Below are 45,005 nucleotides of genomic sequence, written 5' to 3'. Positions count from 1 at the left end.
GGAGGACCAACACCATGATGCGAGCATTGTTTGCAGGTGTTTCTGGTTTATCAAACAACCAGTTAAAGATGGATATTATTGGTAACAATATCGCCAATATCAACACCATCGGTTTTAAAACCTCGCGGATCAATTTCGCTGAAGAGTTGAGTCAGTTGATTCAATCTTCAACGGAATCAGCATCCGGTGGCACGAAGAACGCGCTCTTCGTCGGATTGGGCGTTCGCGCCAATAGTATCGAGCGGGATTTCAGCCAGGGAATTCTTCAGACCACGGGTAAACAAACCGACCTTGGTATTGAAGGAGACGGTTTTTTTGTCCTCAGCGATGGTAACACTCAGCTGTACACTCGTGCAGGGAATATGCACTTTGACGGCAATGGCCGTCTTGTGAATGCAAATGGCCTGACCGTTCAAGGTTGGACCGCAGATTTGAAAGGTGATTTATCAGCGACAGCTCAATTAGGCAATATCACTTTCGATGCATCGGTTATTTCGCCGGCCATCTCTACTCAAAATTTAGCAATTGCAGGGAATTTAGACGCCACTGCAACTCCGGTCAGGGAGGAGTGGACAGCCAATCAAACCTTCACGGTTGCAGGCGCCCCGGCGGTCGGCGCCGATACTTTGAATAGTTTAACTCAAACAACCACACCGCTGGTGGATGGTGACATAATCAATATTAACGGGACTAATTCGGATGGGTCGGTTGTTTCTGCCACATTCACTTACGGCGCAGCCAATGATGGAACAACCATTGATGGTCTGTTAGCTTCCATATCGGCATCTTTTAACGGCGCCGCCACTCTAGTGAATGGCAGCATCGTTTTAAACGATCTTGCTTTTGGTGAAAGTCAGACGACAATTACTTTGTCAGCGGATCCGGGCAATACCGGCGTCATTGATCTGCCCGGCTTCGTGAACACCGCAAAAGGCTTTTCACCGCAAACTTCATCCTCGGTTGAAGTCTACGATAGTCTCGGTTCGAAGCATACTTTGAACGTTACTTTCACTAAAACTGAGAATGCACGCGAGTGGACTTTTAAAGTGGGTTTTTCAGGTAATGAAGTAATTAATGAAGGGAGTACCGGAACAATTACTTTTAAACCCACCGGCTCGCTGGATACCATTGTTTACGATAATGGCCAGCCCCTTCTAAACTTTTCGCCGGGGAATGGAGCCGATGATGTCATTATCAATTTGGATTTCGAAAATAGTACCGGGTTTAGCGGAGTCACGCAATTTGCCGGTCAATCATCTGTTTTAATGCCATATCAAGATGGTCAGGCGCACGGCACTTTAAGCGCCTTTTCAATTGACGAAAGGGGCCGTTTGGTTGGCGCGTTTACGAACGGTCGAAGCAGAACGATCGCGCAAATTGCTCTGGCAAAGATCAACAACCCGGAAGGTTTGACTCATATTGGCAACAATATTTACCGGACATCGGGCACGACGGGAATCCCTTCGATTGGTAAAGCCGGCGAGGATTTACCTGCGTCGATTTTTTCGGGTACTTTGGAAGCTTCCAATGTGGATCTAGCGGCTGAATTTACCGATATGATTATTGCCCAGCGTGCTTTTCAAGCCAACGCCCGGGTGATTACGGTAAGCGATCAGTTTTTAAGTGAAGTTACCCAGTTGAAGAGATAATTTAATTAATTAAGGTAATGTGATAGTGACGGAGTTGCCGTAGCGGCCTCCGTCATAAAAGTGGTTGCGGATATCACTTCATTTATTGCCGCCATCATGATTTAATTAGACGGATCTAATAAATTTCCGGGCAGCACCCTCTCTTCCTCCTTGACCAGGATGGGTTAGCAGAGGCGTGATGTCCGGAATTGATTAAGGAAAAAGAATTCATGGACAAAGGCACAGTCATCGGCATTGTTGCAGGCTTGGGACTTGTGATAGTTTCAATGTTAATGGGCGGTAGCGTTGCGGCATTTTTTGACATTCCTTCATTACTGATTGTTCTCGGGGGAACCTTTGCCGCGACTTTAGTTAACTTCCCAATGGAAGATGTAATCGGTGTAATGAAAGTCACGCAAAAGGTTATCAAAGAAGAAATCATGCCATCGTCAAAATACATCGATCAGATTGTGGATATATCGAAGAAGGCCAGAACAAACGGCTTGCTTGCAATTGAAGAAGACCTCAACAACGTCGATGAGGACTTTATGAGAGTCACTTTGCAGCATGTTGTCAACGGAACGGAAAATGAAGATTTAAGCAAACTAATGGATGCAGAGCTGGCGATCATGACGCAAAGACATAAGATCGGCCAGAGGATGTATTCGGCAATGGGAACCTATGCCCCTGCTTTTGGGATGATTGGGACTCTGATTGGCCTCATTCAGATGCTGCAACATTTGGATGATCCTGCATCGGTTGGTCCCGGAATGGCGATGGCCATGATCACCACTTTTTATGGCGCTTTATTCGCCAACCTTTTCTTCCTGCCCATGGCCGGTAAGTTAAAGCAGCGTTCTGAACAAGAGATTCAATTTAAGGAAATGCTGTTAATGGGCGTCATGGCTATTCAGGCTGAGGAGTCCCCAAGAGTGATTCAAAGCAAATTGGTGACTTACCTCACTCCGGCGGAACGGAAAACAATGGCAGGCGCCGAAGAGGAGGGTTGAAATGAGTGACGAAAAAAAGAAACAGGAAGAGGAAGATGATGAACCATCGTCGCCGGCGTGGATGGCAACTTTCGCCGATATGATGATGTTGTTGATGTGTTTTTTCATTCTCATTATGTCTTTCTCTACAATGGAATTAGACAAGTTTAAAATGGCGATGGGGTCGCTGCAAGGCGCCCTGGGTGTTTTGGGAGTACAGAAAAAGCTTCGACCCGACCAAAGTTGGTTTTCACCGAAGACCCAGAATCCTCAACAACTTAAACAAAAAAGCATTTTGGATCACGTTGAAAAGTTGCGCGAGGAAATTAAAAAGCAAAAAATAGAAGACAAAATCAGCATCGAAGAGCAAGGCGGCGAAGTTTATATTCAGATGAAAGAAAATATGTTGTTCGATTCCGGCAAGGCAAAGCTCAAGCCGACCTATTTCAACTTGTTATCTTTAATTGCCAAAACATTGTTTGAAGACGCGAAGCAAATAAGAGTCGAGGGACATACGGACAACCTTCCTATCCAAACGAAGGAATATCCTTCAAATTGGGAGCTGTCCATTCAAAGGGCTTTAAATGTGGTCAGGCATTTTGTGAACCATGAAAATATTCATCCTGCTAAACTTATAATTGCCGGTTTCGGCGAACATAAACCAATTGCCGCTAATGATTCGCCGGTCAATCGCGCCAAGAATAGAAGAGTGCTGCTAAATCTCAAATATTAACCTTTTGAAAGATAATGAATTATGGCTGACGAAGATATTGATAAAAATCAAGAATTAGAAAAAAAATCCGATGATAAGAAAGCGGGTAAAGGAGGATTATTGAAATTTATCCTGATTCCGACAATTCTCATTGCCCAGGCTGTTGGCGCTTATTTTCTGGTATTCAACGTTTTGTTAGAGCATCCCAATAAGGGAAAAAATGCCCAAAAAACGAATAATTTGGAAGTGGGATACTTTTTTGAACTTGGTGATATTGTAATTAACCCTGCCAACACTTCCGGAAAAAGATATTTGGTGATGGAAATTGGCTTGGAAGCCAAAAAGGAGAAAGTGATTACCGAAGCAGAAAGCAAGGAAATCTGGTTTCGCGATGCAATAAATACATTATTGACGAATAAGACTGAGGCAGAGTTATTGGACATATCAAAAAGAAGCCTTTTGAAAAAAGAAATCCTGAAACTAATAAACAGTCGAATGAAAGAAGGAAAGTTCAGTAAAGTTTACTTCAAAAAGTACATCATGCAATAACATTAGACGGCATATCGAAATAAGCTTTATTGAATTATGGCAGACGAACTTAAAGAAGAAATGACGGGACCTTTCGAAAACGAAGAAGCCCAAGCCGAGCCGCAAGCGGGTTCAGGGGAGGTTGAAAAGAGTCCCGAGGAAGCAGCGGCCGAAGAAGCCCAAGCCGAGCCGCAAGCGGGTTCAGGGGAGGTTGAAAAGAGTCCCGAGGAAGCAGCGGCCGAAGAAGCCATGATGGCTATGGCAGAAGAGGAAGCCGCCGGGGCCGAGGCCGGTTTGGCTAAGCCTGATGAGGCTCCTGAGGAGATTGCTGCTGACGAGCCTGTGCGTGCGATGGCGGAGCAGGAAGAAGCCGATCAGGCGGAAGAGGTTGAAAGTGTCCCGGAAACCAGCATCAAGAATTTAGATTTATTGCTGGACATCAACTTGCAGATCACAGTTGAGCTTGGACGCAAGGATATGAATTTTGGTGATATTTTGCAATTAGGCCGGGGTTCAATTGTCGAGTTGAATAAGATGGCAGATGAGCCGGTCGACATTTACGTGAATCAGAGCAAAATCGCCCAAGGTGAAGTGGTTGTCGTAGACGAACATTTTGGCGTTCGCGTCACAAAGCTGCTGAGTTCTGCGAGGATGAAAAAATTAGGATGAGTTATGCATCATGGAAGATTAATTCTTTTTCTTTTGATAGTTCTGGTCTGTTCACTCACTGACATTAGGTCAGTCAGTGCAAGCGTGCCGCAAGAAAAATCCATTGAACAGGGTGAGCAATCACCACCTGACCCGGCCCAAGAGCCTGAATTTAATATAGACCGTAATCCGATAACCCTGTTTTTAAAAATGTTCGGGTTTATAATTGTCATCGGCCTGATCCTCTATTTAGGGTTGAGAGCTTATAAAACGTTTGCTTCTGGCAACGGAATGGGTGGTCGGCACTCCGCTCCGATCAAAATTTTGAGCTCAAGCATAATCGGCCCCAAAAAATCGCTCTGCCTGGTCGATGCACTCGACCACCTGTTGTTGCTGGGAGTTACGGATGGCCAGATTTCTGTTTTATTGCAGATTCCTGCAACTGAATTGAATGAGGAAATGAAAAAATCTTTACTGAGGAAGAACAACAATCCTGATCCAAATTTTAAGAAGTTATTAAATCGTTTTCTGAAGAAGTGACGGAATGAGAAAAAGCCAGGGATGGAAAAAAATTGTTATTTTAGGTATCCTGCTGGTGTTCTGCTTTATGTCGGCAGGTCCGTTACTTGCTCAGGGTTTGCCCAAAATTTCTGTGGAATTTCCGGACAATGGAGAAAAAAAGAATTACACGCTCGCGATTCAGATTCTTTTTCTCATCACGGTTCTTTCTTTAGCGCCGGCGATTTTGATCATGACGACCTCGTTTACCCGGCTGGTCATTGTTTTCCATTTTTTGCGGCAGGCTCTCGGAACGCAGCAGACTCCGGCGAACCAGATTATCATTGGCTTGTCCTTATTTTTGACATACTTTATTATGCAACCGGTTTTCGCTGAGATAAATAAAACCAGCGTCCAGCCGTTTCTCGCGGATAAAATTACTCAGGAGCAGGCTTTGGAAAATGGCATACAACCGATACGAAAATTCATGCTTCAACAGATTAGAGATAAAGATCTTATGTTGTTTGTAAACTTGGCTAAAATTGAAAAACCAAAATCACCGAGCGATTTGCCGACTTACATTTTGATACCGTCTTTTATCATAAGTGAGCTGCGAGTGGCGTTCCAGTTAGGTTTCGTGATCTACTTACCCCTGCTGCTAATCGACTTAATCGTGGGGGTGGTCCTGATGTCAATGGGAATGATGATGCTGCCGCCGGTGATGATTTCAATGCCGTTCAAGATTCTTTTATTTGTTCTTGTCGATGGCTGGTATCTGGTTGTGGAATCAATTGTGTCAGGTTATCAGCTATTTTAAATGGAGAAAGAGCATGACGACTGAGTTTGTATTATTTTGGGGACAGCAGACAGTTAAAACAGCCATACTGGTAACCGCGCCTATTTTATTGGCAGGCATGGTGGTCGGTTTGACGGTTGGAATCTTTCAATCTGTTACCCAGATTCAGGAGATGACCCTGACTTTTATTCCAAAAATGGCAGTGATTATTTTGGTGATTTTGTTTTTAATGCCATGGATGTTGACGACTTTAACAGATTTCACTACCAGCATTTATCATCAAATGTCGGTGATTTCAAAGTGACTTTTGTTTTTTTATGTTATTCCGACCTCGACGCCTCGGGGTCGGAATCTGATTTTCGCTGAGCCTTTCGGCAGTTCAAGATAAACTCCGTCGAAGACATGGACAGGGTTCACGGCTTTGATTTGGCTCAGGTGAAACAGATAGAAAGTAAGGTTAATGGACTTTTTCAACGACATATTAGGGCTATCGGAACAGCAATTCATGGGCTTTTTGCTGGCCTTTTTACGCATATCCGCCCTTGTGACGGTGGCACCGATATTTGGCAGCCAGAGTGTGCCGGTTCGGGTTAAGGTGTTTTTAGCTCTGTTCTTAACCATTGTCATTTTGCCGGCCCTGAGAACCGAGCAGGATTTGTCGGACTTGACTTTGCCTCTATTACTTCCCATGGCGGCTAAGGAAATTTTGGTCGGTTTGTTTTTGGGGTTTAGCGCCAAATTGGTTTTTGAGGCGTTTCAATTTGGCGGCAGAATTATCAGCAACCAAATGGGACTGGGCGTTGCCGAGCTCATCGACCCGGAGAGCGGATCCCAGGTTTCGGCGATAGGTAATTTATTTTCACTGGTGGCGATCGTTTTGTTTTTGAATCTAAACGGCCATCACTTAATTATTTCAGCGCTCTATAAGAGTTTTGAAATTGCACCGATAACGAATCACCAGTGGCTAAGAAGCGCCGCAAAAGTAAAGATGTTGACGATGTTTAACGATATATTTAGAATAGGGGTTAAGTTAGCGGCCCCCGCGATGGTGACAATATTTTTACTGGAAATTAGTATGGCAATTATGGCGAGAATTGTACCTCAAATGAACATTTTTTTTATAGGTATGCCGGTGAAACTGGGAGCCGGGATGTTTGTTATTATCATGTCCCTGCCGATTTTTTACACCTTTTTTGAATTTGTGTTGTCCGGCTGGAAACAAGATCTGAATCAAATATTAGAGTATTTATAGGAGAAATAAAATGAGCCTGCGAGTTGTAACGCTAAATCAAGACGCAATTGGAAAGAAGTTGGGCCAAAAACTATATAACTCCAAAGGCGGATTGTTATTAGGAAACGGCGCGGTAATAAAGGAATTTCATTTTTCCCACATCACGCAAGTTGGATACAAAAGCATTTACGTCGTTGATGATGTTGAAGACATCATGGAGATCAACGGCCATATTATTTCTGAAAAAGCCCGCGCTCTAATCCCGATTGAGCTCAAAAATACTTTCAAGAAGTTAATGAGTCCCAATAAAGTTACAATTTCTGAGGGAAAAAAGGACCTTAGCGAGCTTGCGGATTCTTTGCTCAGACAAGTCAACCACAGGCTTGAAGCGCCATTGGATATTCTGGACTTGAAAAGAGAGGAAGATTATTTTTACCAGCATGCCATCAATGTGACGGCTTATGCCATTCTGATTGGACAAAGAATGCAGTATCACCAAATCAAGATGTTTGATTTGGCGTTATCGGCGCTGCTTTACGACTTCGGAATGCAATTTATCGATCCGGAAATCTTGAATAAACCAGGTGAGCTGGACGAGAGTGAATACGAGGAAGTTAAAAAACATACTGACCTGGGATTTCAGCATCTAAGCCGCAAATGTTTTATGAAAGGTATTGTCTCGGCGGTGGCTCTGCAGCATCATGAGCGTTATGATGGTTCAGGATATCCGAACGGTATGTCGGGTGAAGATATTCACGAATATTCCCGCATCGTTGCAGTGTGCGATTTCTACGATGCTTATACTTCAGATCGCCCGCACCGCCAATTGCACTCTATTGAAGATGCAGTCGCCTATTTGATGGCACAATCGAATAGAGAATTCGACCCGAATGTGGTGAGGCATTTTGTGCAGTATTTCAATATGTAATAACTCTTCGGTTCGACCTGTTCAGGTGTTTGACCCATCTCATTCTAAAGCTCTGCTTTGGAATATGGAGTCGTGACACCGGAGAGGGTAGGTAATTGCGAACAGGATTGAAAAGAACATAAATTTAAAGTAAGCAGTAGAAAATGAAAATCGTTGAATTATCCCAGGATGTATTAGGTCAAAAACTAGGAAAAAATCTCTATAACGCGAACGGCAATTTATTGCTGCGCAAAGGCGTTGAGATCAATCCTCATTATTTAGATCACTTTAAGAAAAAAGGATATAAAAGCATCTACCTGTTAAATAATGACCAGGAAGTGACTCAGACTTCCTCTCATCTTCTTTCCGAGCGTCTTCTATGTACTTCTCCTTTTGTTCTGAAAAGAATCTTTAGAAACCTGATGGCTGACAACAAGAAAAAGGCTTCGGATGCCAAGTATGAACTGATTGCATTGACCGAGTCAATCATATTAAATGTCAGTGGCCAGAATCAAAAAGTACCAAAAGTTCTGGACTTGAAGACACAGGAGGACTATCTGTATCAACATTCTATCAATGTTGCAGCGTATTCGGTTCTTATTGGCGAAAAGCTAAAATACCCAAGAACGAAATTATTTAATTTAGTATTGGCTTCGCTGCTTCACGACTTTGGCATGTTGTTCATCGACAACGAAATTGTAAATAAAGCTTCCAGATTAGAAGAAATTGAACTGGAAAAAGTCAGGGAGCATACCACCAAAGGTTTTCGTCATTTGATTGGTCCGTGCTCTTTTGACGGCTTGAGCAGCGTGGCTTCCGTGCAGCACCACGAACGGTTCGACGGCTCCGGATATCCCAGAAAAATCGGGGGAGATGACATTCACGAATATTCCCGCATTATTACTTTGATTGATTTTTATGACGCTTGGACTTCCGACCGCCCGCATCGGCGCCTGCACTCAATTGACCAAACCCTTGACTTTATCGAGAGTGATGAAAGCAAAACTTTTGATCTTAAAATAGTCGAGGCGTTTTTAGACATTTTTTGAATAGCATTAACATAACTTTTTAAAAACCTTCAACCTTTAAGCAGCTGTAACCAGTGACATGTAGATGGCTGAAGAATCCTTTCAAGAAAAAACAGAAGACGCGACTCCGCGGCGCCTTCAGGAGGCGCGTAAAGAGGGAAATGTGGCGAAAAGTGCGGAGTTCAATTCCGTTTGTATTCTGCTTTTCGGCTTAATCACTCTTTCTTTTCTTGGCAGTCAAATTTTCCAGCAACTCATTTCCGGGTTTAAGATTTTCTATCGTGAAATCGCAAATATGGAGATTACCTATGGCAGTATTCACTATTATTTCAAACTTGGCTTTAAGTCATTTTTTAAATTGATAGCGCCATTACTGGGAGTTCTGGCTTTAGTGGGAATTGGCGTGAATTTGGTTCAGGTTGGGTTTTTGTTCACCTTAAAACCTCTGGTGCCGAATTTCAAGAAATTAAACCCACTGACCGGGTTTAAGAAGTTTGTCTCTCCCAAATCTTTTGTTGAGCTGGTAAAGGGGATACTGAAACTTTTAATTGTCGGCTTGATCGCCTACTGGACAATCATGTCCCAGAAAGAGCGCTATCTTTATTTGATTTATGCAGACGTTGGCGAAATCGTACTGTTTATTGCGTCGATTGTTTTTCAGGTAGCAATTAGAACCATTGGCGCATTGGTAGTACTCGCGCTTCTGGATTTGTTTTACCAGAAATGGCAATACAAAAAAGACATGCGTATGACCAAAGAACAAGTAAAGGAAGAACAAAAACAGGCCGAAGGTGATCCGCTGGTGAAGAGCCAGATTAAGAGCTTGCAGCAGAGCAGATCTCGCCAGCGTATGATGAATGCCGTGGCGGAAGCAGATGTGGTGATCACAAACCCGACCAGATTAGCCGTGGCGCTTAAATACGATTTGGAAGAGATGACCGCCCCGATGATTTTGGCTAAAGGAGCCCGCCGCCTGGCGAAAAGGATCAGGGAGATCGCGCAGGAACACGACATTCCAATTGTTGAAAATAAACCGTTGGCGCAATCGCTTTATAAAATTGGCGAAGTCGGTAAGGAAATTCCATACGATCTTTTCCATGCCGTGGCCGAAGTGTTTGCCTATGTTTTTCAGATGAAGAAAAGGAATTAAAAAATCGATGAGAGAAAAACGATTAACGAGAAGCGAGGAATATGCCTGAGTCTCTCTTCGCTTCTCGCTTTTCGTTTCGACGGAGATCATATTATGCTGAGATTGAATCTCCGGATTTACGTCAATAACGAGATAAACCTCATTAGGAAGCTCTGCTTCGCCATAACGCCACGGTTTTCGAAGTGAAACTTCGATAGCAATACGTTCCAAAGCCGGAGCTTTTGAACGCGATAATGTAATGTTTGGAGACTTTGTTGTCTGAAGAAAAACCACAACCTCGATTTTCATCATTCATTGAGTTAATTCAAAACCGGACCGATATCGTGCTGGCGATTTCGGTGGTGGCGATTATCATGTTTATGATTATTCCGCTACCCAGCTTTATGCTGGACTTTCTTCTGGCGGTTAACATCGCTTGCTCGTTGATGATTCTTTTGGTGCCAATGTACGCCATCAAGCCCCTCGAGTTTTCCGTCTTCCCGGGTGTTCTTTTATTGGTAACCCTATTTCGCCTTTCTCTGAACGTAGCCTCCACCCGCTTAATTTTAGGAGAAGGATACGCTGGTGAAGTCATCGAGGCGTTCGGAGGATTTGTCGTTGGCGGAAATTATGTTGTCGGGGTGGTCATTTTTATCATTTTGGTTGTGATCAACTTTGTGGTGATTACCAAAGGCTCGGGCAGAATTGCCGAGGTCGCGGCGAGGTTTACCTTGGACGCCATGCCCGGAAAACAGATGGCCATTGACGCGGATTTGAACACCGGCATCATCGATGAAAAAGAAGCTCGCGAGCGCAGAACTGAGATTAGAAAGGAAGCGGATTTTTACGGCGCCATGGATGGTGCCAGTAAATTCGTCCGCGGAGACGCGGTGGCTGGAATACTCATTACAGTAATCAACATCATCGGCGGATTGATCATTGGGATGTCGCAATTAAATATGAGTGTGACGGAAGCGCTCACAACTTACACGATCCTGACAGTTGGAGATGGCTTGGTTTCACAGATTCCCGCCCTGCTAATCTCGACTTCCGCCGGCCTGATTGTCACAAGGTCAACCTCAGAGGATAATCTGGCCAAAACTTTATCCAGTCAACTTTTTTCAAAACCACGAGCAAGTTATGTCGCCGGTGGCGTGTTGGTTACTATGGGAATTATCCCTGGATTGCCAACCCTGCCCTTTCTGGTATTGGGAGGGGTAATCGTTGGCATTGGCTATATTTCTAAAGGCTTCATATCAGAATCACCAGAGGAAGAAAGCGTTGAAGAAGAGCTGCTGCCCGAACCTTCGGAAAAGGAGGTTATCGAAAGCTATCTTCACGTTGATCCTCTTGAAATTGAAATCGGTTACAGTCTTATCCCAATGATCGATGTAAACCAGGGCGGCGATTTGCTCGACAGCATAACTATGATTCGCAAGCAGATTGCTCAAGAGCTCGGTATCGTCGTTCCGGCGATTCGCATCCGGGACAACGTGCAGCTGAAGGCCAGCGAATATGTCATTAAAATTAAAGGCAACCAGATCGCCTCCGGCGAAGTGATGACCGGATACTATCTGGCCTTGGCACCTGATGGCGAAGATGAGGCTCTGGAAGGTATTAAGACCGTTGACCCGACCTACAAAATGCCGGCGTATTGGCTGAATCAAGAGCAAAAAGAGAAGGCGGAACTTAAAGGATACGCCGTTGTCGATGCCTCCGCAGTTGTCTCCACCCATTTGATGCACGTCATAAAGCGAGATGCTTATAAAATTCTCGACCGCCAGGCCGTGCAAAATCTTCTCGATAATTTCAAAGAAGAACATTCAGCCGTGGTCGAAGAGTTGGTCCCGAATCTTGTGACCGTTGGAACCATTCAAAATGTTTTACGGAACTTGCTCAAAGAAAACATTCCAATCAGGGACTTGTCCACCATCCTTGAGGAATTAGCGGATCGCATCCCTTTGACAAAGGACCCTGAGCTGTTAACCGAGTACGTGCGAGTTGCGGTTTCCGAGGCCATCACGAATTTATATAAGAACGAGCAAAGTGAAATTCACGCCATGACTTTAGACGCCCGGCTGGAAGAGTTTCTTTTGAAGCAAACGGCAGGAGGCAAGCAGCCCGGAGCCAACCTGGGTCTTTCACCCGATGCCATGAAGGAACTCTTTAAACAGGTCCATGACAAAAAACAGGAACTGCTACTCACGGGCAGTAAACCGCTTCTCATAACCGGACCGACCATAAGACGGTTTGTCAAGAAATTTTTTGAGCCGGTGATTCCGGAATTGCACGTTTTATCGATTTCCGAATTATTACCGGGCATTGTTGTTAACACAATGGGCAGCATAGGACTATTGAGCTATGATTAAAAAATTTACAGCACCGACAGTTAAAGAAGCCATTCAATTGGCTAAAGAGCATTTCGGTGACGATGCAATTATTTTGCAGACAAAAAAATCAGACAAGGAATCGGGCGAACCCGGCATGTTTGAATTGACCGCCATGTCAGATGATAACTCGCCTTCTGTTCCGGCAAAGCCCGCAGAAAAAAAGCCGGCAAAAATGTTTTATACTCCGGCAGATTTAAAACCGCCGCAAAAAAGCAGTCCGGTTAAGTCTGAGACGGAGCTGATGGCGGAGCTAAACCAGCTTAAAGAAACCCTCAAAGATATGTCACATTACATCCGGTATTCAAAGATGTTGTTGCTGCCGGAGACGCTGCGTTTTCTGGTAGAGGAAAAAGGGGTGGATGAAGATCTGGCATCTGAATTGGTCTATAAAGTGTCACACAAGTTGGATAAATCAGAAACCGATGATCAGTTTAGAATCAAGCAGGAGTTGCAGATCGAAATTGGTAAATATTTTAATACTTTCAACAGTACTGCTTTGCCGCCCAATAAACCAAAGCTGATCTGCCTGGTTGGCCCCACCGGCGTGGGCAAGACCACTTCGATCATTAAATTGGCCACGAACCCAGATTACTTTGGCAAGCAAAGAGTCGGGCTGATTACGATCGATACTTATCGCGTTGCGGCCGCTGCCCAGTTGAAAACATTCGCGGCATTGGCCAAGTTACCTCTTGAGATTGTTTATGAGCCTGCAGAGTTCAAACAAGCAGTTGATAAATTTAAAAATCAGCAAGTAATTTTAGTTGACACCGCAGGGAGAAGCCCGTTAGATTCCGGCCATTTAGAGGACCTTAAACGTTTTTTAAACCTGGAAATGTTTGATGAAATCCATCTCGTTTTGCCCGCTTCCATGCGGCCGGATATTCTGGTGGATTCGGCGAAAAATTTTTCAACGCTTCCGGTCAACCGGTTGATTATTTCTAAAATTGATGAAACCACCCGGCTAGGTAATATTTTGAATGTCGGCAAAAAAATTGACCTGCCGATTTCATTTTTCACTAATGGACAAAGAGTTCCTGACGATATATTTTTAGCGGACAAAAATCAAATTGCTAATATGATTATAAATTAATGATAACCCAAATCATCATAAAGTTTAGTTTTTTTGTCGCCATACTTGGAATTCTCTATTGCCTTGTCACAGGCGTTTCGTTTTCTGAAAGCATCCTGCGTGGACTTTTTGTATTTGCAGGCATTTATTTAGTCTTAATCGTATTTTTTGTAGGAGTGAGAGTCATAATGACTCAAGGCCCGAAGAAAGTTGAGCCAAAAGCAGTGAAACCGAAAACAGTTGAGCAACCGGAAGAAGCAGCAGAAGAGGAAATTGCGGGTGAATAACGAGGACCTTGTTAAAGAGTATTTAAAATCTCAAAACCCGAGACTCCGTGAGCAGGTGATTGTCGGATTCATGCCGATTGTGAAATATGTAATCGGGCGCATGAATCTCGCCGTTCGAAATAAAGCCGAATTGGAAGACATTCACAGTTCTGGAATCATCGGCTTGATCCGTGCTTTGGAAGACTTCGACATTAAGAAAAACGCCAGTTTTAAAACCTACGCCACCTGGCGCGTTCGGGGTTATATTCTCGATTATCTCAGAAAAATTGATATTGTCAGCCGATCCGACCGCGCCAAATTGAAAGAGATTGAGCGCTCCATTTCAAAATTAACTTTTGAGTTGAACCGGGAACCGTCGAATTTCGAGATTGCCGATGATGTCGGCATGGAGCTGAAGGAGTGCCATCGCGTCCTGGAGATGGCACAAATTAATTTCAGCATTTCTCTCGATCAACCTCATGACGTGGATGGAGAAGAGGTCCGGCTCAGTGACGCCATCCCCGATAAAAATTCCGTGAGCCCCTTTGAACAATTAAACAGAAAAAATATACTCAATTCAGTAAAAGACGCCATTTACAAACTACCTGAGCGGCAAAGACTCATTGTCCTCATGTATTATCATGACGAAATGACACTCTTGGAAATTGGCAAAGTGCTTAATTTGTCCGAATCACGAATCAGCCGTCTTTTAGGAAAGGCAATTCTTACTGTCCGCAATGAGCTTCGCAGGCTGACCATCATCGAACCAAGTACATAAAGAAGGTAATTGTCATGGATGACTACGGTGTATCTTTAGGGGTGCCCACTGCGGCAAGTCCGAATTCAGTCGGAGAAAGGCAGCAGCCTAAGCAGCAAAAAAAGCAGAAGAAGAAAAAGCAGGACAAGAAGCATTCTGCGGATTCGCAGGACCTCGCCATCATTTCAGGACAGACTCAAAAACCAAAAAATACTAAAAAAACCAAGGACGATGAGCCCTCAGGAAAAGGCGGCTTTATCGACATTCAAGTTTAACCAAGGATAGACCCGTGATATTTTTAGAAAATTTACTATCTCGTCCCAAAGCTCTGCTTTGGAATGCAAATGCAAGCGCACCTCCTGTTTTTCCTCGTTCCAAAGCTTCTGCTTCGGAACGCAATTGCTTTAGAAATTCTGTTTCGATCTGGGTAGGGATGATTGTAAGCATAATCGTTTTCACTCAAATTGCTCAAAGCGCTGACCTCACCGATATCCGCACCGGATTTCACAGAACCTATTCCAGAGTGGTCATCCAATTCGATTCTGACGTACAATTTCAAGTTATCAAAGACGTTGAAAATGGCACGGTGATCATTGATGTGCTCGGCGTAAATGCGGTTCATAACTTTGGTGAAATTAATCTCGATCAAAAAGATCGTTATTTAAAGCAGGTAAGCGTTAAGCCATCACCGAATTTTCTTTCAGTCACTACGATTTTGAAGCTGTCTAATCTACGAGTTGATCATTATTATTTAAACCGACCGTTTCGAATTGTACTGGACATTTATCCAACTTCTATTTTGAGAGAAAAAACTAAAAAAAGAGAGAAGACTTTGCAACCTGAACCGCAGGCAGGTGAGCAAATGCTTGTCACAGCTGTATCTCAAGTTGATTCTCTGCAATCAATCGAATTTGATTCGGTTGAGTCATCTGAAATGGACTCACCCTCGCTTTCCGCAGCTGCCGATGATTCATTGGAAGGAGCGGTTTTTGCAAATTACGACAGCACAGAAACCCTGCTCAACGAATCAATCATTCCTTTCCAAACCTCCTTGAATTCAGTGAAATCTGAGCTGTCAAAAATTGCAAAAGATCGAACCTCCAAGGGAAATCAACTGATGAGCAAGTACACACTGGTTTCCGTGATGGTCGCTGCGTTTGTCCTGATTGATTTGATTTTGATGGCTGTTTATCTTATGAGGCGCTCCAAGAAATCCGAAAGCTCCCTGCAAACCCGAAAGCGATTGGGGGAAAAGCAAGCCGTTTCAAAACAAACAAACCGTAAATTTGTCGAAATTTTGAAATCCACTTTAGAATCGAACGAAATCGAAGAAATCAGGAAGGAGCCTGAGGTGGTTCGAGCCAATAAATCTGGTGCTGCAAACACGCCTCCCAGGCTTGAGTCACTAATGCGATCCTTTTCTGAGTCGGTGAAGACTCCCAAAGGGAGGTCTCCGTCTCCGCCGGAATTGGCAGAAGTCGCCCGCGATTTAGGCTCAATTGTGGCGGCGTCGCGAGTCGGTAAAGAAGTCACCAGGGAAGAGCTGATTGGCAAAGACGGCGCCGAGTTTTTGAAGAATTTGCAGAAGCAGTCTTTAAATTAGGAAAACGATGAGGCTGTCCAAAGAGTGTGCAAAAAAAGGATGCCTTTGCGAGCGTAATGTGGACAGTAAAGAGATAAGTTGCTATCGGTAATATTTCCTTGTACTGGGTAAAAAGTAACAGTTACAAGCCCAAAAAACCTTTTCGGAGTTTCCATTTAATTCCTTAATAAATAACAACTAAAATCGATGATTTGCGCATGGCATGCATGTTGCTTTAGCCAGGTAGATTTTGGGTCATTTAATCATAGAGGAAATAGATGTTAACAAGACTGATACTGACCGGCCATGCTATGACAACGCAAATGGCCCAATTGGAAACCATAACAAATAATCTGGCGAACATCAGTACCAGAGGATACAAACGCGAAGAGCTGTTCGTCAACGCGCTCAAGAAAAAAGTCAGCGAGCTTAGCGGACCGGACTTTGCAAAAAACATGACGATCCCATACGCTGGCTCTCGAATTGATTTTACCCAGGGTGCGCTGGAAGGTACCAACCGCCCCCTCGATGTTGCGATTTCTGGCGACGGACTCTTTTCCGTTGAAACGCTGGAAGGCGAAGCCTACACCCGCGACGGCCGTTTTACGCTTAATCAGGAAGGTCTGTTGATTACCGTTGATGGCCTTCCCGTTTTGGGAGAGGGCGGCCCGATTGAAATCAATTTGCAGGAGAATTCTGCTGCCGAAATTTTGATAAACGGATCCGGCGAAATTCTCATTGACGGCAACGTCATTGATAAATTGAAAATTGTGTCGGCCCAAAACCCATCAGATTTTTCCAAGATAGGGTCGAACTTGTTTCAACTGAAGGAAGGCATTGAGGCGACCCCTTTGGAGAATGTAGAGTTGAAACAGGGGTTTTTGGAAAACTCCAACGTCGACTCGGTTTCCGAAATGGTTGCCATGATCGACTTGATGCATCAATATGAAGTGGGTCAGAAAATGATCCGGTCGCAGGATGCCATTTTACAAAAAGCGGCCAACGAAATAGGACGGGTGGGCTAATCACCTTGGGTCCTCCCAGCAGACTGACTCATTACGAAGCTCTGCTTCGTAATGCTTATGCGAAACAGAGTTTCGCATCCATAAGCATTCCAAGCAGGAGCTTGGGAACGAGAATTTAGAATCTGAAAAATTAGGAGAATGGACAATGATTAGAGCCTTACGAACTGCTTCATTAGGAATGTTTGCTCAAAGCTTAAAACTTGATAACATCGCTAATAATTTAGCGAACATCAGCACCACGGGTTTCAAAAAAAGCTCCATTGAATTTCAGGATCTCTTTTATCAAACCTTACGTCCGGCGGGTGTAACCGACCAATTGAATACCGAGCTTCCGACTGAGCTGCAAATCGGTCACGGTAACCGCCCAATTGGGACGGTAAAGAATTTCATGCAAGGCAATGTCGTTCGCACCGATAATAATTTAGATGTCGCTTTGGAGGGTGATGGCTTCTTTCAAATTCAGAAGCCGGACGGAACGTTGGCCTACACCCGGGACGGCAATTTTCGCTTGTCTTCCGATGGGCAAATCGTCAATGTTGTCGGTTTGATCCTGGAACCTGGAATCGCAGTGCCTCAGGAGGCCCTGCAAATTAACATCGGCGTTGACGGTACCGTTTCGGCCATCGTGAGCGGCGCTACCGAACCGGAGGAACTGGGACAAATTGAACTGGCAAAGTTTATCAATGCGGGCGGTCTGAAGAATATCGGCGGAAACCTGTTTGAAGCGACCGCTGCCTCAGGAGACGCTATTTTAGGAACCCCGGGCGGGGAAGGATTCGGTCAACTTCTTCAAGGTTATCTGGAAGAATCCAATGTGGACGTGGTTAAAGAGATGGTCGATATGATCGTCGCCCAGCGGGCTTTCGAGACCAACAGCAAGGCTATTCGAACCGCCGAGCAGATGATGGAAGTCGCCAGTAACTTGAAACGGTAAAGTTGGTATTTTGATGTCATTTCGAACATTTCGGCTGTGCTCAGTGCAGGTTCCGCGAGATTTTTGTTTACGGTTATGCACATTAATAGCCCTGTTGATTTTGCCAGTTAATCAAGGCAAAAGCCAGATTCTGACCACAGAACAACTCAAGGTAACCATTGAAAAGTATGTCCTGCACAAACTACAATTGTCAAAAGACGAACTGCTTTTAGAGTTTCCCAATCTGGAAAAACAGAATGCCGCGAAAATCGCTTGTGATGAAATCAAAATTTTACCATCTCGCAAACCGGTCCGCAAAGGCCTTCAATTCATCAAGTGCGGATTGTATCGAAACGGCCAATACCTGAAAACGTTGAACGTGAACACTCGAATTAGAACATTTCAAAACGTTATAGTAAGTAAAACGAAGTTAGGACGATTTACCGTTGTAAATTCGGAGGACCTGCAATTAGCAAGGCTTGAAACAACCAGTCTTACCAAGAAAACGTTTTCTTCGCTGAAAGAGATAAGCGGATTGAGAACTACGAGACTTATTCAAACCGGCGATGTGATTACCGAAAATTTAGTTGAAACACTGCCGGTGATTGCGAGAGGAGGTGGAGTCGACATTCGTTTTAAACGAGGTTCGCTTGAAATTACCACCCCCGGCGTCGCCCGTCAGGACGGCAAAATCGGAGATGAAATCCGGGTCAAGTGTGTTGGAAACAAAAAGAGTTACACGGCAAAAGTCATAGATGCAAAGACGGTTTTAGTGAATCTTTAAAGGACTATCATGAAAAGAATTACGGGATTAATTTTTGTTTTATTGGTCAGCGCTTTGGCGCAAAATGGATTTGCCCAATCTTTTAATAAGTATAAAAACAGTTCGCTTTACACCGATATCAAAGCCCGCAGGGTCGGCGATATCGTGACGATTCTGATCGTAGAATCAACCTCGGGTTCCCAACAGTCGAATCTTAAATTTTCCGGGAAATCTTCGTTAAAAGCTAACGGTAGTTTGAGCGGCAATCTCACCAGTGTTTTGCCTTTGATAGGCGTGTCTTCCAGCTTCGAGAACGACCAGACCGATCAGGCTGGCACGGCCCAAAAGGATGGACTCACCGGAAAATTGACAGCAGTCGTGACGGAAATTTTGCCGAACGGCAATCTGAAAATACGAGGCCGACGCCGTCTCGAAGTAAACGGCGAATCTTACTTGTTAGATGTAAAAGGACTGGTGCGGCCCAAAGATATCGCTTCGGACAATATGGTTCTATCTTATAATATAGCCAATGTAGAAATCGCTTATAAAAAAGATGGTTTTCTAAGAAGCAGGCCGGGCATGATAGGTCGCTGGTCGACCTGGCTCATGGTGATGGGACTCGGTGCGGCTGCGGTTTTGGGGATCTCGGCTGCGGCGAATTAGAGTTGATCGATGCCATCGCTTTAAGAGATAGCATCGTTGTTTTCAAACAAAATAGCTTAAGAGATGAAGATTAATTATTTAAAAGTTCTACTAATTTTTATCCTACAGTTTGCTAACCTTTTTGGCCAGGCCCGCATCAAAGACATTGCCTCTTTTCAAGGAATGCATGGCCAGCATTTAATCGGCTACGGACTCGTGATCGGACTCGACGGCTCCGGGGACCGGAGCAGCGGTTCCCGCGGGGCGATTTTTACCGTGCAGTCGGTGGCCAACATGCTTGAGAAATTCGGCATTACCGTATCGGCCAACAAACTCCGGGTGCGCAACGTGGCTGCAGTCATGGTTACCGCTAACCTCAACGCTTTTGCAAATATCGGCACAAAGCTCGATGTTACAGTCTCCTCTTTGGGTGACGCCAAAAGCTTGGAAGGGGGCATGCTTCTAATTACGCCTTTGTTGAACACCAGCGGTGAGCTTTACGCCTTGGCGCAGGGTCCGCTTTCAATCGGCGGGTTTAACATCGAAACCGGCGATGGGGAGAAGATACGGCAAAACTACACTCTGGTCGGCCGGGTTCCGAATGGCGCGATTGTGCAGAAAGCCATGCAGTCGGTTCTTGATGTAGAAAAGCCTTTAGGAATTATGCTGCAAAATCCGGATTTTACGACTTCCTCCCGGGTTGCCAAAGCCATTAATTCACGGTTTGCGTCAAATATTGCAACTCCGGTCAATGCGGCGACGATTTATGTCAAGTGGCCGCGGCGTGTGCAAAAATCCGGAGATCTGGTGAAGTTTATGTCGGAGATCGAAAGCTTGACTGTAGTGCAGGATCGAATTGCAAAAGTGGTTATGAACGAACGCACCGGGACGATTGTTGCCGGCGGCAATGTGCAGATTTCCGAAATCATGGTTTCGCACGGCAACCTGACCATCCACACGAGACGGACACCGGTGATTTCGCAGCCGGCTCCGTTTGCCCGGCGCGGTAGAACCGTGCTTGAAGGAATCACTTCGACGACCGTGCAAATTGATAAAGCGAATACAGTGGTAATTAATAACACAGTGACGGTCAGCGACATCGCTTCTGCTTTAAATCAGCTGGGGGTGAAGCCACGGGACATTATTGCAATTTTTCAGGCGATTAAAGAAGCGGGAGCGCTGCAGGCGGAGCTGGTGGTGATGTAACACCCCCCCTTAGTCCCCCCTCGAAGGGGGAATTAAAGGGGGGTGTTAGGGTGTTCGGGTGTTAAAGTGTTTAAAGATTTTAATTGTTCTCAGATAGTATTCGCACCTGAACAAACACACAAACATTTTTATCCATTTCGATTATATTTAGAAATCACACACAAGAACAAAGAATTTGAAAATCAGCACAGACGGTACAAACTCAATTTTAAACAATATTGCAAAGGCCAAACTGGATTACGTCGATCTGGCGCAAAAGAAAGAGGCCAACCCGAGGTTCGAGAAGCTCAAAAAGGCGGCCCAGAATTTCGAGGCCATTTTCATTACCCAGATTTTGAGCAATATGCGACGCAGCATTAATTCCGGGTTATTCGGCCAGGGAATGTCGAGCGATATGTACCATAGAATGTTTGATGAAAACATCGCTCAGGCAATTGCGAGCAAGGGCGGCTTCGGTTTGTCCGATATTATAATTAAAAGCCTGCATAAGGACAACGGACAGGAAGAGTCGGCACCGGGAGCAACACTCGCCGACTATTGGCTGCGTCCAGTCAGACGAATTTCAACTCAGAAGATGGACCGCAATTGGGACCGTTCGATTATTAATAAAGCAGCCGACAAATTTGGCGTCGATGCAAAGCTGGTCGAAGCAATCATAAAAGTGGAATCTAATTACAATGCAAAAGCGATATCTAAAAAAGGCGCGGTTGGCTTGATGCAGCTGATGAAAAGTACAGCAGAACAAATGGGCGTTAAGAACCGGTATCACCCGGAGCAGAATATTTTCGGCGGCGTCAATTATTTTAAACAGCAGCTAGAGCGTTTTGAGGGGAACCTTAAGCTTGCCCTAAGCGCATACAACGCCGGCCCGGCAGCTGTTGAAAAGTTCAACGGCATGCCACCCTATGAAGAGACCCAAGTGTATGTGAAGAAAGTTTTAAGTGCTTATCGGGAAATGTAGCCCATGGATGCAATTGTAGAAGACTTAATTTCGATTATCGCCAGCGAAATAGATGCCTTTAAGCAGCTATTAAAAACGCTCCATGAGAAACAAAGAGCTATAGTTGAGGGCCAAACTGAACGATTAAATAAGTATGTCCAAAGTGAAAATAAACTCGCAAATAAAACGAAAGCGATTGAAACCGAAAGGTTAGCGAAAACGAAGGAATTGGCGGAAAAACTTTCACTCGATGACCTGAATCCTCGTCTGAGCAAAATAATCGAAGAAGTAGAAGGAAAATATGCCGAGCGGCTTCGGGAACAGCGCGATTTATTGATGTCGCTTGTTGAAAAAATTCGAACGCTGAATAAGAGCAACCAGTTTCTTTTGAACTATTCGCTGCGGTTTATCGAAAAGAGTATGAAGATACTTTTGGGTGGAAATGACAAGGCTTCTATTTATCAAGAGGATGGCAAGCTGCAAACCAGGGTTGGTAAATATAAAATGTTAGATCACTCTATCTAGAAAAACAATTACGAATTATTGTTTCAGATGAATCGTATTTCTTGGTAGTTTTAAAATTCAGGATCAGTCATTAAACGACATTTATGTCATTGGGTCATGAGGCCACTGACAATAAATGACTGAATGACAACCTCAAAACAGATTTTAGATTCTTACTAAGAACCTTTAATTAATGCACGTTATTTAGGAATCACAAACTAGACAATGCCTGACTTATCAAGAATACTTGGAATCGCACGACGGGCGCTGCAAGCGCATCAAAGCGCCATGAGTGTGGCAAGTAACAATATCGCCAACGTCAATACCGAGGGGTACTCCCGTCAGCGAATTATGCTTTCGGCGGGCAAATCGGTGGTGACGCCGCAGGGAATTCTTGGCTCGGGTGTGAACATTCAGGGCATCGAGCGCATCCACAGCAACTTTATCGAACAGCAGCTCTTGAATGAGCGGCCCAATTTTTACCAGTATGAATTTAAAAGCACGGCCTTGCATTTTATCGAAGATATTTTCGGTGAGCCGTCGGATTTCGGTCTCACCAGAAATCTGGAGGATTTCTTCGATTCGTTTCACGACCTGGCGAACGATCCTGAAATCACTACCGCCCGAATTATTGTCCGCGAAAAAGCGGTGAGTTTAAAAAATACCTTCAGACGAATTAACCGGCAATTGACGGATTACCAGCAGCAGTTGAATACGGAGCTGGGGAAAAAAGTCGAGGAAGTAAATCGCTTGACATCTCAGGTCGCCCACCTGAATGAAAAAATTGTTAATGAGGAAGTGAGCGGCGGTAACGCTAACGATTTGCGCGATAAACGTTCCTTGCTGCTCGACGAGCTTTCGAAATTGGTGGATGTAAAAACGATTGAAAATGCCAGCGGCGGCATCAATGTGATTGTCGGCGGCAGGCATTTGGTCGTGGATACTCAGACGCAGGAATTGGCTTTGAGTGTAGAATCTGCAACAGCGATCGGGCCGAAAGTGGTGTTCAAAAATGGCGGGCAAGTCGCGGGTATTAGCAATGGCTCAATTAAGGGGATTTTAGATACCCGAGACACTCACGTTGCTGATTATCTGGTTCAACTGGATGAGTTGGCGGTGAATCTGGCGCAGCAAGTCAACGCCATTCACTCGACCGGCTACAATCTGGATGGTATCACCGGAACGGATTTATTTGACGCCAATGTAACCGGTGCGGCAGATATCGATCTCAATCCGGCAATTCTGGCCGATGCAAATCTCATCGCTGCTTCGGATGCCTTGAATGAACCCGGAAATAACAACACCGCGCTCTCGCTTGCGAATTTGCAAGATAGTTTGGTTATGAACGACGGTCATTTTACCTTCAGTGATTTCTACAATTCACTGATTTCTTCAATCGGAAGTCAGGCGCAGGAGTCTGATTTCTTTCAGGATAGTTTTGCAATTACCGTTGAAAAACTCGAGTTTACCCGGGATTCGATTTCCGGTGTTTCCCTGGATGAGGAAATGATCAATTTAATTGAAGCGCAACAGGCGTTCACGGCCGCGGCCAGGCTCGTGACGACGGTTGATGAGATGACGCAGACGATTTTGAATATGGTGTGATGAGATTTGTAATCCTCACTCATTCCGAAGCTCCACTTTGGCATGGAATTGGACGTGAAACTCCGTTTCGCAAAGGTAGTTACGCTCGCGTGAGCTGGCATTCCCAAGCATGAGCTTGGGAAGGAGAGATGGAAGCAGGAGCTTTGGTAATGAGAGATGAAGAGAGTAGCCAGAAGTAATTTGGAGTTGATATGCGAATAACCAATAAAATGATTGCCGGGAATATGCTGTCGGCGGTGCAGAGAAACCTGCAGATGATGAATGAGGCGCAGCTCAACATCGCGACCACGAAGAAAGTGCGGCGGCCGTCCGATGATCCGGCCGGCACTTTGCAAATTCAGCAATTCAAAGTTCTGATCAGCCGGAACGAGCAGTATTTAAAAAATATCACGCAGATCAGGGGTTTTACCACAAATTCCGAAGCCGCCCTGCAGGCGATTAGCGACGACCTGGAAACGGCTAAAAGCATCGCAATTCAGGGAGGTTCGGATACGGTAAACGCCGAGGCGAGGCAGAGTTTGGCTAAAAATATCGATCAGCTCATTGACAATATAATCGATCAAGGCAACTCAAGGTTCAAAGGCCGATTTGTTTTTGGCGGCACCCAGACTACTGGCACAAAGCCGTTTACCAGATCCGGCGATGTCATCACTTATAACGGCAACGATGCGGATATCAAAAGTAATATCGGCTTTGACACCCAGGTGACATACAACAAATCTGGCGCAGACATTTTTTCACCGGCAGGCGGCGTTGACATTTTTGCCGAACTGATTGCTTTGAAGCAGAGTCTGGAGAGCAACGATACCAACGCTATTCAAAATGCTATTGATGAATTGGGTAGTGCGCTTGATCAAGTGACGTCTTTTTCTGCGGAGTTTGGGGTCATCCAAAATAGATTGACTTTAACAGAGCAGCTCATTGAAACGGAGAATATCAATCTCGCAGAGTTCTTATCCAAAATTCAAGACACGGATATTGTTGAAGAAATCGTGAATTTGCAAATACTTGAAAATGCAACGACCACAGCCCTGAGGACGATGGCTGAGGTGATTCAAACCAGCTTAGTTGATTTCGTTAGTTAAAAAAATAAAATGTCATTGCGAGCAGCCCCGGCTTTTCCTTTAATCGGTTTAAAATAAAAATAGGATGGCGAGGCAGTCTTCTGCTTTGAGCTTGCTTCGCTCCATATGGTTGCTCACAAAAGACGAAAAAACTTTAGGAGAAATTGAATCATGGAATCGAATCAATCACAGCCTGACACTGTTAAACTATTGGAAGGCAGCCAATTTTTGCAACAGGGCAATTTCAAAGCAGCACAGGAAAGCTACAAACAAACCCTGGAACGAGAGCCTGAAAATCTCGAAGCGATTTATGGCTTGGGCATTATCTGTCAGTATGAAGAAAAGTATGAAGATGCAAAAAACTATTTTGAACGCGCTTTGAGTTTTTGTGGTGAGAACGGCGCCATTTTGAACAGTTACGGCGTTGTCGCGGCAAATTTAGGTGAGGATGAATCTGCCAGAGACTCATTCGAAAAAGCTGTCCAAATCGACCCGAAATTTTTAGATGCACAAAAGAATCTGGCGGAGATTTATATCGCTACCAAAGAGTATGAAAAAGGCATTGAGACCTATCAGAAAATTTTAAAACAGCACGGGGATGATATCGAATCACTTCTGAACGTCGCCCGGCTTTATTTCGAGATCGGAGATGTTGAATCTACGCGGTTTATTTTGGAGAAGGTTCTGGGAATCGATCCCAAAAATAAATCTGCTAAGGATGCTTTGGAAAAGTTGTCTGAGGAAGAATTGGTTCAGAAATAAGCTAATATTCTTTCTCTGGCGGGCTGTCCAAAAGTAACTCTGGTTCCAAAGCTCAGCTTTGGAACCGAATAATAAGCGAAACATTTGTTTCTCAAAGCCCGAATAGGGGAATTGATCAACTCCGCAACTATCTGAACAAATCATAAATCTTAAAAATCATGTCTTCAGGGAAGAGACGAGTTCCACAAAAAGAAAAAGACCAAGTAATCAACCTGTTCAAATCCAACCGGGTTGATGAAGCTCTCATCAAACTAATCGCTTTGCTGGACACCCACCCGAGCGACCATGAACTCCATTACCTCGCTGGCATGATCCACGGGTCGCAGTACCGATATGTAGAGGCGGTCGAGAGTTTTGAAGAGGCCGTTCGGTTCAATCCAAAGCATGGTGAATCGCATTTTGAGTTGGGACTTAGTCATGTAGCATTTTGCCGCTTCAATAAGGCGCTTGCCCGTTTTCAAAAAGCCGGAAAGTTAAATTACAATCTTAAAGAAACGAACGCTTACCTGCAAAAAATAAAAAAAGTTGCAAAGCCGAAAGACGTGACTCTTTCCACCTGTCTCATTGTTAAAAATGAAGAAAAACATTTGGCAACTTGCCTGAAAAGTGTCCAGGCAATTTCCGACGAAATAGTTGTCGTTGATACCGGTTCCGAAGACAGGACGGTGGAAATCGCCCAAGAACTTGGCGCAAAGGTTTTTCATTACGAGTGGCAGAAAGATTTTGCCGCCGCCAGAAATTTTGCCAACGAGCAGGCGTCAAGTGATTGGATTCTGCAACTCGACGCCGACGAGGAGCTTTTCCCCGAAGACCAGGGCAAGGTGCGGGAGCTTATCCATCAAGGTAAATGTAACGGTGCTTATCTGGCCTTGCACAACCGGGTTTCCTCAACGTTTGGTGAAAACCAACCTTCGGTGCATTATCTGGTGCGGCTCTATCGAAACAATGGGGACTGTTATTTTATCAACCCAATTCACGAAGTGCTGCAAATCTGCGGAGAGGTTCTGCCGGTGGATATCAATATTTTGCATCATGGCTACAACCTCGATCGGAATTACTTGGACAAGAAGAAAGAGCGAAATGCCGAAATCTTATACAAACGCCTGGAGGAAAATCCCGACAGTGTGACCACGCTTTTTTATCTCTGTATGATGCATATCGGCAAAAAGGAATTTGATCTGGCGGCATCGTTTGGAAAGCAGGCGCTCGAGAAAATAAGCGCCGACGATGTCGGAAAACAGCACCTCTACTTGATGCTTTTAAATAACCTCGCTCTCATCTCAGTTGAAAAGAAAGATCACGAGGCCGCGAAACAATATTGTCTGGAAGCGATCAAAATTAATGTAAATTATCTAGACCCCTACTATTTTCTCGGGGTAACTTATGTTCAAAAACAAAAGCCTGAGCTGGCAAAAGAAACTTTTCAGAATTACCTGAAGAAGCACAAAGAAATTACCAGTAAGCCGGTTTTTAACCTGTTTGCGAGTTCATCAGATACCTACTTGTACCAGGTCTATCATTTCCTCGGTAAAATTTATCGCAAAGAAGGGGAGAGTTCTCGGGCAAAAGAGATGCTGCTAAAATCAGTTAAGTCAAACCGCAGGTTTTGGATTGGCCTGGTGGACCTTGGCTACCTTTGTGTAGACTGCAAAGATTATTTGGCCGCAGCAGATTATTTTGACCGGGCCATTAAAATCGCCAGAAACAATCCTCAAGTGAACGAGGATAATCCCTTGCTCTGGGCTGATTTTACAAACGCGGTTAAGGCGTACGCCAGAGTTTTACAGGAACTGAGAAGTCGACAAGTTGCGTAGGAAACTTCTTTTTAACAGCTTAAACAGTTGCGAGGTAAGGACCGGTCGCGACCGGTCCCTACATTTTAACCACGCATGGAAGAACCAAAATGAGATCAAATTTTAAGTCAAAAAAACCGAGCCTTTCTCTTTGCATGATCGTCAAAAATGAGGAAGCGTATTTGCAAGAATGTTTGGAAAGTATCGAAGATGTGGTGGATGAAATCATCGTAGTCGATACCGGGTCGACGGACAGAACGGTTGAAATCGCCAGGCAGTTTGACGCCGAAGTTCACCACATTCCCTGGAACGACGATTTTGCCGCGGCCCGCAACGAAAGCATCAAGCACGCAACTGGTGACTGGATTCTGCAACTCGATGCCGACGAGCGGTTAGACCCGGAGTCAAAAAAGGAGCTGCGTCGCTGGCTTGAAAATAAGTCGAAAATGTGCGCAAGTGTTCTCATCGACAGCCCGAAGGAGGAGAATAATAAGGGGCACATCAGCCGGGCGCACCGTTTGTTTCGCAATTTGCCGGGCATCGAATACTCGGGCCTGATTCACGAGCAGATCTCTCCGTCCGTTTCGAAGTTGAAAGGCGAAGAGGGGTTTTCGAATATTAAAGTCATGCATTTGGGTTACGACAAAAGCGAAGATGAAATGCACGAAAAGAGCGAGCGGAATTACCAGCTCCTGAAGCGGCAAATAGCCCAGGAACCGAACAATGCCTATTACCATTTCACCCTGGCGCAAAATCTCATCCTGCGGAAAGAATACAAGGAGGCCCTGACTTCATTAAATACGGCATTGAAACTCGGCGGGCTGCCAAAAGATATCCGCTGCTCAATTTACAACAACCTGACTGAAGTGCACACGAAATTGGGCAAATATCCGGAAGCCGTACAATTTGCGGCAAAAGCGATTTCGCTTTCCAGAAACCAGACAACTTCCTATCTACTGCTTTATGAAATCTACGGTTATTTGGACAACCCTTTGAAGCAAATCGATTGCCTTGAATCCGTACTCGACATTATCGGCAATCAGAAGCAATCTTACAACGAGATTTCCCTCGAAGCGTATGTCGATGAAACAGCCATTTATATCAATTTAGGGAATCGATACTTTAAAACAAAGAAATTGGAGAAAGCCCACAATTGCTTTCAAAAAGCGCTTGAGAGGGACAAAAACAATTTATTGGCCTTAACGGGTTCAGCCAGCTATTTTCTCGAAACCGGAAAATTTAAAAAAGCTCAAGAGCTCTTTGAGCGTGTACATCAACAGGCGCCCGACGATTTTAACATCCTCGAAAAGCTTGGCTGGCTGGCAATTAAGTTGCAGAATTTTCCGAAGGGAATTGAGGTTTTCGAAGAGTTGCTCGCTTTGGAGCCGGAAAATCTAAATATCCTGAAACGACTTGCCGCGCTTTATTCCAAAACCGGAGATATAGAGAAGAGTAAAAAATATTTATTGAGATTAAAATCAAACAGCGAATAATGCTCTTCAATTGATTTTCGCCGACGCGCTGTCGATGGCATTTTCAATCTCGTTCCAGATGCCGTCCAATCTGACTTTCAGTTCACCCCATTCTAAATCACTCGCGTTTTGCATTTTTGCTAATTTCTCCTGGGCCAGGTTGCTCTTGGCAAACAACAGATCCAACTGGCGCTCGAATTCAAGTTGGTATTGCGGAGGTACCCGGTGAGCGTTTGATTTAATTTCATCAACTTGAGTTTGCCATTCTATGAGTTTGGCTCTTAGAGTTTCTTCGAATTGAGTTCGCTGGTTCATATTAATCTGCTAGAAATCTTGCTTTTGAAAATGTATGTTTACATACAAACGACGTGGATTAAATGAACTGTCATTTGTCATTCAGTCTATTTGCTTCGCGTCATTAACGAACCTAATGACTTAGTGGCAACGTAGCTTAGTGAGAGCAGTTTAAGTCGCGTTAGGTTCTTTTCTGTAAGAAATCCCTTATAACACCAAAAAATTCTTTAGGCCTCTCAACAAACGGGAAATGCCCGCAATTTTTCAACAGCACAAATTTTGAGTTGGGAATGTTTTCATGAATTTTTTGACTGCCTTCCAACGGATTGTCATCATGGTCGCCGTGAACGACTAAAGTCGGGCAGTTAATTTTACTCAGGTCATGGTGAATATCATAACTTGCAATGTCCTTGTAGAGGTTTTTCAGTTTTAGGCTGGTTTCAGCAAAGCCCGGCTGGAAAGTAAGCGTTAAACTATCGGCGAGGCTGCGGTCATAGAAAGCGCCGCGGAAATGGATTCGAAATAATTTTTCAAATGCAGCAGACTCTCGGTTTTTAAAGGCATCTGAGTTTAAGATTTCCAGACGCTGCAGGCTGTCTTCGGGAGTTAATCTCGGCAGGGTCTTCGCCATCAACTCCGAGCTCGCAGGAGTTGAGTTAAGAATCATCAGGGATTTCAGATTCTCGGGGTAAGTAATCCCATAAAACATCGCCAGCAGCCCACCCCAGGAGTGGCCCATCAGATTCATTTTTCCCAAATTAAAAGTTTTGCGAATCTCTTCGATGTCATCGATAAAATGGCGCATGGTGATTGCGCTTGAATCAACATCGAGTGAAGAGCGGCCACTCACTCTTTGGTCAAAGAAAATCAACTTGTGTGTCTCAGCCAATTCAGCCATTTGCGGTAGAAAATAGGTGTGATCCATTCCCGGTCCGCCGTGCAAAATCACAATCGGCTCGCCCTCACCCATGACTTTGGTATAGAGTTGGGTACCGTTTATTTCTCGCAGTCCCTCTTCGATAGTGAGTTCTTTGCTTTTTTCACATGAGGTTAAAATTAAAAGCGCTATAGAACACCCAACAGCTTTGACGATTGGTTTGTTGAAATAAACTTGTGACATGTTTTTCCCCGGAATTCTTGCGTGTCCAAAATTATTAAAATTACAGAATGAAAGCAAGCTAAAATCCTCTCAATTTTTTAATCACCGACAGATTATATTTTTGTTGATTTTACGAAAAAGCTTTTTTATATCCATATCGAGATGGATCTAAGAAACTTGTGTTTCATAATTTAACCTGAGTAATTCACAAACCTGCATTTTGGGCAAGAAACCTTGGCCAGGACAGTGGCAATAGATGGTTGCGGAAATTAACGAAGAAGTTTCCGCAACCAGGCAAACACATTCTCTAAATTTTGGCTGGAGGGAAAATGAACCCGTTAATACCCAAAAAACTGTTTTTCACAAAGGGGGTTGGTCATCATAGAAACCAACTCCAGAGCCTCGAAATAGGGCTTCGGAATTGCGGCATTGAACACTGCAACATCGTGAATGTATCGAGTATTTTTCCTCCTGAGTGCAAAATTATTTCAAAAGCCGAAGGCATTCAACAATTGAGTCATGGACAGATAACTTTTGTGGTCATGGCGAAGGCATCTACGAATGAACCTAATCGGCTCATTGCCGCGTCTATTGGCTTGGCCCAACCCGAAGACAAAAAACAGTACGGCTACATAAGTGAACATCATGCTTACGGTGAGACAAAGATAAAAGCTTCGGATTTTGCTGAAGATTTGGCCGCCACGATGTTGGCCTCTACCCTTGGCATTGAATTAGATCCAGATAAGGCCTGGAACGAACGCAAACAATTATATATCACCGACCAAAATCGCCAGTTCCGAACCCGGAGCATCGCTCAATCGACGAAAGGCCATAAAGATGGTTTGTGGACAACTGCCCTGGCCTGTGCCGTGATGTTAATCGATTAACCTGATTTATTCGCTGAGAACAAAGCGGTGAAGCCGCAAAAAAAAATAATACGCCACGGATTTTCACCGATTGACACGGATTGAAATACAGATTAAGTCAATTTAACTATGGAAATTTCTAAAAAACAGTTCCTCGGAACAGATGCCGGAACCGCAATTTTTGAGGATGCGGCTGTCATTGTGATCCCTTTTGGTTACGAAGGCGGTGCCTCCTACGGCAAAGGCACGGCAAAAGGACCGGAAGCCATTATCGACGCTTCCTGCTATCTGGAATTGTACGATGAAGTTTTGGAAGTCGAACCTTACAGGGTTGGCATCTGTACGGTTACGCCGCCTGACATTCCCGAAACTCCCGACGCGATGAATCGAATGGTTTATGAGACCACCAGAGAGATTCTCGATAAGAATAAATTCATCGTGTCGGTTGGCGGCGATCATTCGATCACGTCTGGCTACTGCCGGACGCTTAAAGAAAAATATGGTGCACTGTCCGTTATTCAAATTGATGCGCACGCGGATTTAAGGCAATCGTACCAAGGCAGCAAATTGAGTCATGCCTGTGTTATGTCAAGGATTCGAGAGATGACATCCGATACACTGCAATTGGGAATTCGCAGCATGTCTGCTGAGGAGGCTCAACGCATTCAAAATGAGCAGATCGTTGTTTGTACCCTGCACGAATTCCGCGTCGGCGGCTTTGATCTAACCGTAGCGCTGCAGCGGCTGCCCGATCCCGTTTTCATCACTTTTGATGTGGATGTTTTTGATTGGAGCGTTGTCAGAAGCACCGGCACGCCGGAACCGGGTGGTTTGCTCTGGGATGAAGCAATATCACTCCTGCGTCAGATTTTTTCGTTAAAAAGGGTTGTCGGATTTGACGTCGTGGAGTTAGCATACGATGAACACGATCGCAATTCGGCTTTTGCCGCAGCCAAGTTGATCTACAAAATGATCGGATTTAAATTTATAAGCCAAATAAAAGCAGTTTAAGGAAGGGTAAGTATGGGATCCACAACGGTTTCTTCATTTATTAAAAAACATTTCCGTCATTTTAATGCCGCAGTTGTAGTGGACGCCGCCGAGGCATACAAAGATTTCGTTTCCTCGGGCGGGCAAATGATGATGACGCTTGCCGGCGCGATGAGTACGGCGGAGATCGGCTTGTCGCTTGCTGAACTGATTCGGCAAAACAAGGTTCACGCCATTTGCTGCACCGGCGCCAATTTGGAGGAAGATATTTTCAATCTCGTCGCGCATGAGCACTATGTGCGCATCCCGAATTATCGAAGTTTAACCGGTGAAGATGAGAATGAACTTTTAGAGCGGCATCTGAACCGGGTCACCGATACGTGTATTCCAGAGGAAGAGGCGATGAGGCGAGTCGAGGGCGCCATTCTAAAAGAGTGGATGGCTGCGGATGAGAACGGGGAAAGTTTTTTCCCTCACGAGTTCATTTATCATTTAATCGAACAAAAAAAGCTGGAGGAATTTTATCAAATTGATCCCAAGGATAGCTGGGTTGTGGCCTGCTGCGAAAAGAAACTGCCAATCTTTGTACCCGGCTGGGAAGACTCAACCCTGGGCAACATTTACGCTTCGCATTGCCTGAAGAAAACCATTCGCAATGTCCACACGGTGCGCAGCGGAATTGAACAGATGATTTCACTGGCGGATTGGTACCGAAAAATTTCGCAGCAGTCTCCTGTGGGCTTTTTCCAAATTGGCGGCGGCATCGCCGGTGACTTCCCGATTTGTGTCGTCCCCATGTTGAAACAAGATATGAATTTGCAGGATACCGAGGTCTGGAAATATTTTTGCCAGATCAGTGATTCAACCACAAGTTATGGTTCTTATTCCGGCGCGGTGCCAAATGAAAAAATTACCTGGGGAAAATTGGCTGTCGACACGCCGAAATTCATCATTGAATCGGACGCCAGTATCGTCGCTCCGCTCATTTTTACTTATGTTTTGGAGGACAAATGAAAAAAATATTTAAAATCATACTTGCAACAATAGCAATTCTTACTGTTGCAGTGCTCGTCCGTTTTGCCATGCTCGGCAACAACTCAAAATCAGGAGAAGCCCCCGGTTTGGCCTCCGGGACCCTGACCCTTTGCCCGGATAAACCGAACTGCGTTTGCAGCGAATTCACCGATGATGCAACCCACTATATTGCGCCACTCGATTATTCAGGCACCTCCCCGGAAAAGGCATGGGGTGATATTTTACAAATTATTAAAGAAAGCGGCGGGGCGATCTCGGTTGCCAACGATGAATATATCGCTGCCACATTTTCAGTTTCTTTATTCGGTTTTATCGATGATGTTGAATGCAGGTTAGATACATCAAAAAGCAGAATCCATATTCGCTCTGCCTCGCGCGTCGGATATAGTGATTTAGGCGTCAACAAAAAGCGAGTGGATTTGATGACTCTTTTATTTAAGCAAAAAATGAATGGGGATTTGTAGATTTTTGTTAGGATTGTGCTAACCGCTCCAAAAACTCAAGCACTGCCGCCGCCTCTTCTCCACCTTTTTTAGCGTGTACGATAAGGGGGATGCCGTGCGGGCCGGGCACTTTCGGAATGCCCGGGAACGCCGCAACCGCCGCCTTAACAATTTCCAATTTGCCCAACATGGCAGCGGCAAAAACGTCCATGCGGGCGTTGTGGCCCAGAAGATATAAAGCGATATCTCTCCTGCCCATGTGTGATGCGCCACCCAGACCCGTTTCCCAATCGCCGCCACCCCAATCCCATGTGGCGTTAATAAGCGCGGGCTGTTTTTCGAGCATCTCTTTTACCCGGTCGAGGTTTCCGTGCGCGACGCGGACAAACTCTTCAACCGTTTCAAGCGCCAATCTTGGGCCTCTGTCTGATCGTTGTTGTGGCTGCGATTGCGCTAAACTTGATGATTGGAAAATCATACCACTTAACGGCAAAATAGCTCCAGCTGCGATTCCTTTTTTGAGAAATTTTCGGCGTGAAAAATTATTGTCCATGACGTAGTCCTCCAAAAGTTTAATTTTCTTAATTCGCTGAAGTGGTCAAAACTCTATTATCTAAATTTGTTCTGAGTCTTTCATGTAAAAACGCACCGAGCATAATACCAATGATGAGAGAACCAGAGGCGAGGAGATCAAACCAAAGTGGATCTGTAGTGCCTCCAGTAACGGTTAAGGTGATCGTTTCAACCACCACGAGAAGACACATGACCAAAGCATGGATCTTGCCGTGACTTTTTGCAATTAAAACAGCAACTAAACCACCGGCGACGGCAGAAAGAAAAGTGAAAAACCCGGCTACCATTAACACGGTTAAACTCGATTTATAAAAACCAACGCCACCGAACCAAACTTCCTGCACGAGCGTAATAAGCGCAACCAAAACCAGGTAGCCAATCACAACAGCTGCAAGACTGCGAAGTAAGTTCAATAAAGTTTTCATCTGCAAACCTCCTTCAGTTTTTTGCCTTTAACATTGAACATTCTTGATTTTGATGTGGGTCTATCTGCCTTATGAATTTGCTAATTGAACTCTAAAAATTCTATCCAGATGCCATAAGTTAACTCAGGCGGCACTGCTAAACTCTCCCCTCTTTGAGTTTTATAAAGCATGAAATTCTTTTACTTAAAGCTTGCGACCGAAACTGCCAAGCCATTGTAAAAATTCCGCCCGGGAGCAGGTTCAAAGAAACGATCTCCGAATGCATTTGGCACTATTGAACCGTTATAGCGCTCATCAAACAGATTGTTGACTCCAAGAAATAATTCCAGGTTTAAGGGACCCAGCTTTCTCTTTAGACCCATTCTTAAGTCTGCAAGAAAGTAGGAATCATTAATAAATTCGTCAGCAGGTTTCGTGGAACCGGGCATGGGTCCGTTGAAATCGTTAGCAAAAATATGATCCTGCCACTGAAAATTTAACTCGGAATAAACACCGGCAGGATGATGGTAAATAAAATTTAAAAACAAATGTTGGGAAGGAACTCCCGGCACTTTGTTACCACTCAATTGGATCAAGGTCGTTTGAGCGCCGTCAGAAAACTCGAACACGTAATCCTGGAATTTGAAGTTCATCAAGGTGTACGCTACAGACGTCTTAAAGTTGTTTATTGGCAGCCAATTAAAATTAATTTCAAGTCCATGGTTCCGTGCTCTCCCGGCATTACGAAAGAAAATTTCCTCAGTCGTCGAAGCAGGTACTTGAAACGGAATGAGCATATCCCGAATCTCCAGCCTATAAATGGTGGTTTCAAAATAAATATTTTTATCCAGCCAAACATTTTTCAATCCGACTTCGTAACTTTTCATTTTCTCCGGCTGAAGTGACGGGTTAAATCCTCCCTGACCATCTGCCCGATTGCTCAACTCTGAGGTCGTTGGCGTCTGGAATCCGGTCGAAAGATTACCATAAACAGAAAGGTTGGGTTTTGGACGATAATTGATGCCTATTTTGGGACTCAGTTTTCGTAGCACTCTTTTGCCCGAATCATTCGATCCATCTTGTAAAAAGTAGTCTTCTGCTTCGAAGCGAAAACGATCATAACGGGCGCCAACTGTTAATGCCCACGTTTTGTGATTTAATTCAAATTCAGAAAAAGCGCCGAGACCCCAAACCTTTTCACCCTGATTCAGCTGTTTATCACCGCGTTGAATTTGACTAAATATATTTTCTGTTTCCAATACATCAACCTGCTCCGGTAGTAACCCCAAATTTTCAAACTCCACTCTTTCATCTTTCTGAATTTCAACATCGCTGCCGACCAGCCAGCGCACAGACCAGTCCTCCCTGCGAAAATATTTTTCGAAAACGCTGCGAATTCCCCCGGCCTTTCTTTCGAGCTCAATGATGCGGCCGGGAATAGGGTTAAATAAAGAACGGGATAACCCGTAAATTGTGGTTCTTGAATTTTTGTGAGAGAGCGTAACCCCGGCCTGCACTTGCCGGACCTTTTTTCCAGCGCCTTGTGATCTGACGAAAAATCTTGCCATCTCCGGTGAAGTCTTGGCGTCCGATTTGGCTAAACTACTCGGGTTCAACAAATAAGGTGAGTCAACGAAATTAAAAATCATATTAAGTTCAGATGAATTGAAAAGAGTGTGTTTCGAGAGTCCATTAATTGATATGGATTTTGCAGCGGAATGTTCTCGAAATCCTTGGGTTTTTAATCTGGTTGTGTTGATCAGAAAAACATTCCGGCCAATTGTTCCGGAGATTTTCCCTTGCCACTTTTGCAAACCGTGGCTGCCAACTATCACCTTTGGTTGGAACACCAAGCCCGGTTCGGTCGGAAGTTCTGTTTTAATATTAATAAGGCCTCCCGAAGCATTTCCATAAAGAGACGAACTCGGCCCACGCCAAACTTCAATCTGCCCGGTTGATCCAAGATCAAGATTATTGAGTTGAGATTGGCCGTCCGACAGAGTGAGCGGGATCTCATCCACTACGAGTTTGATGCCGCGAACTCCAAATGAGGCCCGGCTGCCGATTCCGCGAATACTAATTCGGTCACCTTGGGACAAATTGTTTCGATTGTTGACTAGGACACCCGGCACCGATCGTAAACTTTCTTCGAGAGAAAGTCCGATTTCACCGCGTTGAATATCTTCTCTGTCGAGAACCTGTATTGAATTTGGCACTTGGTAAAGCGGCAAAGAACTGCGCGGAGCTGTTACGATTATTTCACTAAGAAAGTATTTCGGCTCGTTTGTAGCTGTCGAATCATGTTTGGGAGATGAATTTTCTTGAGCTGACAAGGCGAATACAAAAATTAACAAAATAACAAAGCACGCGATGGTTCGCATTCGGTTCCTTTGATTTTTGGAGATTCTGTTAAAGAAATGAGTGACTCATTTATTAATTTCTAAAAATTCGATCCAGATTCCAAAAGTTAACTCCGGCGAAATGGCAAAACTTTCTCCTCGCTCAGTTTTGTAAACTTCGAAAATTGTCCCTGTCTTTTGCTCAATAAAGGTTTTTGCAACATCGAGGTCTTCAACCAAAAGAGTGACCCCTAAAATTCGATTTGTCGATTGGGTTGGTAAAAGATAAATCTGGCTGTTATTGAGCTGGATAACGGTACCTTTGGTCTGTAGAAAAGGAAGCGCAATTTTCATAGTTGATACTTTAAAATCGAGATCATGTTTTAGAGCGGCAGCTAATTGATCACTGAACCAGACCGCAATCAAACGTTGCGCCGCATTTGGATGATTCAGGTGAATGGGTTTATCGATGACCGGGTTTAAGTAGTGGATAAAAAATATTGGATGGAGTAAATTGTCTTCTTTAAAAGAAAGTAATTTAGCGTAGCTTGAATCCACATAGTCATATTCACTGCCGTTGCTACTTAATCTATTCTTAAGAGCTTTCAATTCACCTTCATTGTCAATTCTTACGGCGACGAAAGCCCCAGCGCCGGTCGCATTTTTCTTAATGAAGTTAAAATACCAGGATGAGAGCGGGTCATCTTCTCTCGAGGAAGTGGTAAGCTCCAACAAGGTACCGTCTTTGAACTTGGTAAAAGCATTTAGAAGTCCATTTTTATGCAGCCGGCCGGGTTTAATGGAGAATCCCAGAATATCGGAATAGTGATTTTTTGCTGCTACTAAGTTTTCCACAGCAATGTTGACGTGATCCAACCTGTAGCTTTTGACCTTATCTAAAGAAGTCCTTTGGCCAGCCAAAAAGGTGGGGTGAAGAAACAGACAAGTTGAAATGAAAAAAACCGATCCTATAAAATCAAAATTTTTCACTCGCTAAAACTGATCCGATAAATGCAATATGCAAAATCGTCGGATACCAGCAAGGAGCCATCGGGTAAAACCTCAAGATCTACCGGCCGGCCCCAATATTTTCGGCCCCAGTATTTGTCCTCGACAAGCCAGCCGGTGGCAAACCGCTCGTAGCTCACAGCTCGATTTTCTTTTAATCTGACAACCGAGATACAGTAACCATCGGGGTTTGAGCGATTCCAGGAACCGTGTTCGGCGATGAAAATTTGCTTATGATATTCTTTTGGAAAGGATTTCCCGGTATAGAATCTCATGCCAAGCGCTGCCGTGTGTGCTGGTAATTCGAATGCCGCTGGTTCGAAGTCTGCCGGCTTCATGTCGGTTTTGAAGGTTGTGTCAATCAGCGCTTTACCATATCGGTAAGGAAAGCCGAAATGCAAACCGGCTCGAGGAGCATGATTTAGTTCTTCAGGCGGCCTGTCATCTCCCCACAAATCTCTGCCGTTTTCGGTAAACCAAAGCTCCTGCGTTTCCGGATGCCAATCGAAGCCGACCGTGTTGCGGATGCCTTTGGAGAATATCTCCAGATTTAAGCCGTCGGGATCGATTCGTGTGATCGTCGCATAGATTTCTTTTTCCCTCTCGCAGATGTTGCACGGCGCTCCAACCGGAACATACAACTTTCCATCGGGGCCAAATCGAATAAATTTCCAGCCGTGATGCCTGTCTTTTGGAAAGGTGTCGTTTATGACAATAGGTTCGGGTGGATTCGACAAGTTTTCTTCGATATTATCGAAACGAAGAATTCTGTCCACCTCCGCGACGTACAGATTACCGTCGCGCATCGCCACACCATTTGACATGTTCAGGTTTTCCGCAATGGTCACAACCTGATCCGCTTTGAAATCCTTGTTTTTGTCCAGAATAGCATACACTTTACCGGCACGTCTGGTGCCGACGAACAACGTTCCATTTGAGCTGAGTGTCATGGAACGAGCGTTTTCAACATGCTCGGCAAACATGCTGATCTTAAATCCGGGCGGCAGTTTGATTTTGCTCAAATATTCATTTGGGTCAACTTTCATTGCGTTGTTGACATTAACCGGTCGTTTCTGCTGGTCCTGGCCATAAGCGCCGGTGATGCAAATAATCAAGACCAGTAATAAAAGGTAATTGGCACCGTGGATTTTCTTCATTTTTCCTCCTGCTCCGGTTAATTTCGTGAAACCTTAATGGTTATTAGAATGGATGCTCAATGTTTCCAGATAATGCCGATCCCAGTCGGCGATCATACTTTCCAGTTCGGAGTAGGGTCCGGGAGAGTAAACTTGAGAGGCGATACCCTGCTGAGAAAGCTCGCTGACTTGCCAGTCCTGTTTGTTGGTAGTATTCCAGAATTTAATCGCGTCGCTGGCATCAAAATCCGCTTTGGCGATGGCATCCGGATGAAAGAGCCAATCACAGACAATCCGGGTATGAGTCGGGCTTTGCCTCTGAATTTGATGAATCAGAACATAATCCGGGTGCAAACTCAAAAGCATGTTTGGGAAGATTGTGTAATAGTAAACCAGACGCAAATCCTCTCCTGAAATGCCGCCCAGCGGTGCAGCGCAGCGTCTGCCGCTCATGGTCATGCTTTCGAAATCCTGTGTAAATTTCATTGGGCCGCCGAGAAAAGGGCCTTCCTCCAGATCGTTGGCGCTGTTTCGAAATGGCGTCAGCCGGTTCAATTGCGGATGCAAGTTCGGACAGTGATAACATTCTGAGTAATTCTGAAAGATCAGCTTCCAGTTGGCGTCCATCTCATAAACCAGGCGATGTGCGATGGCCAATTCGGGCATGTTCCATTGCTCAAACTTGCCGATTAACGGTTTAAATGCTTTCTCAAATGGTTCAGGTTCTTCGGCCAAGTTGATAAAAATGCCGCCCTCCCAAACAGCCAATGCAACCTCGTGAAGAGGATAATCAGCGTTGTCAAAACCGGTGACTTCGTTCATGTTTGGCGCGGCCAATAAATTGCCTTGCAAATCGTAAGTCCAGGCATGATAAGGACACTGAATCGTTTTCGAAAACTTACCCTCGGCTTCTGAGCACAGTCGCGTTCCGCGGTGGCGGCAGACATTGTAGAAAGCCTTGACTCCCTCATTTTGATCACGCAGAATGATAATACTCTCATTGTCGATGTTGAACAAAAAGTAACTGCCCGCGTTTTTTAGTTGGCATATCCGGCCGGCATAAAGCCACTGCTTGCTAAAAATGTTTTTGCTTTCTAATTGGAAGATTTCTTCGGAAGTGTAGTATTTACCGGGCAAAGTTTTGGCGCCACTGGCAGTTCGTGTCGACATAATCAACAAACCTTCAAAAGCATAAATTTATTGGTGAGGTGACTTTATGGCTTAAAGTTAGGTTGGATGAGTCAAAAAAGCAAGTGAAAATTAGTCCGTTTTCAGGCCTGCGAAGCAGGTAGATTATTCCTAGCGTGGCGAAGCCGCAAACTCCAACTCCGAAATAAATTTCAAATTTCAAGCTCCAAATTCTTCTGGTTAATTTGAGTGGGCGTTTCCGTAATTGCAAACGGTGTACCCTGAGTTTGGAATTTCAAATGTGGTTCCTGGGATTTATCCCGCCTTCCCGGGATGCCGAGCCGTCGGCATTTGAGATTTGTTTTTTGTCATTTTTTCTTGCCCAGTTGGAAAGTTATCCCACGGGGCAAGAAAAAATGCAAAAGTTTACCGACAATACTATACTATAAAGTAAAGGGGGGTTTAACTAAACTGCAGATTCAACCAAAGCCTTTTGAGGGACGCCAATGTACTGCTGGATTTTTTGAATCGTTTTTGAGTCTTTTAAAATTCCAAAATGTCCCAGCCCGCTGGTCATAACCAGTTCGCTGCCCGGCCAGCACTTGGACAAAGCCAAAGCTTCCCGGTGGTCGACGACTTCATCATTTTGATCGTGGAGAATCAAAACAGGGCGATTGAGGCGGGCTGCGATATGAACCAGGGAGAGCTTTTCGATACTCATCCCCAAACGATTTGTAACATTGACTATTATCCTGCCGTGCATCTCTCTGGAAGCATTTAGTTTTTTAGAGAATTTTCTCAAATAAAAATCTAAAGCAGTCGCGGCGGAGCAGACAACAAGCTTGTTAGCTCTTACACCATCTTGCAATGCAATCCCTGCAGCAAGGGCGCCGTAAGAATGGGCAATGATGGCGTGAAATCCATTGAATTTTTTCTCAATATCTTTTATGATATCCACTATTTCCGAGAGGTCCGTCTGTTTTCCGGGAGAGTCGCCATGTGCCAAAGCATCAAAAGTGATGACCTGATAACCGGCTTTAACCAATGGCTGGGCCAACGAGGCCATCTGGGCGCCGCAGCCACCCCAGTCGTGCACAAGAAGCACACTCGGACCTTTGCCCCAACTGTACAGAGTGTAATATGTGTTTCGTGAAGGTTGATATTTGCTTTCCTGAAAAGGAATTCTCTTTCTCCCGGCGGATTCAATCAGAATTTTTTCTTGAAACGACGGCTTATATTTCGGTACGGTAGACCAGAGTTTAAGCGCAAGTTTCGTTGCCGATTTCGGTGAGGTTTTTTGAAGAAGTTGGAATCTGGATTTTAAAAACAGCTGCATGATAGACCTTTATCCCCTGAATAATGACTTACATTAATTTCAATCGGCAGTTTTCGCAGAAAATAAAATTTTAAATTTTTGAAACGTAATTCAATAAAGCTTAGAGGAAATAAAAAGCCGGCAAAAGTTTGTTTGCCGGCTTGAGGTGTTTCATAGTAAGGGCACTACTCATGCCGCAGAGCGTCAACCGGGTTACTAATGGCGGCTTTAATCGCATGAAAACTAACTGTCAGAAGAGCTATCAACAAAGCCAGAACACCAGCAAGGAGGAAGGTATCTAAACTCATACCGACCTGGTAAGCGAAATTCTGTAGCCACTTAGTCATTACAAAAAACGCGACGGGCCAGGCAATGAGATTGGCGAAAATCACCCACTTGGTAAAATCCTTCGACAGCTGGGAAACAATATTTATAATCGAAGCACCCAGGACTTTGCGGATACCAATTTCTTTGGTGCGGCGCTCCGCCATAAAAGATGCTAATCCGAACAATCCGAGACAAGCGATAACGACGGCGATCACGGAGAAGGCCACGAATGTGTTTCCGAACCGCTGCTCGGCGCGATACATTTGGTCAAAAATCTCATCGAGGAAAAAATAATCGAATGGACGGTTCGGGTCGAATTCATGCCATTTTTTTTCAACAAAATCTATGGTGGTGGAAATGTTCTCAGGGCGAATTCTCACAGATAAATAGCTGAACCATTCCGGTATCATAAACAGTACCATCGGTTGGATCTCCTCGTGAAAAGACCGAAAGTGAAAGTCTTTAATCACGCCAACCACACTGCCCTTTTCATAGTCCCACTTGCCTTGCTCATTCCTTTCGGTGGGCCTGCCGAAAGATTTTCCAACCGGGTTGTCAAAGCCAATTTGTTTTACCGCCGATTCGTTCAGAATATATGCGGCGGAAATATCCGTCGTGAATTCATAAGAAAAATTCCTGCCGTCAACAATTTGCATGCCGAGCGTCTCAACAAAATTAGGATCGACTACCAAAACTCTCGCTGAGAATCTGTTTTCATCACCAGAGCCTTCATAAGAAAATGGCATCCCCCAGTCACCGCCGCCCAACAAGTTCGAAGTCGCCGATACACCGGAAATAGCCGGATTCCTCAAGAGCTCATTTCTAAACAACTCTTGCTTGGATTTGATTTCACTATTATCCATGCGAATCACCAACACTTGCTCCCGATCAAAACCTAGTTTCTTGCTGCTCATGTAATTTAGTTGTCGGTAAACAACAGCCGTTCCCACAATTAAAGTGATGGAGATGGCAAATTGCAAGATGACCAACCCTTTCCTCAGAATTGAGCTGGATTTACCGGAACCAACATCGCCTTTAATTGCTGCAATTGGCTTGAAAGATGATAAAAAGAATGCCGGATAGGCCCCCGAAATAAATCCGACAATTAAAGCCATGAACAGCAAACCTGTTAACAGAAAGACATTGTTGCCAAAGTCGAGACTCAACTGTTTTCCGGAAAGCTCATTAAAATTCGGAATGAGCAACTCTACCAAACCTACAGCTAGCAAGATACCAATAATACTCAGAAAAATAGATTCGCCTAAAAACTGCTTGATCAACTGTAGCCGCTGGGACCCGACAACCTTGCGGATGCCAACTTCCTTAGCCCGATTCGCAGATCTGGCTGTGGCCAGGTTCATAAAATTGATGCATGCAATGAGCAAAATAAAAATGGCGATTGCTGAAAATATATATATGTTGGCAATATCCCCGTTGGCCTCTAATTCCCTCAATAAATTCGAATGCAAGTGAATGTCGGTGATCGGTTGTAGTTTGTTGATTGAGGCGGCCGCAGTTCTCTCACCGGCATGCCTTTCAAGAAATTCCGGAATCTTCGCTTCTAACTGGGTGGCCGTTCCTTCAGCAAGAAGTAGATAGGTATAGAAATTATTTACTCCCCACTCGCTTGTATCCCACCTTTGGTACATAAAAAATGGGATCAAGTAATCAAATTTTATATGCGAGTTGGCTGGGATGTTTTGCATGAGCCCGGTAATTTCAAATTCGTCCTGGTTGTTAAAAACAAGCGATTGTCCGACAGGATCTTCCGTTCCAAAATATTTTTCCGCCATCCTTTCGTTGATGACCATGGTGTTGGGTCGGGTCAAGGCGGTTTTCGGATTGCCCTTGAGCAGGGGAAAAGTGAACACCTCAAAAATCGTCGAATCTGCGTACAGACCTTCACTCTCATAAAAGCGTTTATCCCCGCTGCTCATCAAAGTGCGGCCGTGCCCGCGAAAGCGCACAAAATTCTCAACTTCCGGGAAGTCATTGTATAAAGCAGGCCCCCAGGGCGCTCCGGCCCGGCAAACTCCCTGTGACGGATCATCACGGTCCAACCTGACCACACGAAAGAGGCGATTTGTGTTTTCATGAAATTTGTCGTAACTCAGTTCATCCTGTACCCAGAGCAGAATGAGAATAAAGCAGGCCATCCCCGTTGCCAGCCCGGCTAAATTGATGGCGGAATAACCTTTGGCTCTCCAGAGGTTCCTGAACGAAATTTTTAAATAATTTTTGAACATGGTAAAACCCTCATTGTTTGAGTTTTTGGGGGTTAAAGTGCTAAAGTTGTGCAGAATGCTCTTTGAGGAAAAAGAACAACTCAAACACCCGAACACTTTAACATATAAACACTTTTTTTACATTCTTTGCCGGAACAACACCTGAATCGTGTCTGCAGTAGCTTTTGGATTATAAATCTGTATCAGCTCCCAGGTCTTGTCGTAGCCCTCAACCTGAGATTTGAAATTCCGGAACCTGACGTCTTCACTTGAGTCGCTGGTTTCCGGCACAATCCACGGGAAGCTCTCAACCCGAAAGTTGAACTTTTCTTGTTTCCCTCCGATTTTCACGGCGACTTCGGCGGTGTTGGTTCCTTCAAAACGGGGCATGGGTAGACAAATTTCGTTCATTTTGAGACTCCTCTATTTAAATATTCAAAAATAGATATGGTAATCCGTTCAATCACTGCTCAAAAAATGTGCCAATGCTATTTTTTAAAGATTTAGAGTAAAAAGTTTAAAAGAATGATAGTTAAAAGTATCCGCTGACATTACACTCGCTGTTCGCAGGCGTACAAATATTGAAATATAAGTTTCACAGTTTAAAATCATATATAAGAAAAAAAGGCTTTCCCGATCATTGAGGGTCTTTTAGGGTACAAGATACTGCGAACAAAAATTCAGCCACGGATGAGCGCGGACAAAACACGGATTTTGTTTAATTTAAACATCATTAAGAAGCGCTACAACTTTTTTATCTGTACTACAAATCTGCAACATTGTGTTTTTTTAGCAAAGTTTTTGGTTAGCCAAAATAAATACCTATGGAATTGAAGAATCCCACGGGTTTAAAATAAAAAATAATATAGCCACGGATTCACCCCGTGAGATAAAGATATCATCTTACCAGAAACATCAAAGACTTTAATCTAACGGGGTGAACACGGATAAAACTCGGATTTAATAAATGGAGCTT

45 protein-coding genes are annotated in these 45,005 nt (G+C 44.5%); 34 read left to right on the top strand and 11 right to left on the bottom strand.

Features of this window, described 5'->3' with window-relative positions; translation table 11 throughout:
- Positions 1 to 14: 14 nt before the first annotated feature.
- The 30 genes from IH879_01100 to IH879_00955 all read left to right on the top strand — a co-directional run bounded on the left by IH879_01100 (position 15) and on the right by IH879_00955 (position 28,868).
- The gene (locus IH879_01100; protein ID MCH7673532.1) at positions 15 to 1,649 is read left to right on the top strand and encodes a flagellar hook-basal body complex protein; all 1,635 of its coding nucleotides are present in this window, start codon (positions 15 to 17) and stop codon (positions 1,647 to 1,649) included.
- Positions 1,650 to 1,858: 209 nt separating this feature from the next.
- Complete coding sequence (locus IH879_01095; protein MCH7673531.1) at positions 1,859 to 2,638, top strand: motility protein A; 780 nt, start codon at positions 1,859 to 1,861, stop codon at positions 2,636 to 2,638.
- 1 nt (position 2,639) lies between these two features.
- Entirely contained in the window at positions 2,640 to 3,350 is a 711-nt protein-coding gene (locus IH879_01090) for an OmpA family protein (protein MCH7673530.1), read from the top strand.
- A gap of 21 nt (positions 3,351 to 3,371) precedes the next feature.
- A complete protein-coding gene (locus IH879_01085) occupies positions 3,372 to 3,878 on the top strand; it encodes a flagellar basal body-associated FliL family protein (GenBank protein ID MCH7673529.1) in 507 nt (168 codons plus the stop codon).
- Positions 3,879 to 3,914: 36 nt separating this feature from the next.
- The gene (fliN, locus tag IH879_01080) at positions 3,915 to 4,526 is read left to right on the top strand and encodes a flagellar motor switch protein FliN (GenBank protein ID MCH7673528.1); all 612 of its coding nucleotides are present in this window, start codon (positions 3,915 to 3,917) and stop codon (positions 4,524 to 4,526) included.
- A 3-nt stretch (positions 4,527 to 4,529) separates the two neighbouring features.
- A complete protein-coding gene (locus tag IH879_01075; protein MCH7673527.1) occupies positions 4,530 to 5,045 on the top strand; it encodes a flagellar biosynthetic protein FliO in 516 nt (171 codons plus the stop codon).
- Between the two features lie 4 nt (positions 5,046 to 5,049).
- Positions 5,050 to 5,820: a flagellar type III secretion system pore protein FliP gene (fliP, locus tag IH879_01070; protein ID MCH7673526.1), complete on the top strand. Its 771-nt coding sequence runs from the start codon at positions 5,050 to 5,052 to the stop codon at positions 5,818 to 5,820.
- A 13-nt stretch (positions 5,821 to 5,833) separates the two neighbouring features.
- Positions 5,834 to 6,103, top strand: a complete 270-nt coding sequence (fliQ, locus tag IH879_01065; GenBank protein MCH7673525.1) for a flagellar biosynthesis protein FliQ — start codon at positions 5,834 to 5,836, stop codon at positions 6,101 to 6,103.
- A gap of 156 nt (positions 6,104 to 6,259) precedes the next feature.
- A complete protein-coding gene (gene fliR, locus IH879_01060; GenBank protein ID MCH7673524.1) occupies positions 6,260 to 7,051 on the top strand; it encodes a flagellar biosynthetic protein FliR in 792 nt (263 codons plus the stop codon).
- A 10-nt stretch (positions 7,052 to 7,061) separates the two neighbouring features.
- The gene (locus IH879_01055; protein MCH7673523.1) at positions 7,062 to 7,958 is read left to right on the top strand and encodes an HD-GYP domain-containing protein; all 897 of its coding nucleotides are present in this window, start codon (positions 7,062 to 7,064) and stop codon (positions 7,956 to 7,958) included.
- Between the two features lie 143 nt (positions 7,959 to 8,101).
- Positions 8,102 to 8,986 (top strand): HD domain-containing protein, encoded by an 885-nt coding sequence (locus tag IH879_01050; protein MCH7673522.1) that lies wholly within the window; start codon positions 8,102 to 8,104, stop codon positions 8,984 to 8,986.
- 64 nt (positions 8,987 to 9,050) lie between these two features.
- Positions 9,051 to 10,115 carry a flagellar biosynthesis protein FlhB gene (flhB, locus tag IH879_01045; GenBank protein ID MCH7673521.1) on the top strand — a complete coding sequence of 355 codons (1,065 nt, stop codon included), beginning with the start codon at positions 9,051 to 9,053 and terminating at the stop codon, positions 10,113 to 10,115.
- Positions 10,116 to 10,408: 293 nt separating this feature from the next.
- Entirely contained in the window at positions 10,409 to 12,463 is a 2,055-nt protein-coding gene (flhA, locus tag IH879_01040) for a flagellar biosynthesis protein FlhA (GenBank protein ID MCH7673520.1), read from the top strand.
- Positions 12,456 to 13,574 (top strand): flagellar biosynthesis protein FlhF, encoded by a 1,119-nt coding sequence (gene flhF / locus IH879_01035; GenBank protein ID MCH7673519.1) that lies wholly within the window; start codon positions 12,456 to 12,458, stop codon positions 13,572 to 13,574. The genes flhA and flhF overlap by 8 nt, the downstream gene beginning before the upstream one ends.
- Positions 13,574 to 13,840, top strand: coding sequence for a hypothetical protein (locus tag IH879_01030; protein ID MCH7673518.1), 267 nt, complete (start codon positions 13,574 to 13,576; stop codon positions 13,838 to 13,840). The genes flhF and IH879_01030 overlap by 1 nt, the downstream gene beginning before the upstream one ends.
- Positions 13,833 to 14,597: a FliA/WhiG family RNA polymerase sigma factor gene (locus IH879_01025; GenBank protein MCH7673517.1), complete on the top strand. Its 765-nt coding sequence runs from the start codon at positions 13,833 to 13,835 to the stop codon at positions 14,595 to 14,597. The genes IH879_01030 and IH879_01025 overlap by 8 nt, the downstream gene beginning before the upstream one ends.
- A gap of 14 nt (positions 14,598 to 14,611) precedes the next feature.
- Complete coding sequence (locus IH879_01020; GenBank protein MCH7673516.1) at positions 14,612 to 14,851, top strand: hypothetical protein; 240 nt, start codon at positions 14,612 to 14,614, stop codon at positions 14,849 to 14,851.
- 14 nt (positions 14,852 to 14,865) lie between these two features.
- Positions 14,866 to 16,179: a hypothetical protein gene (locus tag IH879_01015; protein ID MCH7673515.1), complete on the top strand. Its 1,314-nt coding sequence runs from the start codon at positions 14,866 to 14,868 to the stop codon at positions 16,177 to 16,179.
- Positions 16,180 to 16,436: 257 nt separating this feature from the next.
- The gene (locus IH879_01010; protein ID MCH7673514.1) at positions 16,437 to 17,183 is read left to right on the top strand and encodes a flagellar hook-basal body protein; all 747 of its coding nucleotides are present in this window, start codon (positions 16,437 to 16,439) and stop codon (positions 17,181 to 17,183) included.
- A 145-nt stretch (positions 17,184 to 17,328) separates the two neighbouring features.
- On the top strand, positions 17,329 to 18,117 hold the full coding sequence (flgG, locus tag IH879_01005; protein MCH7673513.1) for a flagellar basal-body rod protein FlgG: 789 nt from the start codon (positions 17,329 to 17,331) through the stop codon (positions 18,115 to 18,117).
- A gap of 100 nt (positions 18,118 to 18,217) precedes the next feature.
- On the top strand, positions 18,218 to 18,880 hold the full coding sequence (gene flgA / locus IH879_01000) for a flagellar basal body P-ring formation protein FlgA (GenBank protein ID MCH7673512.1): 663 nt from the start codon (positions 18,218 to 18,220) through the stop codon (positions 18,878 to 18,880).
- A gap of 9 nt (positions 18,881 to 18,889) precedes the next feature.
- Complete coding sequence (locus tag IH879_00995; protein MCH7673511.1) at positions 18,890 to 19,522, top strand: flagellar basal body L-ring protein FlgH; 633 nt, start codon at positions 18,890 to 18,892, stop codon at positions 19,520 to 19,522.
- A 63-nt stretch (positions 19,523 to 19,585) separates the two neighbouring features.
- Positions 19,586 to 20,707 carry a flagellar basal body P-ring protein FlgI gene (locus IH879_00990; GenBank protein ID MCH7673510.1) on the top strand — a complete coding sequence of 374 codons (1,122 nt, stop codon included), beginning with the start codon at positions 19,586 to 19,588 and terminating at the stop codon, positions 20,705 to 20,707.
- Positions 20,708 to 20,882: 175 nt separating this feature from the next.
- Positions 20,883 to 21,668: a transglycosylase SLT domain-containing protein gene (locus IH879_00985; protein MCH7673509.1), complete on the top strand. Its 786-nt coding sequence runs from the start codon at positions 20,883 to 20,885 to the stop codon at positions 21,666 to 21,668.
- A gap of 3 nt (positions 21,669 to 21,671) precedes the next feature.
- Positions 21,672 to 22,172, top strand: a complete 501-nt coding sequence (locus tag IH879_00980) for a flagellar protein FlgN (protein MCH7673508.1) — start codon at positions 21,672 to 21,674, stop codon at positions 22,170 to 22,172.
- A gap of 204 nt (positions 22,173 to 22,376) precedes the next feature.
- Positions 22,377 to 23,756: a flagellar hook-associated protein FlgK gene (gene flgK, locus IH879_00975; protein ID MCH7673507.1), complete on the top strand. Its 1,380-nt coding sequence runs from the start codon at positions 22,377 to 22,379 to the stop codon at positions 23,754 to 23,756.
- Positions 23,757 to 23,947: 191 nt separating this feature from the next.
- Positions 23,948 to 24,841, top strand: coding sequence for a flagellar hook-associated protein FlgL (gene flgL / locus IH879_00970; GenBank protein ID MCH7673506.1), 894 nt, complete (start codon positions 23,948 to 23,950; stop codon positions 24,839 to 24,841).
- A 150-nt stretch (positions 24,842 to 24,991) separates the two neighbouring features.
- Complete coding sequence (locus tag IH879_00965) at positions 24,992 to 25,582, top strand: tetratricopeptide repeat protein (GenBank protein MCH7673505.1); 591 nt, start codon at positions 24,992 to 24,994, stop codon at positions 25,580 to 25,582.
- Positions 25,583 to 25,740: 158 nt separating this feature from the next.
- Entirely contained in the window at positions 25,741 to 27,396 is a 1,656-nt protein-coding gene (locus tag IH879_00960; protein ID MCH7673504.1) for a glycosyltransferase, read from the top strand.
- Positions 27,397 to 27,485: 89 nt separating this feature from the next.
- A complete protein-coding gene (locus IH879_00955) occupies positions 27,486 to 28,868 on the top strand; it encodes a tetratricopeptide repeat protein (GenBank protein ID MCH7673503.1) in 1,383 nt (460 codons plus the stop codon).
- A 6-nt stretch (positions 28,869 to 28,874) separates the two neighbouring features.
- Here the strand turns inward: IH879_00955 and IH879_00950 are convergent, their stop codons facing one another.
- Both IH879_00950 and IH879_00945 read right to left on the bottom strand, forming a co-directional pair.
- Entirely contained in the window at positions 28,875 to 29,162 is a 288-nt protein-coding gene (locus tag IH879_00950; GenBank protein MCH7673502.1) for a hypothetical protein, read from the bottom strand.
- Between the two features lie 160 nt (positions 29,163 to 29,322).
- Positions 29,323 to 30,261, bottom strand: a complete 939-nt coding sequence (locus tag IH879_00945; GenBank protein ID MCH7673501.1) for an alpha/beta fold hydrolase — start codon at positions 30,259 to 30,261, stop codon at positions 29,323 to 29,325.
- Positions 30,262 to 30,569: 308 nt separating this feature from the next.
- Here IH879_00945 and IH879_00940 point away from each other — a divergent pair, with 308 nt between their 5' ends.
- From IH879_00940 to IH879_00925, 4 genes are all read left to right on the top strand, one after another.
- Positions 30,570 to 31,127: an arginine decarboxylase, pyruvoyl-dependent gene (locus tag IH879_00940; GenBank protein MCH7673500.1), complete on the top strand. Its 558-nt coding sequence runs from the start codon at positions 30,570 to 30,572 to the stop codon at positions 31,125 to 31,127.
- A 108-nt stretch (positions 31,128 to 31,235) separates the two neighbouring features.
- Positions 31,236 to 32,117 carry an agmatinase gene (speB, locus tag IH879_00935; GenBank protein MCH7673499.1) on the top strand — a complete coding sequence of 294 codons (882 nt, stop codon included), beginning with the start codon at positions 31,236 to 31,238 and terminating at the stop codon, positions 32,115 to 32,117.
- Positions 32,118 to 32,129: 12 nt separating this feature from the next.
- Positions 32,130 to 33,110 (top strand): deoxyhypusine synthase family protein, encoded by a 981-nt coding sequence (locus tag IH879_00930; GenBank protein MCH7673498.1) that lies wholly within the window; start codon positions 32,130 to 32,132, stop codon positions 33,108 to 33,110.
- Positions 33,107 to 33,595, top strand: coding sequence for a DUF1499 domain-containing protein (locus tag IH879_00925; GenBank protein MCH7673497.1), 489 nt, complete (start codon positions 33,107 to 33,109; stop codon positions 33,593 to 33,595). Before IH879_00930 ends, IH879_00925 begins: the two co-directional genes overlap by 4 nt.
- A 7-nt stretch (positions 33,596 to 33,602) precedes the next feature.
- On the opposite strand, the gene IH879_00920 is transcribed toward IH879_00925, so the two are convergent.
- The 9 genes from IH879_00920 to IH879_00880 all read right to left on the bottom strand — a co-directional run bounded on the left by IH879_00920 (position 33,603) and on the right by IH879_00880 (position 44,440).
- The gene (locus tag IH879_00920) at positions 33,603 to 33,986 is read right to left on the bottom strand and encodes an ankyrin repeat domain-containing protein (GenBank protein MCH7673496.1); all 384 of its coding nucleotides are present in this window, start codon (positions 33,984 to 33,986) and stop codon (positions 33,603 to 33,605) included.
- A 169-nt stretch (positions 33,987 to 34,155) separates the two neighbouring features.
- On the bottom strand, positions 34,156 to 34,572 hold the full coding sequence (locus IH879_00915) for a hypothetical protein (GenBank protein MCH7673495.1): 417 nt from the start codon (positions 34,570 to 34,572) through the stop codon (positions 34,156 to 34,158).
- 179 nt (positions 34,573 to 34,751) lie between these two features.
- The gene (locus IH879_00910) at positions 34,752 to 36,932 is read right to left on the bottom strand and encodes a TonB-dependent receptor (protein ID MCH7673494.1); all 2,181 of its coding nucleotides are present in this window, start codon (positions 36,930 to 36,932) and stop codon (positions 34,752 to 34,754) included.
- Between the two features lie 45 nt (positions 36,933 to 36,977).
- Complete coding sequence (locus IH879_00905; protein ID MCH7673493.1) at positions 36,978 to 37,766, bottom strand: VOC family protein; 789 nt, start codon at positions 37,764 to 37,766, stop codon at positions 36,978 to 36,980.
- A 110-nt stretch (positions 37,767 to 37,876) separates the two neighbouring features.
- Positions 37,877 to 38,944, bottom strand: a complete 1,068-nt coding sequence (locus IH879_00900; GenBank protein ID MCH7673492.1) for a sorbosone dehydrogenase family protein — start codon at positions 38,942 to 38,944, stop codon at positions 37,877 to 37,879.
- Between the two features lie 144 nt (positions 38,945 to 39,088).
- The gene (locus tag IH879_00895) at positions 39,089 to 40,204 is read right to left on the bottom strand and encodes an aromatic ring-hydroxylating dioxygenase subunit alpha (protein ID MCH7673491.1); all 1,116 of its coding nucleotides are present in this window, start codon (positions 40,202 to 40,204) and stop codon (positions 39,089 to 39,091) included.
- Positions 40,205 to 40,628: 424 nt separating this feature from the next.
- On the bottom strand, positions 40,629 to 41,498 hold the full coding sequence (locus IH879_00890) for an alpha/beta hydrolase (protein MCH7673490.1): 870 nt from the start codon (positions 41,496 to 41,498) through the stop codon (positions 40,629 to 40,631).
- Between the two features lie 164 nt (positions 41,499 to 41,662).
- On the bottom strand, positions 41,663 to 44,050 hold the full coding sequence (locus IH879_00885; GenBank protein MCH7673489.1) for an ABC transporter permease: 2,388 nt from the start codon (positions 44,048 to 44,050) through the stop codon (positions 41,663 to 41,665).
- Positions 44,051 to 44,167: 117 nt separating this feature from the next.
- Complete coding sequence (locus IH879_00880; GenBank protein ID MCH7673488.1) at positions 44,168 to 44,440, bottom strand: hypothetical protein; 273 nt, start codon at positions 44,438 to 44,440, stop codon at positions 44,168 to 44,170.
- Positions 44,441 to 45,005: the final 565 nt, after the last annotated feature.

This window comes from candidate division KSB1 bacterium (assembly GCA_022562085.1).
GTDB lineage: Bacteria > Zhuqueibacterota > Zhuqueibacteria > Oceanimicrobiales > Oceanimicrobiaceae > Oceanimicrobium.
Note: the sequence above shows the minus strand (reverse complement) of the source record. Positions and strands in the feature narration are given on the sequence as shown.

What these genes read in the sequence shown, in the direction of transcription:
- IH879_01100 (MCH7673532.1), top strand. Translation starts at nt 15, where the DNA reads ATGATGCGAGCATTGTTTGCAGGTGTTTCTGGTTTATCAAACAACCAG.
- IH879_01095 (MCH7673531.1), top strand. Translation starts at nt 1,859, where the DNA reads ATGGACAAAGGCACAGTCATCGGCATTGTTGCAGGCTTGGGACTTGTG.
- IH879_01090 (MCH7673530.1), top strand. Translation starts at nt 2,640, where the DNA reads ATGAGTGACGAAAAAAAGAAACAGGAAGAGGAAGATGATGAACCATCG.
- IH879_01085 (MCH7673529.1), top strand. Translation starts at nt 3,372, where the DNA reads ATGGCTGACGAAGATATTGATAAAAATCAAGAATTAGAAAAAAAATCC.
- fliN (MCH7673528.1), top strand. Translation starts at nt 3,915, where the DNA reads ATGGCAGACGAACTTAAAGAAGAAATGACGGGACCTTTCGAAAACGAA.
- IH879_01075 (MCH7673527.1), top strand. Translation starts at nt 4,530, where the DNA reads ATGCATCATGGAAGATTAATTCTTTTTCTTTTGATAGTTCTGGTCTGT.
- fliP (MCH7673526.1), top strand. Translation starts at nt 5,050, where the DNA reads ATGAGAAAAAGCCAGGGATGGAAAAAAATTGTTATTTTAGGTATCCTG.
- fliQ (MCH7673525.1), top strand. Translation starts at nt 5,834, where the DNA reads ATGACGACTGAGTTTGTATTATTTTGGGGACAGCAGACAGTTAAAACA.
- fliR (MCH7673524.1), top strand. Translation starts at nt 6,260, where the DNA reads ATGGACTTTTTCAACGACATATTAGGGCTATCGGAACAGCAATTCATG.
- IH879_01055 (MCH7673523.1), top strand. Translation starts at nt 7,062, where the DNA reads ATGAGCCTGCGAGTTGTAACGCTAAATCAAGACGCAATTGGAAAGAAG.
- IH879_01050 (MCH7673522.1), top strand. Translation starts at nt 8,102, where the DNA reads ATGAAAATCGTTGAATTATCCCAGGATGTATTAGGTCAAAAACTAGGA.
- flhB (MCH7673521.1), top strand. Translation starts at nt 9,051, where the DNA reads ATGGCTGAAGAATCCTTTCAAGAAAAAACAGAAGACGCGACTCCGCGG.
- flhF (MCH7673519.1), top strand. Translation starts at nt 12,456, where the DNA reads ATGATTAAAAAATTTACAGCACCGACAGTTAAAGAAGCCATTCAATTG.
- IH879_01030 (MCH7673518.1), top strand. Translation starts at nt 13,574, where the DNA reads ATGATAACCCAAATCATCATAAAGTTTAGTTTTTTTGTCGCCATACTT.
- IH879_01020 (MCH7673516.1), top strand. Translation starts at nt 14,612, where the DNA reads ATGGATGACTACGGTGTATCTTTAGGGGTGCCCACTGCGGCAAGTCCG.
- IH879_01010 (MCH7673514.1), top strand. Translation starts at nt 16,437, where the DNA reads ATGTTAACAAGACTGATACTGACCGGCCATGCTATGACAACGCAAATG.
- flgG (MCH7673513.1), top strand. Translation starts at nt 17,329, where the DNA reads ATGATTAGAGCCTTACGAACTGCTTCATTAGGAATGTTTGCTCAAAGC.
- IH879_00995 (MCH7673511.1), top strand. Translation starts at nt 18,890, where the DNA reads ATGAAAAGAATTACGGGATTAATTTTTGTTTTATTGGTCAGCGCTTTG.
- IH879_00990 (MCH7673510.1), top strand. Translation starts at nt 19,586, where the DNA reads ATGAAGATTAATTATTTAAAAGTTCTACTAATTTTTATCCTACAGTTT.
- IH879_00980 (MCH7673508.1), top strand. Translation starts at nt 21,672, where the DNA reads ATGGATGCAATTGTAGAAGACTTAATTTCGATTATCGCCAGCGAAATA.
- flgK (MCH7673507.1), top strand. Translation starts at nt 22,377, where the DNA reads ATGCCTGACTTATCAAGAATACTTGGAATCGCACGACGGGCGCTGCAA.
- flgL (MCH7673506.1), top strand. Translation starts at nt 23,948, where the DNA reads ATGCGAATAACCAATAAAATGATTGCCGGGAATATGCTGTCGGCGGTG.
- IH879_00965 (MCH7673505.1), top strand. Translation starts at nt 24,992, where the DNA reads ATGGAATCGAATCAATCACAGCCTGACACTGTTAAACTATTGGAAGGC.
- IH879_00960 (MCH7673504.1), top strand. Translation starts at nt 25,741, where the DNA reads ATGTCTTCAGGGAAGAGACGAGTTCCACAAAAAGAAAAAGACCAAGTA.
- IH879_00955 (MCH7673503.1), top strand. Translation starts at nt 27,486, where the DNA reads ATGAGATCAAATTTTAAGTCAAAAAAACCGAGCCTTTCTCTTTGCATG.
- IH879_00950 (MCH7673502.1), bottom strand. Translation starts at nt 29,162, where the DNA reads ATGAACCAGCGAACTCAATTCGAAGAAACTCTAAGAGCCAAACTCATA.
- IH879_00945 (MCH7673501.1), bottom strand. Translation starts at nt 30,261, where the DNA reads ATGTCACAAGTTTATTTCAACAAACCAATCGTCAAAGCTGTTGGGTGT.
- IH879_00940 (MCH7673500.1), top strand. Translation starts at nt 30,570, where the DNA reads ATGAACCCGTTAATACCCAAAAAACTGTTTTTCACAAAGGGGGTTGGT.
- speB (MCH7673499.1), top strand. Translation starts at nt 31,236, where the DNA reads ATGGAAATTTCTAAAAAACAGTTCCTCGGAACAGATGCCGGAACCGCA.
- IH879_00930 (MCH7673498.1), top strand. Translation starts at nt 32,130, where the DNA reads ATGGGATCCACAACGGTTTCTTCATTTATTAAAAAACATTTCCGTCAT.
- IH879_00925 (MCH7673497.1), top strand. Translation starts at nt 33,107, where the DNA reads ATGAAAAAAATATTTAAAATCATACTTGCAACAATAGCAATTCTTACT.
- IH879_00915 (MCH7673495.1), bottom strand. Translation starts at nt 34,572, where the DNA reads ATGAAAACTTTATTGAACTTACTTCGCAGTCTTGCAGCTGTTGTGATT.
- IH879_00910 (MCH7673494.1), bottom strand. Translation starts at nt 36,932, where the DNA reads ATGCGAACCATCGCGTGCTTTGTTATTTTGTTAATTTTTGTATTCGCC.
- IH879_00900 (MCH7673492.1), bottom strand. Translation starts at nt 38,944, where the DNA reads ATGAAAGTTGACCCAAATGAATATTTGAGCAAAATCAAACTGCCGCCC.
- IH879_00895 (MCH7673491.1), bottom strand. Translation starts at nt 40,204, where the DNA reads ATGTCGACACGAACTGCCAGTGGCGCCAAAACTTTGCCCGGTAAATAC.
- IH879_00890 (MCH7673490.1), bottom strand. Translation starts at nt 41,498, where the DNA reads ATGCAGCTGTTTTTAAAATCCAGATTCCAACTTCTTCAAAAAACCTCA.
- IH879_00885 (MCH7673489.1), bottom strand. Translation starts at nt 44,050, where the DNA reads ATGTTCAAAAATTATTTAAAAATTTCGTTCAGGAACCTCTGGAGAGCC.
- IH879_00880 (MCH7673488.1), bottom strand. Translation starts at nt 44,440, where the DNA reads ATGAACGAAATTTGTCTACCCATGCCCCGTTTTGAAGGAACCAACACC.